General features: G+C 72.8%; 52 protein-coding genes and 2 tRNA genes (1 of these 54 running past the window's edge). 25 read left to right on the top strand and 29 right to left on the bottom strand.

The window, feature by feature from the left end:
- Window positions 1-1,102 carry the 5' portion of a Z1 domain-containing protein gene (locus E1212_RS10375; protein WP_131982007.1) on the bottom strand. Its footprint begins 1,691 nt before the window's first position, so only the first 1,102 of its 2,793 coding nucleotides appear in the window; its start codon is at window positions 1,100-1,102; the stop codon falls past the left edge of the window.
- Window positions 1,099-2,580, bottom strand: a complete 1,482-nt coding sequence (locus E1212_RS10370) for an ATP-binding protein (RefSeq protein ID WP_131982005.1) — start codon at window positions 2,578-2,580, stop codon at window positions 1,099-1,101. The genes E1212_RS10375 and E1212_RS10370 overlap by 4 nt, the downstream gene beginning before the upstream one ends.
- 193 nt (window positions 2,581-2,773) lie before the next feature.
- Between E1212_RS10370 and E1212_RS10365 the strand changes: the two genes are divergently transcribed.
- Window positions 2,774-3,703 (top strand): HNH endonuclease signature motif containing protein, encoded by a 930-nt coding sequence (locus tag E1212_RS10365; protein WP_131982003.1) that lies wholly within the window; start codon window positions 2,774-2,776, stop codon window positions 3,701-3,703.
- 666 nt (window positions 3,704-4,369) lie between these two features.
- Here the strand turns inward: E1212_RS10365 and E1212_RS10360 are convergent.
- From E1212_RS10360 to galU, 8 genes are all read right to left on the bottom strand, one after another.
- Window positions 4,370-4,442, bottom strand: a tRNA-Ala gene (locus E1212_RS10360).
- A 51-nt stretch (window positions 4,443-4,493) separates the two neighbouring features.
- Window positions 4,494-5,312 (bottom strand): divisome protein SepX/GlpR, encoded by an 819-nt coding sequence (gene sepX / locus E1212_RS10355; RefSeq protein ID WP_131982001.1) that lies wholly within the window; start codon window positions 5,310-5,312, stop codon window positions 4,494-4,496.
- Between the two features lie 93 nt (window positions 5,313-5,405).
- A complete protein-coding gene (locus tag E1212_RS10350) occupies window positions 5,406-6,038 on the bottom strand; it encodes a YceI family protein (protein ID WP_131981999.1) in 633 nt (210 codons plus the stop codon).
- 144 nt (window positions 6,039-6,182) lie between these two features.
- Window positions 6,183-6,800, bottom strand: coding sequence for a GNAT family N-acetyltransferase (locus E1212_RS10345; RefSeq protein WP_131981997.1), 618 nt, complete (start codon window positions 6,798-6,800; stop codon window positions 6,183-6,185).
- On the bottom strand, window positions 6,797-7,288 hold the full coding sequence (locus E1212_RS10340; RefSeq protein ID WP_131981995.1) for a MogA/MoaB family molybdenum cofactor biosynthesis protein: 492 nt from the start codon (window positions 7,286-7,288) through the stop codon (window positions 6,797-6,799). Before E1212_RS10340 ends, E1212_RS10345 begins: the two co-directional genes overlap by 4 nt.
- Window positions 7,285-7,713, bottom strand: coding sequence for a cyclic pyranopterin monophosphate synthase MoaC (moaC, locus tag E1212_RS10335; protein ID WP_203416725.1), 429 nt, complete (start codon window positions 7,711-7,713; stop codon window positions 7,285-7,287). The genes E1212_RS10340 and moaC overlap by 4 nt, the downstream gene beginning before the upstream one ends.
- Before the next feature lie 44 nt (window positions 7,714-7,757).
- Complete coding sequence (gene glp / locus E1212_RS10330) at window positions 7,758-8,984, bottom strand: molybdotransferase-like divisome protein Glp (RefSeq protein WP_131981991.1); 1,227 nt, start codon at window positions 8,982-8,984, stop codon at window positions 7,758-7,760.
- The gene (gene galU, locus E1212_RS10325; RefSeq protein WP_131981989.1) at window positions 8,985-9,926 is read right to left on the bottom strand and encodes a UTP--glucose-1-phosphate uridylyltransferase GalU; all 942 of its coding nucleotides are present in this window, start codon (window positions 9,924-9,926) and stop codon (window positions 8,985-8,987) included. It lies immediately after the preceding gene.
- Between the two features lie 131 nt (window positions 9,927-10,057).
- On the opposite strand from galU, the gene E1212_RS10320 reads away from it, so the two are divergent.
- A complete protein-coding gene (locus tag E1212_RS10320; protein ID WP_238992302.1) occupies window positions 10,058-10,654 on the top strand; it encodes a 5-formyltetrahydrofolate cyclo-ligase in 597 nt (198 codons plus the stop codon).
- A gap of 17 nt (window positions 10,655-10,671) precedes the next feature.
- On the opposite strand, the gene E1212_RS10315 is transcribed toward E1212_RS10320, so the two are convergent.
- On the bottom strand, window positions 10,672-13,233 hold the full coding sequence (locus E1212_RS10315; RefSeq protein ID WP_131982073.1) for a penicillin acylase family protein: 2,562 nt from the start codon (window positions 13,231-13,233) through the stop codon (window positions 10,672-10,674).
- Between the two features lie 187 nt (window positions 13,234-13,420).
- On the opposite strand from E1212_RS10315, the gene E1212_RS10310 reads away from it, so the two are divergent.
- The 5 genes from E1212_RS10310 to mscL all read left to right on the top strand — a co-directional run bounded on the left by E1212_RS10310 (window position 13,421) and on the right by mscL (window position 16,206).
- The gene (locus E1212_RS10310; protein WP_131981987.1) at window positions 13,421-14,011 is read left to right on the top strand and encodes a hypothetical protein; all 591 of its coding nucleotides are present in this window, start codon (window positions 13,421-13,423) and stop codon (window positions 14,009-14,011) included.
- A complete protein-coding gene (locus E1212_RS10305; protein ID WP_131981985.1) occupies window positions 14,008-14,580 on the top strand; it encodes a hypothetical protein in 573 nt (190 codons plus the stop codon). Before E1212_RS10310 ends, E1212_RS10305 begins: the two co-directional genes overlap by 4 nt.
- Before the next feature lie 121 nt (window positions 14,581-14,701).
- Entirely contained in the window at window positions 14,702-15,025 is a 324-nt protein-coding gene (locus E1212_RS10300) for an FmdB family zinc ribbon protein (protein ID WP_131981983.1), read from the top strand.
- A gap of 87 nt (window positions 15,026-15,112) precedes the next feature.
- A complete protein-coding gene (locus E1212_RS10295) occupies window positions 15,113-15,742 on the top strand; it encodes an RcpC/CpaB family pilus assembly protein (RefSeq protein WP_131981981.1) in 630 nt (209 codons plus the stop codon).
- Window positions 15,743-15,816: 74 nt separating this feature from the next.
- The gene (mscL, locus tag E1212_RS10290) at window positions 15,817-16,206 is read left to right on the top strand and encodes a large conductance mechanosensitive channel protein MscL (protein ID WP_131981979.1); all 390 of its coding nucleotides are present in this window, start codon (window positions 15,817-15,819) and stop codon (window positions 16,204-16,206) included.
- A 6-nt stretch (window positions 16,207-16,212) separates the two neighbouring features.
- Here mscL and E1212_RS29960 read toward each other — a convergent pair whose 3' ends face one another.
- The 3 genes from E1212_RS29960 to E1212_RS10280 form a co-directional block, all read right to left on the bottom strand.
- A complete protein-coding gene (locus E1212_RS29960) occupies window positions 16,213-16,350 on the bottom strand; it encodes a hypothetical protein (RefSeq protein ID WP_203416723.1) in 138 nt (45 codons plus the stop codon).
- 34 nt (window positions 16,351-16,384) lie between these two features.
- Complete coding sequence (locus tag E1212_RS10285; RefSeq protein WP_131981977.1) at window positions 16,385-16,843, bottom strand: CBS domain-containing protein; 459 nt, start codon at window positions 16,841-16,843, stop codon at window positions 16,385-16,387.
- Window positions 16,844-16,982: 139 nt separating this feature from the next.
- Window positions 16,983-21,077: a DUF4011 domain-containing protein gene (locus E1212_RS10280; protein WP_238992304.1), complete on the bottom strand. Its 4,095-nt coding sequence runs from the start codon at window positions 21,075-21,077 to the stop codon at window positions 16,983-16,985.
- Between the two features lie 265 nt (window positions 21,078-21,342).
- Here E1212_RS10280 and E1212_RS10275 point away from each other — a divergent pair, with 265 nt between their 5' ends.
- Entirely contained in the window at window positions 21,343-21,888 is a 546-nt protein-coding gene (locus E1212_RS10275) for a hypothetical protein (protein WP_131981973.1), read from the top strand.
- A 156-nt stretch (window positions 21,889-22,044) separates the two neighbouring features.
- Window positions 22,045-23,100: a tryptophan--tRNA ligase gene (trpS, locus tag E1212_RS10270; RefSeq protein WP_131981971.1), complete on the top strand. Its 1,056-nt coding sequence runs from the start codon at window positions 22,045-22,047 to the stop codon at window positions 23,098-23,100.
- A gap of 68 nt (window positions 23,101-23,168) precedes the next feature.
- Here trpS and E1212_RS29370 read toward each other — a convergent pair whose 3' ends face one another.
- From E1212_RS29370 to E1212_RS10255, 3 genes are read right to left on the bottom strand one after another with little or no spacing between them, the layout of a single operon-like run.
- Window positions 23,169-23,948 (bottom strand): hypothetical protein, encoded by a 780-nt coding sequence (locus tag E1212_RS29370; protein ID WP_162605411.1) that lies wholly within the window; start codon window positions 23,946-23,948, stop codon window positions 23,169-23,171.
- 26 nt (window positions 23,949-23,974) lie between these two features.
- On the bottom strand, window positions 23,975-24,568 hold the full coding sequence (locus E1212_RS10260) for an RNA polymerase sigma factor (RefSeq protein WP_131981969.1): 594 nt from the start codon (window positions 24,566-24,568) through the stop codon (window positions 23,975-23,977).
- 37 nt (window positions 24,569-24,605) lie between these two features.
- A complete protein-coding gene (locus tag E1212_RS10255) occupies window positions 24,606-25,586 on the bottom strand; it encodes a pirin family protein (RefSeq protein ID WP_131981967.1) in 981 nt (326 codons plus the stop codon).
- A gap of 65 nt (window positions 25,587-25,651) precedes the next feature.
- Here E1212_RS10255 and E1212_RS10250 point away from each other — a divergent pair.
- From E1212_RS10250 to E1212_RS10240, 3 genes are all read left to right on the top strand, one after another.
- Window positions 25,652-25,724, top strand: a tRNA-Arg gene (locus E1212_RS10250).
- Window positions 25,725-25,909: 185 nt separating this feature from the next.
- On the top strand, window positions 25,910-26,950 hold the full coding sequence (locus E1212_RS10245) for a WD40 repeat domain-containing protein (protein ID WP_131981965.1): 1,041 nt from the start codon (window positions 25,910-25,912) through the stop codon (window positions 26,948-26,950).
- A gap of 30 nt (window positions 26,951-26,980) precedes the next feature.
- Window positions 26,981-29,899: an AfsR/SARP family transcriptional regulator gene (locus E1212_RS10240; protein WP_131981963.1), complete on the top strand. Its 2,919-nt coding sequence runs from the start codon at window positions 26,981-26,983 to the stop codon at window positions 29,897-29,899.
- Between the two features lie 76 nt (window positions 29,900-29,975).
- Here E1212_RS10240 and yaaA read toward each other — a convergent pair whose 3' ends face one another.
- Window positions 29,976-30,734, bottom strand: a complete 759-nt coding sequence (gene yaaA, locus E1212_RS10235) for a peroxide stress protein YaaA (protein WP_131981961.1) — start codon at window positions 30,732-30,734, stop codon at window positions 29,976-29,978.
- Window positions 30,735-30,820: 86 nt separating this feature from the next.
- Here yaaA and E1212_RS10230 point away from each other — a divergent pair, with 86 nt between their 5' ends.
- The 3 genes from E1212_RS10230 to E1212_RS10220 all read left to right on the top strand — a co-directional run bounded on the left by E1212_RS10230 (window position 30,821) and on the right by E1212_RS10220 (window position 34,653).
- Entirely contained in the window at window positions 30,821-32,155 is a 1,335-nt protein-coding gene (locus E1212_RS10230; protein WP_131981959.1) for a phytase, read from the top strand.
- Between the two features lie 126 nt (window positions 32,156-32,281).
- On the top strand, window positions 32,282-33,127 hold the full coding sequence (locus tag E1212_RS10225) for an NmrA family NAD(P)-binding protein (RefSeq protein WP_131981957.1): 846 nt from the start codon (window positions 32,282-32,284) through the stop codon (window positions 33,125-33,127).
- A gap of 17 nt (window positions 33,128-33,144) precedes the next feature.
- Window positions 33,145-34,653: an MFS transporter gene (locus E1212_RS10220; protein WP_131981955.1), complete on the top strand. Its 1,509-nt coding sequence runs from the start codon at window positions 33,145-33,147 to the stop codon at window positions 34,651-34,653.
- Between the two features lie 111 nt (window positions 34,654-34,764).
- On the opposite strand, the gene E1212_RS10215 is transcribed toward E1212_RS10220, so the two are convergent.
- Together E1212_RS10215 and E1212_RS10210 are read right to left on the bottom strand one after the other, a co-directional pair.
- A complete protein-coding gene (locus E1212_RS10215; RefSeq protein ID WP_162605410.1) occupies window positions 34,765-35,832 on the bottom strand; it encodes a type IV toxin-antitoxin system AbiEi family antitoxin domain-containing protein in 1,068 nt (355 codons plus the stop codon).
- A gap of 90 nt (window positions 35,833-35,922) precedes the next feature.
- Window positions 35,923-37,206, bottom strand: coding sequence for an MFS transporter (locus E1212_RS10210; RefSeq protein ID WP_203416722.1), 1,284 nt, complete (start codon window positions 37,204-37,206; stop codon window positions 35,923-35,925).
- Between the two features lie 55 nt (window positions 37,207-37,261).
- Between E1212_RS10210 and E1212_RS10205 the strand changes: the two genes are divergently transcribed.
- Entirely contained in the window at window positions 37,262-38,176 is a 915-nt protein-coding gene (locus E1212_RS10205) for a DUF5937 family protein (protein ID WP_131981949.1), read from the top strand.
- A 65-nt stretch (window positions 38,177-38,241) separates the two neighbouring features.
- Here the strand turns inward: E1212_RS10205 and E1212_RS10200 are convergent, their stop codons facing one another.
- From E1212_RS10200 to E1212_RS10185, 4 genes are all read right to left on the bottom strand, one after another.
- Window positions 38,242-39,273 carry a M14 family zinc carboxypeptidase gene (locus tag E1212_RS10200; RefSeq protein WP_131981947.1) on the bottom strand — a complete coding sequence of 344 codons (1,032 nt, stop codon included), beginning with the start codon at window positions 39,271-39,273 and terminating at the stop codon, window positions 38,242-38,244.
- An 11-nt stretch (window positions 39,274-39,284) separates the two neighbouring features.
- Entirely contained in the window at window positions 39,285-40,487 is a 1,203-nt protein-coding gene (locus E1212_RS10195) for a M14 family zinc carboxypeptidase (RefSeq protein ID WP_162605409.1), read from the bottom strand.
- Window positions 40,488-40,558: 71 nt separating this feature from the next.
- Window positions 40,559-42,379: an AfsR/SARP family transcriptional regulator gene (locus tag E1212_RS10190; RefSeq protein ID WP_162605408.1), complete on the bottom strand. Its 1,821-nt coding sequence runs from the start codon at window positions 42,377-42,379 to the stop codon at window positions 40,559-40,561.
- Window positions 42,380-42,445: 66 nt separating this feature from the next.
- Entirely contained in the window at window positions 42,446-43,399 is a 954-nt protein-coding gene (locus tag E1212_RS10185) for an NmrA/HSCARG family protein (protein ID WP_131981941.1), read from the bottom strand.
- Window positions 43,400-43,511: 112 nt separating this feature from the next.
- Between E1212_RS10185 and E1212_RS10180 the strand changes: the two genes are divergently transcribed.
- The 3 genes from E1212_RS10180 to E1212_RS10170 are packed head-to-tail and all read left to right on the top strand — an operon-like array spanning window position 43,512 to window position 46,340.
- Window positions 43,512-44,246, top strand: coding sequence for a class I SAM-dependent methyltransferase (locus E1212_RS10180; RefSeq protein WP_131981939.1), 735 nt, complete (start codon window positions 43,512-43,514; stop codon window positions 44,244-44,246).
- A complete protein-coding gene (locus E1212_RS10175) occupies window positions 44,239-44,745 on the top strand; it encodes a metallophosphoesterase family protein (protein WP_131981937.1) in 507 nt (168 codons plus the stop codon). The genes E1212_RS10180 and E1212_RS10175 overlap by 8 nt, the downstream gene beginning before the upstream one ends.
- Before the next feature lie 50 nt (window positions 44,746-44,795).
- The gene (locus tag E1212_RS10170) at window positions 44,796-46,340 is read left to right on the top strand and encodes a CYTH and CHAD domain-containing protein (protein ID WP_131981935.1); all 1,545 of its coding nucleotides are present in this window, start codon (window positions 44,796-44,798) and stop codon (window positions 46,338-46,340) included.
- Between the two features lie 52 nt (window positions 46,341-46,392).
- Here the strand turns inward: E1212_RS10170 and E1212_RS10165 are convergent, their stop codons facing one another.
- Complete coding sequence (locus E1212_RS10165) at window positions 46,393-47,823, bottom strand: DHA2 family efflux MFS transporter permease subunit (RefSeq protein ID WP_203416721.1); 1,431 nt, start codon at window positions 47,821-47,823, stop codon at window positions 46,393-46,395.
- A 73-nt stretch (window positions 47,824-47,896) separates the two neighbouring features.
- On the opposite strand from E1212_RS10165, the gene E1212_RS10160 reads away from it, so the two are divergent.
- From E1212_RS10160 to E1212_RS10150, 3 genes are read left to right on the top strand one after another with little or no spacing between them, the layout of a single operon-like run.
- Window positions 47,897-48,487, top strand: coding sequence for a TetR/AcrR family transcriptional regulator (locus E1212_RS10160; protein ID WP_131981931.1), 591 nt, complete (start codon window positions 47,897-47,899; stop codon window positions 48,485-48,487).
- A 12-nt stretch (window positions 48,488-48,499) separates the two neighbouring features.
- Entirely contained in the window at window positions 48,500-50,989 is a 2,490-nt protein-coding gene (locus E1212_RS10155) for an ATP-binding protein (protein ID WP_131981929.1), read from the top strand.
- 34 nt (window positions 50,990-51,023) lie between these two features.
- The gene (locus tag E1212_RS10150) at window positions 51,024-51,800 is read left to right on the top strand and encodes an SDR family oxidoreductase (RefSeq protein ID WP_131981927.1); all 777 of its coding nucleotides are present in this window, start codon (window positions 51,024-51,026) and stop codon (window positions 51,798-51,800) included.
- On the opposite strand, the gene E1212_RS10145 is transcribed toward E1212_RS10150, so the two are convergent.
- On the bottom strand, window positions 51,801-52,673 hold the full coding sequence (locus tag E1212_RS10145; RefSeq protein WP_131981925.1) for an LLM class F420-dependent oxidoreductase: 873 nt from the start codon (window positions 52,671-52,673) through the stop codon (window positions 51,801-51,803). It lies immediately after the preceding gene.
- A 138-nt stretch (window positions 52,674-52,811) separates the two neighbouring features.
- Here E1212_RS10145 and E1212_RS10140 point away from each other — a divergent pair, with 138 nt between their 5' ends.
- A complete protein-coding gene (locus E1212_RS10140; protein WP_131981923.1) occupies window positions 52,812-53,393 on the top strand; it encodes a TetR/AcrR family transcriptional regulator in 582 nt (193 codons plus the stop codon).
- Between the two features lie 76 nt (window positions 53,394-53,469).
- Here E1212_RS10140 and E1212_RS10135 read toward each other — a convergent pair whose 3' ends face one another.
- Both E1212_RS10135 and E1212_RS10130 read right to left on the bottom strand, forming a co-directional pair.
- The gene (locus E1212_RS10135; protein ID WP_131981921.1) at window positions 53,470-53,868 is read right to left on the bottom strand and encodes an MmcQ/YjbR family DNA-binding protein; all 399 of its coding nucleotides are present in this window, start codon (window positions 53,866-53,868) and stop codon (window positions 53,470-53,472) included.
- A 43-nt stretch (window positions 53,869-53,911) separates the two neighbouring features.
- Window positions 53,912-54,385 (bottom strand): group II truncated hemoglobin, encoded by a 474-nt coding sequence (locus tag E1212_RS10130; RefSeq protein ID WP_203416720.1) that lies wholly within the window; start codon window positions 54,383-54,385, stop codon window positions 53,912-53,914.
- Between the two features lie 70 nt (window positions 54,386-54,455).
- Between E1212_RS10130 and E1212_RS10125 the strand changes: the two genes are divergently transcribed.
- Entirely contained in the window at window positions 54,456-54,803 is a 348-nt protein-coding gene (locus E1212_RS10125; protein ID WP_131981919.1) for a winged helix-turn-helix transcriptional regulator, read from the top strand.
- A gap of 16 nt (window positions 54,804-54,819) precedes the next feature.
- Here E1212_RS10125 and E1212_RS10120 read toward each other — a convergent pair whose 3' ends face one another.
- Window positions 54,820-55,695, bottom strand: a complete 876-nt coding sequence (locus E1212_RS10120; protein ID WP_131981917.1) for an NAD(P)-dependent oxidoreductase — start codon at window positions 55,693-55,695, stop codon at window positions 54,820-54,822.
- 100 nt (window positions 55,696-55,795) lie between these two features.
- On the opposite strand from E1212_RS10120, the gene E1212_RS10115 reads away from it, so the two are divergent.
- Window positions 55,796-56,327: AfsR/SARP family transcriptional regulator (locus E1212_RS10115; protein WP_203416719.1), on the top strand; the 532-nt coding region annotated here is incomplete at its 3' end.

Raw genomic sequence — 56,327 nt, 5'->3', positions numbered from 1 at the left:
TGATGATGAAGCTTCGGGGAAACAGGTCCTCCCCCGAGGTGCTATGATCGGCATCGGGGTCGATGAAAATGTTCGCGAATGGCGTTGCCGTATAAGCGACATAAGCAGTTCGGTCGAAGGTGTTTAGGAACTGCCGAATCAGCCCGTTGATGACTGATGGGTCTGTCTCGTCACTCACGCTGGCACTCTTCGTATTTACCGATGCGTGGTCGGCTTCGTCGTCGATAACCAGTACCGGCACCCCCCGAACCTTGAACTCGCCAGTTTCAGGATCACGTTCCTTGGTCAGCTCGGTAGCCCACGTGTACAGGTTTGTGAGGATGGACTTATACTTCTTGACCACGAGTACAATTGGATCTGCGCCACCTGGCGCAATACCCATGTTCTGAGCAACGTTGAGCCGAAAGTCTCCGGCGTCCGCGGACGATGTAAAGGAATTGACGTACAAGCGCGGGCCGGCCAGCCTGCCTACACCGACACGACTTGAGTCATTCGCCTTCGACGCCAGCCTGAACGCACGCGTGTCGAATCCAAGAATTCCTTCGTCTATGCGTGCCTGGGTTTGGCTGCGCAGACTGTTGTGAACCCCTGCAAGCACTACTACAAGCTTGTATCCTGTATCTAACGCCTTCGCTATAAGTCCTATGTAGTTGCCGGTCTTTCCCGACTGTACTTGGCCCGCCACGAGCCCTCGGCGGTCCCAGGGGCCGTCCCGATGCGGGTCCTCGAGTCTGCCAAGGATATCGTCACTCACCTCATCAGTACGCCTTACGGCGGCTGGAGGAAGCCTTTGGTCAGCCCGTAGGAATCGCATATAGCGGTCCCAGAATTTCCACGAGAGTTTCTCTCCCAGCCGGTCCGCCAGCCATGGCACGTGATCGGTATCATCCTCGAGCGCGTTCCACGAACCGACGTGCACGTTGTAATCGGCTTCGATATCGCGGATCAGTCGTTCGATGTTCAGTGAGTCGGGCGAGCCTACCTGCTCGGCGGCTACTGTCACCCATTCCCGTAGTTTTTCTGGCGTAACATCGGCTCCCTTTTCTACGGCAAAGTCCATCCTGACCACAACCAGCTGTCGAATAAGGTCGATGACGTTCACAGTTTGCCCTCTCGAAATGCCGCGATAACCTCAGGGAAATACACGAATGGCTCGATAACCGCGATCCGGTCGATCGCCTCGCTTGGAGAGGCGCCATCGCTAAGCAATCCTGAGAACGCAAAGTCAACAAGTGCTCCCAGCTCCCGCCTAGCCTCACTGAACGGCGTGGACTGATTGTCGATCGCTGAGGCGACGGCTGCTCCGATCATGGTTGTTGGGACTGTCTCTTCGATAAAGCGCAGAGCGCGCTCGACGATCTGTCTGTTTTGTCCAGCGGCTTCGAACAGGGCCGTGATTACTGGGTGTCGCCGGTTCACCTTGTACTTGAGTTCACCATTGCGCCCTCTATACTCGTGCCAGGCAAAGACGAAGTCTCGACTGTTCTGACGCACAAAAATCTTCCCTCGGTGACGGTAGACATCCTCTGCCTTGGACCGTGTGGCCCTTGCTATGCGTCGAAGACTCTCCGTAAGCTCGCTCGGCGGTCTCGCGGTAGACTTCTTCACGTCGACCTGCCACTCGTGGTCCATACTGGAGGGAAAGTCAATAGCTATCCGGGCCAGTTTGGTGTGCTCATCTCGCGCCATACCGAGCCCGAGCCAATCGCCCGGAACGAGCAAGCGCTTTGAGCGGTAAACATAGAAGCCCTGTTGCTGGTTCCAACCGTGAACCCCACCGCCCCGCTCTGCATCTTCGTCGTCCAGCTTGCTGCGATGTGGGAGCACATATGGCGTCACGCGGATGAGCGACCCCCGGAAGGGCAATTCCTCCGACTCAAGCCGCTGTGTCGCAGGGTGGTCGATCAAGAATGGATCCAACGGCTGGATCTCTCGTCCATTGATGTCTATTCTTATGCGTCCGCGGCCCCCAAGAAACCGATGGAACGTCACAGCTAGGTGCCGCTGCACCCGGGTCGCTACATCGAGAAGGCGCCTCTGAGCTCGAGGGTCATCGATGTCGGCATTTCCGACGAGCCGGTCGAGCTTCCCCCACTGGACGACGGTCCCACCCGATGAAGCGGGCGCCGCGATCTCGCATCCTTCGGGTGCTGTCCGGAGCAGACGCCACTCGCTCGAGACGGCGACCGTGTCCAAGTCCCACCGACGTGTAGATGTCACCCCCGTCGCGGCGTCAGTGCTCACTACCGTGAGCTCCCTGGCTTGCGAGAACGATGCCGTCTTGAGCCCGAGCCCGAACCGACCCAAGTCCGTGGCTCGGCGTACTTCAAGCGGATTGGCGCTCCCAGGACGCATGGCCGCGGCGAGCGCCGCCTCAGTCATGCCATGACCATCGTCCGACACGCGGACGAGCGAGTCCCGCCCTATCCAGATGAAGTCGACGGATACCCGCTTTGCACCTGCAGAGATACTGTTGTCGATGAGATCGGCGACAGCCGCCTCAGGCGAGTACCCGAAGGCTCGGAGCGACTCGATGAGCGCATCTGCGCGTGGCTCGGCGATGTCCCAGCCCTGATCCACGTTCTCGCCCCCAAGCTTGACTTGGTCCGAGGCTAGCTGCCACCCCAGACATTTGGGTACACCGGGAGACCCCCGGATCCCATGGTGCTGGCAAGTTCCTTGCGCCAAGCTATTCCACTCTCATGGCCGGCGTGTCAAGATCATGGGATCCCACGTATGCGTACAGCTTGAAGTCGCATGTCAGGAGGTATAGATGACGGCTTGGCTCCTTCTCACCGCAGGTGACAACAGGCAGCATGGCGGAAACTCGGGCTACGACGACCAGCCGGGCGTCTATTACACCTGGGACAGCACGGTTTCCAATCATGACAAGATAAGGGCCGGAGACCCGATAGCGCTGTGGGATAAGGTGACGCTACTTGGAATTTCAGTTATTGAGGAGATTAGAGTCGAACATAAAGACAAGCTGCTTTTCAAGTGTCCGCAATGCGCCAAGGCCGGAATAAAAGCCCGGAAGAATGAGCTCCCTCGCTTCAAGTGTTATAAGTGTGGCAACGTCTTTGATCAGCCTGCCACCCAGGTGAAGGCCGTGGCTGAGTATCGCTCGCGACATGACGCTGCGTGGACGTCGCTCGAAAATGTGCTTGCCGGCAGCGAGCTCCGCCTTCTATGCGAGTCACCGAAGAGCCAGCTGAGCATCCGCCAAGTACGGTGGAGTGCGTTTCAGAGCTCCGTTTCTTCGCGGGGTGCCCAGTGGGCAATCGATCGGGTCCTCCATCGAACCTCTGACTTTATTTTTCCTCAAGGTCATCGGCTCTCTGTCGTTCGCGTCCGACGGGGCCAGCGACCGTTCCGAGAACGCTTACTGATTAGCCATGGAGAGATCTGCGCGTTCACCGGCCGCGCTCCTGGGCGGGCGCTGGAGGCAGGTCATCTATACAGCTATGCGCAGCTCGGAATCCATCATGAGCACGGGGGCTTGCTCCTAAGGCGAGACATCCATCGGCTGTTTGATGATGGCTGGTTGGCAGTCAACCCGGATAGCCTTCGGATTGACGTCTCCGCCAACTTGGAGCGCTACGATCAGTACGCCACTTTACATGATGAGAATTTGCGCGTGCGTCTGCGCAGTGAGCAGGTGGAATGGTTGGCAAAGCACTGGGAGGAGCACCGTGTCAGGTGATAGGTAGTCTAGGCATGCTGACACCTCCTGGGCTGGAGCAAGCGAAGCGCCCAGCGATGTTAGGCAAACGGTTTAGCGAACCAGTCCTCCTAGGGCGACGACCGAACATTGGATATAAGTCTGCTGGCGGAAGAGCGAAGGTTCCCGCATGCTGATCTCGGGATGCATTATCAACGAGCACGCAAGTCGCTCCAGCGAAGTCCGGGCTATATCTGATCTTGCCAATGGCCCGCTGGTTCAATACATGGTTCACAACTGAGGAGCGCGAGCGTTCATAGTCGCAGCGCGCGCCCGTCTGCGGGGCTGCGTCTAGCGGCCGGTAGGGTTCGTCATGTACGGCGAAGTGTCGGTCACACTGAGGCGATTGTGCTGTCCGTCGGCGGACTAGGGCGCCTGCGGATACTCAACGCTGCCCCCCTCGGTCGAGCCCCAACCGCATGACCTCGCTCAGACCCCAACGCCGCAATCGCCGGCTTTGCCGCGTCCGGTTCGACCACGTCGCACCCAAGGAAAGCTCTGCGTGCGCCGCGCCGGACGCATGCACCACCTCGACATCGGGCAAATACCCAACCCGACGGGCCACGACTCGGCCCCCGGCCTGCTGGCGGAACAACGACGGGAGCCCAGCCGATGGCCGAACTCCCGCCTGCTACCAATCTTGATTCGTGGAGCTGAGGGGACTCGAACCCCTGACCCCCTCGTTGCGAACGAGGTGCGCTACCAGCTGCGCCACAGCCCCTAGAACGTCCGCGACTTTACCATCCGGACCGGCCCGAGACCCAATCGGGACTCAGTCGCCGACGGCGCGGCGGGGCTCTTCGACCACTTGCTCGGTGTCCGTGGTTTCGGCCGGCGGTTGCTCGGCGGGAGCGCGGTGCGGGAGCTGGATGGACGAAGCCGGGTCGAGGCGGCCCGAGGTCCAGGCGCCGGGCTGACCGAGGTCGATCTTTCGAGCCGCGGGGCGGGTTGCCTTGGGCTTGGTGAGATAGGTAGGCAACGGTACCGAGACGGGCGACCAGGCGTTGGGGTCTTCTGCCGGCGCCTCGGCCACGAGCTCGTCCGGCAGGACGAGGCGGCGAGTGGCGCCTTCCTCCGGAGCCGCGGCGCCCTCCGAGGACGAGGTCCAGACAACGCCGCCGGCCTGACGGGGTTCCTTGCGGCGTTCAGCCGCGCGGCGGCGTGCCTCCACCCGTCGGCGGCGGGCTTGGACGACGGCGGCGCGGCGGGCGACGAGCAAGAACAACACCAGCAGCACGCCCGGCCCGGCAATCAACCACGCCGGCGCGCGGCCCACGACGACCAAGGCCACCGAGACGACGAGCAGCGCCACCAGCAAGCTCAGCATGCGCCGGCGGCGCCTGGCGGCTTCTGCGAAGACGTCGGGCTCGACGCTCCGGGTCACTTGCTCTGACGGCGCACGCGACGGGACCGCGACGGCGCCATGCGGCGCTTGCGGAGGACCGCCACGGCGGGACAGGACGCGCACCCGGCGCTCCATGTCGGTCTCGCGGGCACGCTCGACCTCTTCGTTGCGACGGACCCACTTGGGCACGAGAAAAGCGGCCCACGCTGCGACGATCGCCGCATAGATGAGGCCGCTGTATCCCATGCCACAAAACGCTACGTGGCAACGCAACCGAGCCGTTGGACGTGACTCGGTGTGTCGTCCGCAACGGACGTGACCGATGTGACGAGAGTGACCTCAGGTCATCCTGATCGCTTGTGCCCGGATCTCGAGCTGCACCTTCTGAGACACCAGCCAGCCGCCGGCCTCGAGGGCCACGTTCCACATCATTCCGTACTCTTCGCGGTCGATCTCGCCGGTCGCCGACAGAGCCAGGCGCTCACCGCCCCACGGGTCACCCTTGACGCCGTCGATGGAGACGTCGAGCTCAATGGGGCGGGTGACCCCGCGAATCGTCAGGTCGCCGACGCACACGAACTTGCCGGCGCCGCCGCGGCGGCGGCGGACCATCTGGCCGTTGACGACGGACCACTTCGGGCCGGAGCCGCCGCCGTGGACTTCGCGGGACAGGAAGCTCATCTTCGGGAACGTCTCGACGTCGAGGAAGTCGGGGCTGCGCAGGTGGGCGTCGCGCTCCGCCGCGCCGGTGGTGATGGTGCCCGTCTCGATGACGGCGTTCGCGGACGACTCGAGCGGGTCCTCGGCGACATGAATCGTGCCTTCGACCTTCTCGAAGCGGCCACGGACCTGGGTGACCATCAGGTGCCGGGCGACGAAGCCCGCGGTCGTGTGCGCGGCATCGATCTGGAAGACGCCCGGCGTCGGAAGCATGGCGCCGTTCCAGAGCCGCACACCTGCCGAGTCGTTCATGAATCCCCCGAGACGAAACAATCAGCAAACGATGCGCTACCGATCAATAATCGCACAGGCAGATACCAACAGAGCGTGACGAACCGACCCTAAACGGTTACCCACCGTGAGACCCGCTGGTCAGCGCGACGCCGCTACCAACGATCAGGGGGCCAGACGCGACGAACGCCACCGTCGCAGCAGTCCTTCGGGGACCTCTTCGGCGGTCAGCGCGAACGAGCGGTGGTCGCGCCACTCGCCGTCGATGTGCAGGAGCTTGGGCCGCAGGCCTTCCTCGCGGAAGCCGAGCTTCTCGACGACCCGCAGGGAGGCGCGATTCTCGGGCCGGATGTTGACCTCGAGCCGGTGCAGGCCGGCGACGAAGAAGCAGTAATCGACACCCAAGGCGACGGCGGTGGGCATGATGCCGCGGCCGGCGAGGTCGACGTCGAGCCAGTAGCCGACGGTCCCCATTCTGGCCGAGCCCCAGATGATGTTCGAGACGTTGAGCTGCCCGGCCAGCCGCCCGTTGTAGGTGACCGCCCACGGCAGCGACTCGTCGGCACGGGCCTGGGCGGCGTGCAGCCGCACCATCTGCCGGAACGACATGGTGTACGGGTCGGCCGGCGGCGGGGGCGTCGCCTCCCACGGCCGCAGCCAGGCCTCACTGCGTTGCCGCACCTGGGACCAGACCCGCAGGTCGCGTGCGTGCAGCGGCCGCAGCCCGACGGGGCCCTCGTGCAGCTCGACCGGCCAGCCGAGCCGGGTCGATCGCGACCTCACGACGCACCTCCGGAAGCGACGTGGTCCCCGCCACGCAACTGATCCACGGCGTGCCCCAGCACCGGCACCAGCACGGCGAGCCCGTCGCGCACCCCGCCCGGCGACCCGGGCAGGTTGACGAGGAGGGTCCGACCGGCGCGGCCGGCCACACCGCGCGACAGTGCCGCCGCCGGGACCCCGTGCGCGACCCCGTACGCGCGAATCGCCTCGGCGATGCCCGGCACCTCCGCCTCCACCACGCGGCGGGTCATCTCGGGCGTGACGTCGGTGGGGCTGAGCCCGGTGCCTCCCGTGGTCACCACCACGTCATAGCCGTCAGAGACCCCCGAACGCAACGCCGCCTCGACCTGCTCGCCGTCGGGCACGACCACCGGCCCCGTCACCGCGAACCCGGCTCCGGACAGCGCCGCGACGATCAACGGCCCGCCCCGGTCCTCGTACACCCCCGTGGCCGCGCGCGTCGACACCGTCACGACCAGCGCCCTCATGGCCGCCGCCAGGTGCCGGACTTGCCCCCGGTCTTCTCCTCGAGGCGGATGTCGGTGATGACGGCGCCCTTGTCGATGGACTTCACCATGTCGACGACGGTGAGCGCTGCGGTGGCGACGGCCGTCAGCGCCTCCATCTCGACGCCGGTCCGGTCGGCGGTCCGCACGGTCGCCGCCACCACCACCGCGTCATCAGAAACCGTCAGCGACACATCGACCCCGTGCAGCGCCAGCGGATGACACAGCGGAATGAGGTCCGGCGTCTTCTTCGCGCCCATGATGCCGGCCAGCCGCGCGACGGCGAGCGCGTCGCCCTTCGGCACGCCCGAGCCCCGCAGCGCCGCGACAACAGCAGAAGAGACCAGCACGCGGCCCGACGCCGTCGCCGTCCGGACCGTCACGTCCTTGGCCGACACGTCCACCATGCGCGCCGCACCCTCGGAATCGAGATGCGTGAAACCACCAGAGCTCACTCGCGCCGCCGTTCCAGCAGGACGGTGTCGACCACCTGGCCCGCCGCGACCTCCGTGATGTGCTCGGGCACCACGATCAGCGCGTTGGCGTAGGCGAGGTCGCCCATGAGGTGCGAGTGCTGCGCCCCGATGGGCCGGACCTGGTGGGTGCCGTCCTGAGCCGTCTGCACGCGCGCCCGGGCGAACTGCCGCCGTCCCTCGGGCGAGCGCAGCCGCTCCTGCAGCACGGCCTTGACGCTGGGCCGGTGCAGCCGCGGCGAGCCGAGCATCTTGCGGATGGCCGGGCGCACGAACACCTCGAACGAGACGAACGCGCTGACCGGGTTGCCGGGCAGCGCGAAGATCGGCGTGCGGTCGTCGCCGATGGTGCCGAAGCCCTGGGGCTTGCCCGGCTGCATGGCGACGTTGTCGAACTTCACCGTGCCGATCTGCGAGAGGACCTCTTTGACGATGTCATAGGCGCCCGCGCTGACCCCGCCCGTGGTGATGACCATGTCGGCGCGGATGAGCTGGTCCTCGATGAGCCCGAGCAGGCGGTCCTTGTCGTCCGGGATCGGCGGGATGCGGTAGGCGACGGCGCCGGCCTCGCGCGCGGCGGCGGTCAGCGTGAACGAGTTGGAGTCGGAGATCTGCCCCGTGGTCAGCGGGTAGCCGGGCTCGACCAGCTCGCTGCCGGTGGAGATGATGACGACGCGCGGCCGCGGCCGGACCACCACGCGGTCGCGCCCGACCGCGGCGAGCAGCCCGATCTGCGCCGCGCCGAGATACGTGCCCGCGCCCATGACGACGTCGCCCTCGTGCACGTCGCCGCCGGCCCGCCGGATGTGCGCGCCGGGCTTCGCGGGCGACATGATGCGGACCCGCGCGGTGCCGGCGTCGGTCTCTTCGACCGGGACGACGGCGTCGGCGCCCGCCGGCATGGGGGCGCCGGTCATGATGCGCGCCGCGAGCCCCGGCCCGATGGCGTTCATCCGGGTGTCGCCCGCCGGGATGTCCGCGACGACCGGCAGCGTCACCGGCTCTTCGGCCGACGCCGACGCGACGTCGTCGGCCAGCACGGCGTAGCCGTCCATGGCGGTGTTGTCGAACTGCGGCAACGACCACGGCGCGATGACGTCCTCGGTGAGGACGCACCCGTGCGCGTCGAGCAGCTGGAAGTCCAGCTCGCTCAGCGGCCGGACCGCCGCAAGGATGTCGGACAGGTGGTCGGCGACACGTTTCACCTAGTCATCCTCGGCCTCGGGCGGTAGCTGCGCAACGAACTCGCGCAGGAACACCCGGAAGTCCTTGCCCAGATCGCTGCGCTCGCTGGCCAGGCTGACCGTGGTGCGCAGGTAGTCGAGGCGGTCGCCGGTGTCGTAGCGGCGGCCGCGGAACACGACGGCGTGCACGCCGCCACCGTCCTCGGCGGGCATGCCGGCCAGCGTCTTGAGGGCGTCGGTGAGCTGGATCTCGTTGCCGCGGCCCGGCTCGGTCTTGCGCAGCACGTCGAACACCGCCGGGTGCAGGACGTAGCGCCCGATGATCGCCAGGTTGCTCGGAGCGGTGCCCGGCTCGGGCTTCTCGACGAGGTCGGTGACCCGGACGACGTCGTCCTCGGCCGGCTCGACCGACGCGCAGCCGTACAGGTGAGCCAGGGCGGCGTCGACCTCGATGAGCGCGATGACGCTGCCGCCGTGGCGCTTCTGCACATCGAGCATGTGCGGCAGCAGGGGGTCGCGCGGGTCGATGAGGTCGTCGCCGAGCATGACGGCGAACGGCTGGTCGCCGACGTGCAGCGCGCCGCAGAGGACCGCGTGCCCCAGGCCGCGCGGGTCGCCCTGGCGGACGTAGTGGATGTCGCCCAGGATCTGCGACTTCATGACCCGCCGCAGCCGCTCCTGGTCGCCCTTCTGCTCCAGGGCCCGCTCGAGTTCCCAGGCGCGGTCGAAGTGGTTCTCGATGGCGTCCTTGTTGCGTCCGGTGACCAGCAGCACGTCGGAGAGCCCCGCCGCGACGGCCTCTTCGACGACGTACTGGATGGCCGGCTTGTCGACGACGGGCAGCATCTCCTTCGGCGTCGCCTTCGTGGCCGGCAGGAACCTGGTGCCCAGGCCCGCGACCGGGATGACCACCTTCGTCACCGCGCCGTCCGGTCCGCCCTGTCCCGCTCGCTGCTCAGTCATCGCTCTCCTCATCCAGTCGGGCCGTGCCAGCCTCGTTCCAAGGCTCAGGTACCCGCTCCGTGCTGGGCGTCACCTTACAAAGCCCTGCGGACAGTCAGTAGCGCGGCGTGCGGTCGGATTACGGTGAAGGCGTGACGACGACGGTGCGCGAGGCCAAGCGGGCGCTGCGCGAACGGATCCTCGCGCGCCGCTCCGAGCTCGACGCGACGGCGCTCGCCGCGGCCGGACGGAGCCTGAGCGACGTCGTCCTGGCCCTCTCCGAACTGGCCGGGGCGCACACCGTCGCCGCCTATGTGTCAGTGGGACGCGAGCCCGGCACCGGTCCGCTCATCGAGGCGCTCAGCGACGACGGTGTCGACGTGCTGCTGCCGGTGCTGCTGCCCGGCGGCGACCTCGACTGGGCCGCGTACACCGGACCGCGTGGCCTGGTCCCGGCCGCGCGCGGGCTGCTGGAGCCCGACGGCGACCGCTTGGGTCCCGCGGCGGTCGCCTCGGCGGACGTGCTGCTCGTGCCGGGCCTGGCGGTCGACCGGCGCGGCCACCGGCTGGGGCGCGGCGGCGGGTCGTACGACCGCGTGCTGGCCCGGCTGCTCGCGGTCTCGCCGCCGCCGCTGACCTGCGTGCTGCTGCACGACGGCGAGGTGCTCGACATCCCGGTCCCCCGCGAGCCGCACGACGTCCCCGTCGACGCCGCGGCGACCCCGAGCGGCGTCCACCGCCTGCGCTGAGCCGCAGCAGAGACCGGCTACGGCGACGCCGTCGGCTCGGGCGGGACGAACGTGAACGTGTGCTCGCCGGCCTCGCGGATGCCGTCCTCGTCCCAGCGCATCGGCAGCGTCTCGCCGTCGCGCCAGAGCTCGGTCTGGTCCTCGTAGTGGTCGTGGAACGGGTGCCCGCTGATGCCGGTGAGGTCGATCCAGCGCGACGCGTCGAGGTCGTCGAGGTCGACGATCATCCGCATCGACGGCGACCACACCGTCTCGTAGCCCTCGGCGGCGTCCCAGGCGTTGGCCAGCACGATGGACCCGCCGCCGCCCACCTCGACCGGCCCGCGGTTGACCATCCACTCGACCAGCCCGATGCCGGACGTGCCGAAGGTCTGCTCCGTCAGCTCCAGCGCGTGCAGCCGCCCCCACTCCCAGGTCGAGGCGTCCTTGCCCTGCTCCATGGTCATCTCGTCGCGGGCGTCGCGGGCCGCCTCGACGAGGATGATGTCGCGTGTCTCGGTGCCGCCCTCGCTCTCGACGTCGTCCCAGAACGGGTCGGCGGGGTTCTGGAGCAGGTGGCGCATGACCTCGAACCAGCGGCCACCGCCGTCGGGCCACTCGTCCTCGGGCAGGTCGTCGTGGAACGTCAGCTCGAGCAGGTTGCGCCAGACGGCGTTGAAGTAGGCCGCCGCGGCGGAGTCCGGCGCCATCGACCGGTCCCAGTCGCGCAGCAGCCGCAGCCCGTCGCCGTAGTAGCCCTGCGGCGCCTCGAGCTCGAGCAGGTACGGCACCAGGATGTCGGCGGCGTCGCTGTGCGCGTCCATCTGGATCGCCGACATGTCCGCGACGCCGAGCGGGTCGCCGCCGGCCACCGCCTGTGCGAGCAGCTCGTCGATGCGCCCGGCCCGGTGCCCGGGGTCGAAGTCCGCGGTCAGCAGGAACGGGTAGCGGTCGCTGGTGACCGGCTGGTTCGCCGTGACGACATAGCCCTGTGCCGGGTTGAGGACGCTGGGCATGGCGGCGAACGGGATGTAGCCGGCCCACTCGTACTGCCCGGTCCAGCCGGGGACGGGATAGCGGCCGTCGTACGTGGTGCGCACCGGGACGCGGCCGGGTGCCTGGTAGCCGAAGTTGCCCTCGGTGTCGGCGTAGACGAGGTTCTGCGACGGCACGTCGAACAGCGCGGCGGCCGAGCGGAACGAGCCCCAGTCGGTGGCCCGGTTCAGCGCGAAGATCGCGTCCGCCGTGCGGCCGGGGTCGAGCGCCGTCCAGCGCAGGGCGACCTCGTACCCGTCGTCGCCCTCGTCCCCCTCGTCGTCCTCGTCGCCCGACGGCGGCGGCTCGCCCTCGACCTCGGCGTCGGCGCCGATCGACTCGATGTCGTCGTCGCGCTCGGACAGCAGCGGGCCGTGGTGGGTGCTGCGGACGGTGATGGTGACGTCGTCGCCGCCGGCCACCTCGATGGTCTCTTCGCGGACCTCGAGCGGGATCCAGTCGTCGCCGACGCGATACGTGGTGCCGCGGACCTGTTCGAGGTAGAGGTCGGTGACGTCGGGGCTGAGGTTGGTGAACCCCCACGCGATGTCCTGGTTGTGCCCGATGATGACGCCCGGCAGCCCGGCGAAGGAGTAGCCGGCCACGTCGAACGGGCAGGCCGGCCCGACCTCGCGGCAGTGCAGCCCGACCTGGTACCAGATCGACGGGATCGACGGCGCCAGGTGCGGGTCGTTGGCCAGCAGCGGCGCGCCGGACTCCGTGTGCTCGCCGCCGACCACCCACGAGTTGGAGCCGACGCCGTCGCCGTCGCCGAACGTCACCGGGGCCGCGTCGAGCCCGTCGGCCGCCTCCTGGACGGCTGCCATGGCCTCCGGCGGCAGCGGGACGGGCGCGCCGTCGGCGCCGGTCAGCGCCTCGGGCAGCCGCGGCGAGACGTACTCGTCGGCGACGATGGGCGGCGCCAGGCCGGCCGGCGAGTCGGGCCACAGCTGCTCGACGCGGTCGACCGGCAGCCCGCTCGCCGCCAGCAGCGAGCGGCTGATCTCGTCCTGCATGTTGCCGCGCAGGTCCCACGCCATGGCCTTGAGCCAGCTCAGCGAGTCGACCGGCGTCCAGCGGCTCGGGGAGGCATCACCGCCGGTCAGCCCGAGCAGGGTGTACGCGAGGCCGCGCTCGCCGCCGTCGGTCTGGTCCAGCCAGGCGTTGACGCCGTCGGCGTACGCGTCGAAGTAGCGGCGGCTCTCGGGGCTGATCAGCGGCAGCTCGGCACGCGCGACCTCGGTCCAGCCGAGCGTGCGCACGAACGCGTCGGTCTCGACCTGGTCCTCGCCGAACAGCTCCGACAGCCGGCCGGACGTGACGTGCCGGCGGAAGTCCATCTGCCAGAACCGGTCCTGTGCGTGCACGTACGCCTGCGCCCGGAACAGGTCCTCGGGGGTGTCGGCATAGATGTGCGGGATGCCGTTCTCGTCGCGGATGACCTCGACCTCTGCCGTCAGCCGCGGGATCTCGGCGGTGCCCTCGTATTCCGGGTACGCGCGGCGCACCGACCAGACGCCGACGGACGCCGTGGCGACGAGTGCCAGCACGACCAGACCCGCCAGGACGGCGAGCCCGGCGGCGAGACGGCGACGAGTCACCGGGACAGCGTAGGCGACCGATCAAGCCCCCTTGACCGGGTGCCGAGGGGTGGTCGACGGCGTCACACTACTGTCAATGCCTGAGCCTTTCCCTGTGCCGATGCAAGCTCTGAACCTTGCGCAATGGGGCGCCAGGTCGTAGCCTTGCCATGTGCCCTTCGTCCTGACCGTCGACCAGCGCGGCAGCCGCCGCAGCCGCGACCTGGTCGAGGATGCCCTGTCCACGCTGAAGCAGCTGGTCCACGAGCCGCTGCTGTCGTTCGAGCGCACCGCCGGCGACGAGTTCCAAGGCGTCCTCGCCGAGTCCGAGGCCGCCGTCGACGCCGCACGGCTACTGCTGCGGGCCGGCGCGTGGAGCGTCGGCATCGGCGCCGGACCGGTCGAGGAGCCGCTGCCCGCCAGCACGCGCTCGGCCCGGGGCCCGGCGTTCGTCCACGCCCGCGAGGCCCTCGACACTGCCAAGCAGCGGCCGCAGCACGTCGCCGTCGTCGGGGCCGGCACCGAGCGGGCACAAGAGGCCGACGCCGTCCTGACCCTCATGGCCGCCGTCATCACGCGGCGCAGCCCGGCCGGCTGGGCCGCCATCGACCTCGTCGAGGCCGGGCACACGTTCGCCGAGGCCGCCGAGATCCTGGGCGTGAGCCGGCAGGCCGTCGGGCAGCGGCTGTCGGCCGCGCTCTGGCAGCAGGAGCGCGACGCGCGGCCGGTCGTGGCGCGACTGCTTCAGGAGGCCGCGGCATGACGGTGGCGGCGGTGATCCTGCTCTGCGTCGCGGCCGTGGCCGGCGGCGTCGCGTGGTACCTGGTCGAGCACGCCCGGCGGCCCGAGGCGTCGACCCGGGTGTGGCTGGCCGGCGCCGCGGTCCCGATCGTGCTGGTGGCCGCTGCGGCGCTGTTCGGCCTCGGCGGCGATCCCGCGGGGACGGCGCTGCTGAACGTGGCGCGGGTGGCGGCGGTGGTCACCGCCATCACCGGCGGCAGCCTGGTCGCCACGTCACTGCTGCGCGTCGCCGACCGCAGCACCGGTGTCATCGACGACGGCGACAGCACCGGCGACGCGTCGGCGAACGTCTCCGACCCGCAGACGCTGCGCGGCGGCACGTCCATCGGCGCGCTCGAGCGGCTCGCGGTCGCGGTCACCATCCTGGCCGGCTGGCCCGAGGGCATCGCCGTCGTCCTCGGCGGCAAGGGCATCGGCCGGTTCCCCGAGCTCAGCCAGTCGGCCGCGGCCGAGCGGTTCATCATCGGCACCTTGGCCAGCGTGCTGTGGGCGGTGGCGTCGGTGGGCGTGGTGTTCACGCTGCAGTCGTGACGGCGGACGCGCGGCGGCCCGCGTGGACAAGGCCACCCAGGACCGGGCATTATTCTTGGCAGTCGAAGGTTGAGAGTGCTAAGAGCCGTCGGTCTTCGACGCGACCCGGGAGGATCTACGCGTGCCCACGTACCAATATGCCTGCACTGACTGCGGCGAGCCGCTCGAGGCGGTGCAGAAGTTCACCGACGACGCCCTGACCGAGTGCCCGGTGTGCGGCGGCCGCCTGCGCAAGGTGTTCTCCGCCGTCGGCGTGGTGTTCAAGGGCTCGGGCTTCTACCGCAACGACAGCCGCGCCACGTCGTCGTCGAGCACCCCGGCGAGCAGCTCCACGGACTCCTCGTCCGGCTCGTCCGACTCCGGCAGCAAGAGCAGCGACTCTGCGAAGAAGGACTCATCGTCCTCCTCGTCGTCCGCGCCGAAGGCGTCCACGCCCGCCGCCTGACCCGGTCGCCTGTGGACGGCCGGGATCTCGCGAACCCGGCCTGTGGACAACCGGTCGACGGGGTCCGGCGCGCCTAGCGTCGGGGGCATGGACGACCCCCGCTCCGCGCTGCGGCGCCTGATCCGTACCGCCGGCTGGCACCGCCGCCTGCTCGCCGGCGGGCTGGCCGCGGCCGCCGTCGCGTTCGCCATCGAGGCCGCCTCGCCCGCCGCGCCGGCCACCGTCGGCGTGGTCGTGGCGGCCCGCGACCTGCCCGGCGGCACGGTACTGGCCGAAGCCGACCTCGCCGTGGCCGCGTTCCCGCCCGGCGCGGTTCCCGATGGCGTCCTCGGCGAGGCGGCGGGGGCGCTGCTCGCGGCGCCGGTGCGGGCGGGCGAGCCCATCACCGACCGCCGCGTACTCGGACCCGGCCTGCTCGCCGGCTGGGACTCGTCCGGCACCGAGGTCGTCGCCGCCCCGGTCCGGGTGGCCGACGCCGGAGCAGCCGGCTACCTGCGCCCGGGCGACCGCATCGACCTGCTGGCGACGTCGCTGGACGGTGCCGCGGAGACGTCCGTCGTGGCGGCGGACGTGCCGGTGCTGACGCTTCCGGCTGCCGCCGACTCCACGCTCGCCGAGGGCGCCCTCGTCCTGGTCGCCGCCACCCCGGCCCAGGCCGCCGATCTCGCTGCTGCCGCCGTCGCCGCGCGCCTGTCGTTCACCGTCGGTGTGCCGTGATGTCCCCTGATCAGGCGCGCGCAGCCGATAACCTGGCGCCCGGCCACGCGTCCGAACGGAGAGGGAGCACACCGATGCTCAAGGGCTTCAGAGAGTTCATCGGCAGGGGGAACGTCGTCGACCTCGCGGTCGCCGTGGTCCTCGGCACCGCGTTCACGGCCATCGTGAGCGCCATCGTCGAGGGGTTCATCAACCCGCTGATCGCGGCGATCTTCGGCCAGCCCGACCTCGCGTCGGTCGCGAACTTCACCATCAGGGACGCCCAGTTCTCGATCGGGCTCGTCCTCGCCGCCGTGTTCAACTTCCTCTGCGTCGCCGCAGCCGTCTACTTCTTCATCGTCACGCCGATCAACAAGCTGCGCGAGCTGCAGAAGAAGGAGCCGGAGTCCGAGGAGGAGGCGACGCCGCCGGAGGACATCCTGCTGCTCCGCGAGATCCGCGACGCCCTGCGCGAGCGCGTCTGACGGGTGTCACCAGTGCGGCGGGCGCTCCTCGAGCAACCTCGAGTCGTTCGAGGGGTCGTCCTCGCCCCAGCCGGTGGGGCGCTCGTCGGTGGTGGTGTCGGGCAGGACCTCGAGGTCGTCCTCCCACCCGGATGCGCTGCTCATGCCCGTGGTTCCTCTCGTGACTGGGTCGGTCGCTTCAGTCCAGGTCGCCCGCTTCGATGCGGGCCAGCCGGCGCTCGCGGACCAGGTTGTCGACGTCGATCTCGGGCACGCCGTTCTCGTACCAGAGCGCCGCGAAGACCCCGATGACGTCGCGCTGACTCAGGATGCCGACCAGCCGCCCGCCGTCGACGATCGGAAGGTGGCGGATCCAGTGCTGCGCCATGAGCCGGGCCGCGTCGCGCACGTGCGTGTCGGGCTCGGCCGTGATGACGTCGCGGGTCATGACGGTGGAGATCGGCTCGCGGTCGGGGTCGGCGCCCCTGCCGACAGCCCGCATGACATCGCGCTCGGTGACGATGCCGACGATCGCCTCGCCGTCGACGATGACCAGCGACCCCGTCTGCTGCTTCCACATCAACTCCGCGGCGCTGCGTAGCGTTCCCGCGGTCGAGTCGGTGATGGTGGCACCGGTCATGATCTCAGCGACGCGCACGGCTATCCGCTCCCCCTGAACGACACACCTGCTGGAAGATCACCAGCCTAGAACACAGCCCCCGGCCGTCGGCGCCCGATTCCAGGATCCGGCAGGTCAGCGCCCGGCCCGCGCTGGGCTGCCCAGTCGCGGCGCAGCGCTACGCGGGTGAGCCGGCCCGCGCGACCCGGACGGCGTGGCGGAGGACGTCGGCGGTGCGGGCGTCGTCGGCCCGGAGCCCGAGATCGGCGGTGATCAGCGCCACCACGTCGTCCACCCGCCGGGCGACGCCGTCGGATTCGATCCAGCGGGCGAGGGTGGCCAGTTCGCGGCCGGTGTAGTCGCTGATCGCCCGGCCGCTGACGATGAGCGGCCGGTCGCCCTGCCGTTGGGGCTCGGGTTCGGGCTCGGTGTCCGGCGCGTCGGCTGTCGCGTCGCCCTCCGCCGCCTCCGCCTTCTCAGCCTCGGGAATGGCCGGAGCCGCGGGCGCGACGGGAGCCGCGGGAGCGGCGGGCGCCTCCTCCGGCATGCCGGCGACCATGTCCGCTTCGGCCGCCGCGACGGCCCAGTCGTAGGCGTCGGCGTCCTTGACCGCCTGCTCGTAGGCGGCCAGCAGCCGCTCGGTCTCGGCGTCGGGGTCCGACGCCCAGGCGGCGGACCAGATGCGGTGCACCGTCCAGCCGAGCCGGGTCAGCTGCTCCTGCCGCAGCCGCTCGCGCTCGCGGGCGCTGCGCCGGGCCGCGTACGTCTCGCCGTCGGTCTCGATGGCCAGCACGAACCTCGATCGCCGCGTGGGGTGCCGGACGGCGACGGCGACACCGCCGGGCCCGCCGTGGTCGAGCACGATCTCCGCCGCGACGCCGGCCTCCTGCAGCCGCTCGGCCACGGTCTCGGCCAGCGCGCCGGAGCGGGCCGACGCGGCGCCGGAGCCCTCGACCCAGTCGGGCTGCGGACCATGCTGCACGTACGCGAGGAACTGCCCGAGCGCCTGCGCGCCCGGTGTCGTCAGCCGCCGCGGGCTGAGGTCGTCGGCGCCGAAGGTGGCGACGACGGTGAGCCGCTCGCGCGAGCAGAGGGTCGCCGCCGTCAGCCGCCGCTCACCGCCGGGGCGGCCCAGCGCGCCGAAGCGGTAGAGGATGCGCCCGTCGACCGACCGGCCGTAGCCGAGCGACAGGATGATCGCGTCGCGCACGTCGCCGGAGACCCGCTCGACGTCCTTGATGAAGAACGCCTCGGCGCGGTCGCCGCGCAGGTAGGGCGCGACCTCGGGGGCCCGGATCAGCGCGTGCCGCAGCGCGGCGTCGAGTCGCTCGGCGTGCCGCGGCCCGAGCGTGACGACACCGAGGCTCTCGTGCGGGCGGGTGCGGACGTGGTCGAGGACGAGCTCGACGACCCGCATGACCTCATCGGACGAGCTGTCGACGGGGTCGTCGGCAATGGGGTCGGAGTCGACGATCTCCATGTGCACGCGGTCGGTGCCGCCGACCCCGGGCACCGTCGTGAGCCGGGCGGCGTGCGTCGTGCGGGCGGCGAAGCCGATGAGGCGGTCGTCGCGCACGCGGTGCTGGCCCGTGAGCAGCCGCTCGGGCAGCGCGCCGCGGAGCAGGTCGACGACGGAGGCGGGCGGGTCCTGACCCCACGGCCCCTCCTGCTCGTCGGGATCCGGGGCCGGCTCGACGGCGGTGGTGAACGGCGGGCGCGCGACGTCGTCGTCGCCCACGAGCACGACCCGCGCGGCCCGTGCCAGTGCCGGGATCGCCTCGGCGACGGCGAGCCGCCCGGCGTCCTCGACGATGACGACGTCGAACAGCCGGCGCGGCGGCAGCAGCTCGGCAACCGACAGCGGCGACGCGACCCAGCACGGCACCGTCGCCAGCGCGAGCTCCGGCGCCTCGGCGACCAGCGCCCGCGGCGTGGCGGGCAGGGCGCCGTCGGGCGACTCGATCAGGACGGCGGCCTGGCCCTCGTGCTGCTCGGCGACGGCGGCGACGCGGGCGCGCCGGGCCTCGAGCACCCGGCCCGCGGCGGCGCGCACCTCGACCATGTCGGCGGCGCGGAACTCCTCGAGCCGCCGTTCGTGGGCGTACCGGTCGAACCGGCCGAGTGCGGTGTCGGTCGAGCGCCACAGGTCCAGCAGCGAGGAGTACCAGGCGTAGTCGAAGACCGCCTCGACCTGCTCAGCGCCCAGGCCACGGCGGCGCAGCTCGGCGATGAGGTCGTCGAGCCCGGCCGCGGACAGCTCGGCCTGCAGCTCGTACAGCCGCGGCAGCGACCGCAGGTGGCCGGCGTCGGCGATCAGCTCGTCCAGCCGTTTCGCGACATCGGCGAACGACAGGTCCTCGAGGTCGCCCGCGCGCGGGTTGCCGGCCGCCAGCTCGGCCAGCGCGTGCCGCACGCCCTTCGCGGCGTCGACGGCGTTGGGCAGGTGCGGGCCGGTGCGCGGCGGCTTGCCGTCGCGGGAGCGGTCGCGCCAGGTGACCAGCTGCTGCTGCGCGGCGATCAGGGTCTCGTGCTGGCGCTGGCGGTGCTGCCGGCCGGGCTTGCCGGTGAGGTCGGCGAGGCGTTTGCGCAGCTTGCGCCGGGCGAAGAAGCCGGCCGTGGCACCGTGCTCGGTGCGGTAGGCGCGGTCGCCGGTGGCGGCGGCGAGGTCGCCGATGGGCTGGTCCCAGATCTGCGCCCCGAGCGTCTCGATGGTCCGCCCGACCGACGCCAGCAGGTCGACGGTCTCGAGGCACTCGGCGACGGAGTTCGGCCCGGCCAGCCCGACCTCGACGGCGGCCCGGGTGGCGGCGTTCTTCAGCCGCGGCAGCGCCCGTTCGCGCAGCTCGGTGACGGTGCCCAGCAGCGCGTCGGCGGCGCGGAGGTCCGGGACGTCGGAGCCGAACCAGGGCGAGCCGGACTCCGTCAGCGTCAGGCCCTCGATGCGGGCGAAGTCGCGCAGCTGCAGCCGCACGTGCGCCGTGCTGCCGGCCCGCGCCAGCACGTCGGGGTTCACCCGCGCGGACGTGCGGGCGAACTCCGGTGCCGTCGCGACCAGCACCATCGCCTCGTGCGCCGTGGAGCCCCAGGGCTGGCGGATCTGGTGGATGGCGTCGCGGTAGGCGTCGAGCTCCCCGGCCAGTGTGGCCGCCGTGCCGGGCGTGACGTGCTCGAACTCGCCGGGCTGGGCCCGGGTCAGCCGGCGGGCGAGCTCGGCGATCTGCCGGACGGCGTCAGGGGCCGGTGTGCGGCCCGCGTCGAGGACGAGGTCGCGCAGGCCGACGGAGTCGAGGCGGGTCACGAGGTCGTCGAGGACGGCCCGCTTCTCGCCCACGACCAGCACCCGATGACCCCGGCCGACCAGCTCCGCCACCAGCGCGGCGACCGTCTGGGTGCGACCCGTGCCCGGCGCGGCGGCGACCCGCAGGTGGCCGTCGCCGGCACCCGCCGCCACGACGTCGTCCTGCTCGCTGTCGGTGTCGAGGACGCGGAAGCGCAGCTCGCTCGGGGCCCCCGCACGCGAGACGGCGGACAGCGCGGCGGAGTCGCCGGCCAGCGCCGCGACGACGTCGTGCTGCTGCAGGTCGACGCCGAGCGCGGCGAGGTCGCGGCTGAGCGCCAGCGGCACCGTCGTGAAGGTCGCGAGCACGGCCCGGTGCGCGATGGCGAACCCGTCGACGACGTGCGGCGGGGCGAATTCGCGCAGCCGCTCGACCACCGTCGCGTACCGCAGCCGGCCGGCGGGGTCGCGCAGGTCGTCGGTGGCGAAGCGCAGGCCGAGCTGGGAGTCCAGCGCCCACAGCAGGACCGGGTTGACGAACGGGTCGTCGGCGATGGTGATGGTGAAGTCGGTCTCGGCCGGGTCGCGCGCCTCGACCACCGCCGAGCGGAGCATGACCGGCGCCGTCGGCCGCCGCGCCGCGAACGGGTTCGCCCAGGTCGCGATGCCGACGGCGAGGTAGCAGACGGCGAGACCGCGCTCCTGCGCCAGCTCGCGCGACTTGTCACGGATGGCCCGGACCGAGCGCAGCGCCGACGTGCGCAGCGGCTCGTACGGGAACAGCTTGGAGACGAGGACCGGCTCGCCCTCGAGCAGCACCTTGCGCGCCTCGGGCTCGGCGGCCGCGAGGTCGAGCGTTCCCACCTTGAGGTCGCGGTACGACAGCAGCGGGTCCCGCCCGCCGAGCGCGGCGAGCTCGCCGCTCCATTGCTCGACGGCGTGGGCGACCATCTCCGCGCGGGTCGGGGCGGGACCGGCGACGGCGTCGCTGCGCATCGCGCTCACGGGCGCTGTTGCTGGGGAACCGGATGCCTCACATCACGCACGTTAGTTCGCCGACGGCCCCCAGGCGTGGAGGCAAGCCGAACACGACCACAGGTTTAACCGCAGGCCGTCGCTCCGTCCGGCCTGGTTGCCTCGCGCCGCAACGGGTATGTCGCGTGTCGGCCGGACCGATGCCTTAGAGTGTCGCCGGTCCACGGGGGGCGACGGATCCGGCGACGAACGACCGGTTCCAGGCCAGGCCCGAAAGGTGTGAGTCGTGAAACTGCTCGAGGACGTCTCCTCGGCCGTCACCCACCGCCCGCCGCCGCGCCGCACCAAGCTCACGCTGGGTGTGGCGGCGGTGTTTCTGCTGGTGGCAGCGGTCGTCGGCATCGTGCTGGTCGCGTCGAGCGGCGGCGGTTCGGACGACACCGCGGCCGACGGCGACCCCCGTCCGTCCGGGACGCTCGCCGACTGGGCCACCGGCGTCACCGACGCGTGCACGACGGTGGCGGCCGAGCAGCCGATCATGGCGCAGGGCCCCGAGGTCCGGCTCGACGTCGCCAACCTCGCCGCCGTCGAAGCCGGGACGAGTGCTCTGGTCAGTGCCGTGCACGACGTCCCGCTGCCGGCCGAGGAGGCCGAGCAGACCCAGGCGAACGCCGTCGTCGACACCGGCGACCAGGCCGCCCAGGCGTGGACGGCGCTGACCGACAGCACCGCGGAGGCGACGCCGGAGCAGATCGCGCAGGCCGCGGAGCTGACGGCCGGCTTCGTCGCCGGCATGACGCAGCTCGGGGTGAACTGCACGCCGATCGGCTGAAGCGGCGACGCGTTACGATGGGCGGGTGAAGTCCCTCGTGCTGGTGTGGTGGCTGCCCTCGTAGGCGGCCCCCTTCAGCATGCTCATCGGCCGCCGCGACGGCGGCCGGATCGGTGACAGCTCTCGCGGTGGCCCGTCCACCGAACGGAGAGCGTCATGACCCTCGCGACCACCCTCGACACGCCGCTGCTGGCCGACCCGGACCAGGTGGCGGCCGATCCGGCCCGCTACCGCGTCCTCACCGGCGACCGGCCCACCGGCCCGCTGCACCTCGGGCACTACTTCGGCACGTTGCTCAACCGGGTCCGGCTGCAGCGCCAGGGCGTCGAGACCTTCCTGGTCGTCGCCGACTACCAGGTGATCGCCGACCGGCTGTCGCCGGGCGAGATCGCGGCCAACGTGCGCGAGATCGTGCTGGACAACCTCGCTGCGGGGATCGACCCGGAGCGCACGACGGTGTTCGCGCACAGCGCGGTGCCGGCGCTGAACCAGCTGATGCTGCCCTTTCTCTCCCTGACGACGGTGGCCGAGCTGCAGCGCAACCCGACCGTCAAGGACGAGGCGGCCGCGTCCGGGCTCGCCGCGATCAGCGGGCTGCTGCTCACCTACCCGGTGCACCAGGCGGCGGACATCCTGTTCTGCCACGGCAACCTGGTCCCCGTCGGCGACGACCAGCTGCCGCACGTCGAGCAGACGCGGCTGGTCGCGCGGCGGTTCAACGAGCGGTACGCGGGCGGGCGCGCGGTCTTCCGCGAGCCGCAGGCGCTGCTGTCGCCGTCGCCGCGGCTGCTCGGCATCGACGGGCGCAAGATGAGCAAGAGCCGGGGCAACACGATCGCGCTGAAGGCCTCGGCCGACGAGACGGCACGGCTGATCAAGCGGTCGGTGACCGATGCGCGTCGCGACATCACCTACGACCCGGCCGGGCGGCCGGGGGTGTCGTCGCTGGTCGAGATCGCCGCCCTGTGCCTGGGGGTCGCGCCGGCGGACCTGGCGGCGCAGCTGGGCTCGGGCGGGTCGGCGGCGTTGAAGGCGCTGGTCACCGAGGCCGTGAACGAGGAGCTGCGGCCGGTCCGTACGCGGCGGGCCGAGTTCGCGGCCGAGCCGGAACTGGTGAGCGCGCTGCTCGCCGACGGGGCCGCGCGAGCGTCGGCGCTGGCGGCGGACACGCTGGCAGAGGTGCAGGACGTGCTCGGGATGACCGCCTATTGAAGAGATCGTGGGTGCGCGCCCGGCGAGGTGGGAGTGACCGGACGCGCACCCGTGCGGCCGACGGATCGTCAGGGCCGCTGTTCACCTGGCGGCTGTTGGGGCAGGTCCGCGGGCTGCCGGCCCTCCGCGCCCGACGGCGGGTCGTCCGGGTCGGCGGGCCGGTCCCCGGGATCGACGGGCCGGTTCGTGGGCTCCTGGCCGGGTGCCGTCACGTCGGTGCCGGGACCGTCCTCGGGCCGGCCCGGATCATCCGGCCGGTGCTCGGCGGGCGTCGTCGGGACCTGGGTGGGAAGCTCCGGCAGCACCGGCTCGCGGCCCTGGTCTGCTGGCCGGTTGCCCGGGTGCTCGCCCAGCTCGTGCGCGTCCTCGCTGACCTCCTGCCCGTCGACGCCGCCGTCCTGCGCGTCGTCGGCGACGTCCTGGCCGAACCCGGCGTGGTCGTCGAACGAGATCGGCGTCACCGCCTCGATGACCGACTCGACCCGCTGCTGCGCGGAATCGGGCAGCGATCCGGCGGCGGCCACGCCCGTGAGGCCGGTGAAGCCGGCCGCCAGCACGGCGACGGCTCGGGTGCGATGGCTCATCGCGGCCAGCCTCCGGCGGAGGCGGGCGCGGGCGGTGAGGTCAGGGTCGGGCGGCGTCGGCGTGACTCCGGTGAAGTCGCCCGCGGCGATGCGCCGGGCGAGCTCGGCCCTGGGAGGAACGGCCGCATCGGCACATCGTCGAATGGCGGCGACGGCGTCCGCCAGCGCCGCGAGGTCGGCCCAGCCGTCTCCGCCGGACGGGATCCACGTGCGTTGCAGGATCGCCTCGACCGTCGCGTCGTCGGGTAGCGCTGTTCGTGTCATCTCGGTCCTGCCATCGCCGGCGCGGCTCATGTGGATACGCCCTCGCGGTCGAGTCGTCGTCGCAGCGCACTCAGTCCCCGTCGCTGCAGGGCCTTGACCGCGCCGGCGGACTTGCCGACGATGCCGGCCACCTCCTCGACGCTCAGATCGCCGAGGACGCGCAGCAGGACCACCTCGCGCTGCTCGTCCGACAGCGCCGCGCAGAGCTCGTGCACACGGCGCCGGCCGAGCGCCTCGAGGGCGTCCTCCTCGGCGTCACCGCCGACCTGGTCGACGGCCTCCACCTCCACGTCCGCCGTCGCCGGCCGCCGCGAACGCCGTCGCCGCTCGTCGGTCACCCGCCGGTAGGCGATGGTGAAGACCCAGGACCGGAACTGCTGCTCGGATCCGGTGAACGACCCGAGGCCGGCGAAGACGCCGAGGAAGACCTCGCTGGTGACGTCCTCGGGCTCCAGGGATCCCTGCAGGCGCGCGTACCCGGCGACGACCGGCGCGAGATCGGCGTACAGGCGCGCGAAGGCCCACGGCGCGCCCGTGCGCGCCGCGCCGATCACCCCGTCGAACTCCGCTCCGATGGACAGGTGCCCCTCCCTGCGCGCGCTGGGCCTCAATGGCGTCATCGCGCGGGGCGCGCGGAAGGGTACGGCTTGCCGACGTTCAGCCGGTCGGCGGACGGCGGCGGCGCGGAGTGAGGCGCAGCGGCGGCAGCGGTGGTGCCGGGATGCGGTCCGTGCCGTGCCCGGCGACGGTGCCGAACCGCTCCTGACCCGGCCGCTCCCACTCCTCCCGCGCGGCGACGATGTCCTCGTGACTGCGGCCGACGAAGTTCCACCACATGACCAGGTCGTCGGGGAACGGCTCGCCGCCGAGGAGGAACAGTGTGGTGTCGTGGTCGTGGGCCCGCAGGGTGAGCTCGGAGCGGCCGGTGCCGAGGTAGAGCAGCGGCCCCGGCTCGAGCGGCGTGCCGGCGACCGTCGCCCGGCCGGTGAGGATGAGCACGGCGTGTTCGAATTCGGGGTCGAGGGGAACGACGGTGTCCGCCCGGCTCGCGGTCTCGTGGAGGTCGAGCTGGGCGCCGAGCAGGGGCGTGTGGGTGGTCGCGGGGGACGCCGTCCCGGCGAGCACCCCCACGACCACGGTGGCGCGCACGCCGTCGCCGTCGTAGATCGGAAGGTCGGTGTGCTGCTCGAAGGCTGGTCTCGTGTGGCGTGCGGCGGAGTCGGGGAGCGCGACCCAGAGCTGCAGGCCGTGCAGGAGTGGTGACTCGCCGAGCGAGATCTCCGAGTGCGCGATACCCGGCCCGCTGGTCATGAGATTGAGCTGCCCCGGCTTCACGACGACGTCGCTCCCGACGCTGTCGCGGTGGTGGATCTCACCCAGGATGGGCCAGGTGACCGTCTGCAGCCCGGTGTGCGGGTGCGGCAGGACGACCATGTCCGTGCGCTGCGGCCCGAATTGGTCGAGGAAGCACCACGCGCCGACGGTCGGCAGCTGGCGATGCGGCAGGGTGCGGCTCACCTGCATGGCGCGGATCCCGCCCAGCGGCACCTCGCGCGGCTCGAGGGTGATGCTGGCCGGGCCGGTGTGCGTGGCCGCGTGGCACCGCGTCTCGGCCGGCTTCGCGTCGAGATTGCTCACGGTGTCGAGCCTAGACGCGGACCGCGCGCCGGGCCCGGTCCGCGGTCGATAGACTGTCTCGGCCCGCCCTCGTAGCTCAGGGGATAGAGCATCCGCCTCCTAAGCGGAGGGTCGCAGGTTCGAATCCTGCCGGGGGCACCCTCTGACCAGCGCGAATCTCACCCGCTGGTTGCCGTTGCCGACCGTGGCCTCGTCGCCTACCGGCGCGCAGGCTCTCCTGATCGCGGGGTTGGGCCGCAGGCGAGGCACTGGTCACCTGCTGTTCGTTCGGCGGCCGCCCGGCTGGGGTATCCGCACCTCACACGACGGCCGACACTGACGGCATGATCAGGCGTCGGTCGATCGCAGTCCTCATCGCCGCTGTCATGGCCCTTCCGGGTCTGTCCGTCCCCGCCGCCGCCGCGACCCCGGCCGATGTCTGGACCGCTCCCGGCCAGTCCTGGGCGTTCTTCTCCGAGGACGGCACCGTCGCCGTCGCCGTCGGGAACACGAGTGCCGGCGGCCGGCTGGAGATCCGCCAGAGCACCACCGGCAGCCTCACGCGCGTGCTGACCAGCCCGCTCAAGTTCACCGCGGCCGCGCTGTCGGCGGACAACCAGACCGTGGCCGTCACCGTCAACGACACCAGTTCGGGGCTGACCGTCCGGACCATCCGGCTGTATCGGACCGTCACCGGCGCGCTGCTGCGCAGCATCCCCACGTCAGCCGGCCGTGACCTCGACAGCGTGCACTTCGCGCCCGGCGGGCAGACCGTCGCCGCGATGGACGCGCGGTCCTACGAGCGGGGCGGGCACGTGCACGTCCACCGCGTGTCCACCGGAGCCAGGCTCGCGACGCTGACGGTGCCGGCCACGACGGCGGCCGTGCGGTTCTCGCCGGACGGCCGGTTCCTGGCCGCCAACGACCGCGTCATCGTCGACGGCAGGGCGGTCGCGGGCGTGCGGGTGTTCCGCACCGACACCTGGGCGACGGCGCTGACGATCGGCGACGGCAACCTGCTGATCCGCTGGACCCCGGACAGCACAGGGATCTGGACCAGGCGCATCCTGCCCGGCGTGCCGACGGGCGTGCGGCTCGTGAGCGTGCCGACCGGCGCCGTCCAGCGCTCCCTCGAGCTGGACCTCTACGAGAGCGTGTCCGACGTGACCGACGACGGCGCGCTGCTGCTCACCCACCCGGTGGTCGCACCGCGCCGGTCGCTGACCTTCACCGACTCGGTGACCGGAGCCGACGTGGCGACGTACGAGTTCGGCCACGACGTGTTCCCCGGCGACATCAGTCGCGACGCGACGCTGTTCAGCTACGCGAGATCCACCGGCCCGAGCGCCTTCACCGTTCACGTGGCGAGGTCGTCCGGCCCGTGACGGCGTGCGGCCGCCTGTAACCTCGACCCTGTGCCAGGCGAGTCCGCGGTCTCCATCCGACTGCTGGGCGCCTTCACGCTGCTCCGGGGCACGACGCCGGTGCCGCTGGCCCGCCGTCCGGCGGTGCTCCTGGCCGCGCTCGCGCTCCGGATCGACACCCCGGTGTCGTACGACACGCTGACCGAGCTCGTCTGGTCGCCGGAGGAGCTGCCGGCCAGCTCGCGCCGGGCGATCCAGACGTACGCGTCCCGGCTGCGCGACGTCCTCGGGCGCGATGCGCTCATGGCGCACGGCGACGGGCTGCGGTTGGACCTCGACCCGGACCAGGTCGACCTGCACCGGTTCCGCCGGCTGGTGGCCACCACACGCGAGGAGGCGCAGGAGGAGCTCGCCACCCTGACCGAGGCGCTCGCCCTCTGGACCGGTCCGCCGCTGTCGGGCCTCGCGTCGGAGCAGTTCGCGGAAATCGAGGCGCCCGCGATCCTCGACGAGCTCCTCGGCGTGGTGGAACGGCGCAACGACCTGCGGCTGCAGCTCGGCGACATCGACGACGCCTTCGTCGCGTCGCTGCGGCGGATGACGTCGGAGCATCCGTGGCGCGAACGCACCTGGTGCCACCTGATGCTGGCGCTCTACCGCACCGGCCAGCAGGGCGAGGCGCTCGCCACGTTCGCCCGCCTGGTCGGCGTGCTGCGCGAGGACCTCGGCATCGACCCCGGCGCCGAGGCGACCCAGCTGCACCAGCGCATGCTCGCCGCCGACCGGGAGCTCCTCGAACCGGCCCAGCCGGCCCAGCCGGCCCAGCCGCCCAAGCCGGCTTCGTCGTCCGCGACGCCGCCCCCGCCGCCCGCCCAGCTGCCCGCCGGGTCGCCGTCGTTCGTCGGGCGGCAGCGCGAACTGGCCGCGTTGGCCGAGTTGCTGGAACGGCCGGCCGACCGGGTCCTCCTCGCCGTCGTCTCGGGGCCGGCCGGCATCGGCAAGACGACGACCGTGCTGGAGGCGGCGCACCGGGCACGGGCACGGTTCCCCGACGGCCAGCTGTTCGCCGAGGGGACCAGCGGCGGCGCCGCCGTCCCGGAGCGTGAGGTACTCGGCGCTTTCCTGCGCGACCTCGGTGTCGCCAGCGATGACATCCCGCCGTCCCTGCCCGACCGCGCTGCCCTGTTCCGGTCCCTCTGCGCCCGGCGGCGGTTGCTCGTCGTCATCGACGACGCGCATTCGGCCGATCAGATCACCGCCGTGCTTCCTGGCGCCGGTGGGTGCGCGGTCCTGGTGACCAGCCGCCGACGGCTCGCGGTTCCCGCGAACCTGTCCGTCGACCTCGACCTGATCTCCGCGGCAGAGTCGCGCGAGCTGCTGGCCACGCTCGTGGGCAAGGACAGGCTGGCGGCGGAACCCGAGGCGGCCACCGCCATCGTTGAGACGTGCGCGGGCTCGCCGCTCGCGCTGCTGATCGTCGGCGGCCGCCTGGCCACCCGGCCGAGCTGGCCGCTCGCCCACCTGCGAGACCGGCTCGCCGGGCCGGGCCGACTGGCCGAGCTCCGGCTGGACGGCCGATCGGTCGAGGCCGCACTCGACGCGACTGCCGGCCTGCTCGACCCGCCGGACGAGGCGCGCTTCCGCGAACTGGGGGCACTGCCGGTCGACCTGGTCGACGTCGAGTCCGCGGCCGCCCTGTGGGAGGTCGGCCGCTCCGAGGCCCGCGGCCTGCTGGAGCAGCTCTGCGACGTCCGCCTCGTCGAGGCGGCGACGCCCGAGTGCTATGCCTGGCACGGCCTCGTCGGTAGCTACCTGCGCGACCGTCCGCCGGCTCGCGGCGGCGCGGGACGCCGGCGTGCCCTGCGCCAGGCGCTGCGTTCGCTCGCGAATGCGAGGGACCGATTCCGGCCCGGCGACCGGTCCCACCATCCCGTCGTCGCCGCCGTCATGGCCGCCGCCGACGGCGACGGCGTCACCTTCGCGCGGCGCGAGGACGTTCACGCCTGGCTGCATCCGCGCAGCACGCTGCTCATCGGCCTGGCCCGCGAGGGCCTGACATCGGACGACGAGGAGGCGACCGAGGCCGCGGCACTCGCCGCCCACCTCGACTCGGTCCTCACCGAGTGTTGCAGCGCGGACGAGGTCTCCGAAGACCTGCTCCGCGCCGTCACCACCACGCCGCTGCCGGCTGGCGCCGCGCACTTCGTGGCCGCCGCTCGGCACAACCTCGCATCCACGCTCTCCGACCAGGGCCGGCTCGCGGAGGCGCAGGAGGCGGCGGAGCAGGCGATCGCCACCTGGCGACGGTTCGGCGACCGCTACGGCGAGGCCGCCATGCTCAACAACCTCGCTCTCCTGCACGGCCGGCGGGGTGACTACGCCACCGCCGTCGAGGTGATGCGCCAGTGCATCGCGGCCTCGGACGCCCTGCCCGCCGTCCTCCGCGTGCGGTGCCTGCGCGGCTTCGCCTACCTCCTCGCCCGGCATGGTGACGCCGCCGCAGCCAGCGAGACGCTCGCCGAGGCGCGGACCTTCCGCATGCCCGAGTGGGACCTGGCCGAGCTGTACGAGGAGCACAAGGTCGAGGCCTGGGTACGGCTCGCGGCCGGCGAGCCCGCCCTGGCGATCGAGCCGGCCGAGGCGGCGTGCGCGGCGGCGCGGCAACTGCGGTCCGCGCGGCAGACCGCCCAGTCGATCGTGCTGCTGGCCCGTGCCCGCCGGCTGGCCGGGCAGGACAGCCTGGAGACCGCCGTCGCCGGAGTCCAGGTCCTCGTCGGCCACCACGACGTCCAGACGACGTGTGCGGCGCTGGCCGAGCTCGCCCAGGCGCATGTCTGCGCCGGTGACGTCGCGAGTGCCCGAGCCTGCACCGCCGAGGCGGCCCGGCTCATCGGGATCGCCGGGCTGGGCGACACGCCATGGGCGCGGGCACTGCTCGGCGAGCTCGACCCCGCGCACCACCACGGCTGACGACGGCACTCGTCGTCGAGCACCAGGTGCTGCACGGGATCGTGACCGGCCTGATCGTCGCCGGGCCCGCGCTCCACTATCCGGCCGGCTGAACCTCGAGCGACCAGGGGTCGGTGTCGCGGGCGGGTGCGCGGAGGTCGACCTCGAAGCTCCGGGCGACGACGGCGGCAAGGTCACCCGCCGTCCGGGGATCGTCCGCCGCCTCGCACAGCGCACGGGCGACCCGCCCGCGGGTGGCCTTGGCGCCGTGCGGCGAGCCGGGGACGCGCAACAGCACCCAGCGCGTAGCGAGCTCCGGCCCGGGCCGCCACAGCGGCGTGTAGCTGCTCGACCGCAGGTCGACGACGACCCCGCGCCCGGCTGCGGTGGTGAGGACCGGGCCGAGCCGGGCCCGCCAGTACGCCTCCAACCCGGTCACGTCCTCGAGGCCGTCGAGGTGCGCGCAGATCGGCAGCCGGTGGGCCGGGATCCGGTCGCCCAGCCGGAGCGCCCCGAACAGCGACGACACGACGACGACGCGGCGCCGGGCCCGCCGCGCGGCTTCCGCGGACAGCGTCGCCGGGTCGAAGGCGTCGTACAGCACGCCGCGGTAGACCGCCGACGCGGCCGCCGACGGCGCCGTCCGCACCTCCACGTTGCGGGCGATGTCCGCCGCCGCGCCCGCCGGGGCGTCCATGCGCTGGACCGCGTCAGGGCGGGCGCTGGTGCTGATCATGCCGTCGAGGACCGCCGCACGTGACTCGGTGAGCTCGGGGAACGAGAGCCGCGCGAGGTCGACGCCGCGACCGCGAGCCGGCCGGGCCTGCGTCTCCGACGGCGGCACCACGATCAGCACGGACTCAGCATAAGGACGGGGAGTTCGCCGATCGTTCGCCCGGCGGACACGAGCGCGGCAAGGTTGCTGGAGTTGGCTCCCTTTTCATGCGCCGAACCGCCGCCCTCGCCGTCGTCGTTCCGCTCGCCCTCGCCCTCACGCTCGCGCCGCCGGCCGCGGGAGCGCCCCGGCCGCATGCGCCCGCCGTCGTCACCACCGAGAACGAGACGCCGGTGCTGTATGACGACGACGAGGGCGGCAACGCCTCCGGCGACGACCCCGCGATCTGGGTGCATCCGACGCACTCCGACCGGTCGATCGTCATCGTGACGGCGAAGGAGGGCGGGCTGCGGGTCTACGACCTCGGCTCGGAGGAGCTGCAGTCGCTGGCCGCGGAGCCCGCGCCGCGCGCCGACGGCGTGGACGGGCGGTACAACAACGTCGACATCGCCTACGGGCTGCGCGTCGGCGGCCGCACGGTCGACGTCGCCGTGGTGTCAGACCGCTACAACGACCAGCTGCGGTTCTTCACCATCGACCCGGCCGGTTCGCGCGCCGCCACGCCGCTGCGCGAGGTCACCGCGCCGGAGCAGGACTTCCTGTTCAGCCCCGACCGAGAGACCGTCGAGGAGGAGCAGACGGCCTACGGCGTCGCCGTCTGGCAGCCCCGCAAGGGCGAGACGTACGCCGTCGTGACCCAGGAGGGCGCGACCACCGTCGCCACCGTTCGGCTCACGCCCCGCCCGAACGGCACCGTCGGTTACACCGACATCGAGCACCTCACGATGCCCGGCAGCTTCCCGCTCCCCGGCGGCGGCACCTGGGTGCCGTGCGAGGAGCCGGGCGTCGGCCCGCAGCTCGAGGGCGTCGCCGTCGACCAGCGCAGCGACGTGCTGTTCGCGACGCAGGAGGACGTGGGCCTGTGGCGGATCCCGCTGCCGCTCGGCTCCGGCGCTCCGCGGCTGGTCGACAAGGTCGCCGACTTCGGCGTTCGCGACACCTACGACGAGGAGTCCGAGGAGTGCGTGCCGGTCGACCCGGACCAGCCGGGCCTCGGCGGGCCGAACCTGGTCGCCGACGCCGAGGGGGTCGACGTCTACTACGGCCGCGGCCGGGTCGGCTACGTCATCGTGTCGAGCCAGGGTGACGACCGGTTCGCCGTCTACTCGACCCTGGGCCACAACCGCCCGCTCGGCACCTTCCGGATCGCCGGCGACGGCGTCGACGGGATCAACGGGTCCGACGGGCTCGCCGTCACCAACCGGGTCGTCGGCGACTACCGCGAGGGCCTGCTGGTCACCCACGACGAGCCCGAGACCGGCCCGGACGTCGACCCGGAGCGCGACGCCACCAACTTCTCCTACGTCGACTGGGGGCGGGTCGCCGACGCGCTCGGCCTGCAGGTGAGCACGAACCCGGGCAACGACCCGCGGCTGCGTTGACGATGCGCAACGCTCCATGATCATCAACCTTGTGCGTGGCAGCACAAAGGTTGATGATCATGGGAGTGACGGCGACGAGGTCGATTGAGGCCGCGCAGTGACCGGAATGCGCCCTAGCGTCGAGGCATGACGAACACCGCACCCACATCCGTCCTGGTCACCGGCGCCACGGGCAACGTCGGCCGGCCGCTGGTCGAGCAGCTCCTCGCCGCCGGGCACCGCGTCCGGGCGCTGACCCGCAACCCAGGCGACGCGGAGTTGCCGGCCGAGACCGATCTCGTCACCGGCGACCTGACCGATGCGCGCAGCCTCGACGTCGCGTTCGGGGGCATGGAGGCCGCGCATCTCATCGGGTTCGACGGCGCCGACAACTCGCCGCTGGGCAACGGCGAGCAGATCGCCGAGATCGCGGTGCGCAAGGGCGTCCGCCGGGTCACGCTGCTCGAGGGTGACATGGAGAAGAGCGACCTCGAGCGGGCTGTCGAGGCGAGCGGCCTCGCCGTGACCGGGCTCGCGCCGGTCGAGTTCATGTCGAACGTGCTGGAGTGGGCCGAGTCGATCCGCGCCGAGGGCGTCGTCCGCGACGGCTTCCCGGACATCCCGAGCGCCATGGTGCACGACGCCGACATCGCGTCCGTCGCGGCAGTCGCGCTGACCGACACGACCGGCGAGCACGCCGGGCGCGAGTACCGGCTCACCGGGCCCGAGGCGCTGACCGCCCCGCAGAAGGTCGCCGTGCTCGCCGAGGTGCTCGGCCGGCCGATCCGGTTCGAGGAGCTCGCCCGCGACCAGATCGTCGGCCAGTGGCGCGAGCAGGGCTGGTCCCACGGCGACATCGAGTTCTTCCTGGCCATGCGGACGAACCCGCCGGGGGCCGGGTACACCGTCCTGCCGACGGTCGAGGAGGTCACCGGGCGGCCGGCGCGCACGTTCGCGCAGTGGGTGGCGGAGCACCGAGCGGCATTCAGCTAGTTTGCTAGCATGCTCGCATGAGCGTGCGCGCGGACGGCCGGCGGCGGGCGGGCGATCGCCTGCTCGCCGTCGGCATCGTCGCGCTCGAGTTCGCGGCGGCGGTGAGCACGTTCGTCGCGTCGACGCTGCTGCCGGTCGTCACGGCGGAGCTGGGCGCCCGCGACCGGCTGGGACTGCTGGTCGCGGGCAGCACGCTCGGGCTGTTCGTGGCGCTGCCGCTGGCCGGGACGGTGCTGCGCCGCCTGGGCGCCGGGCGGACGCTCGCGCTCGGGACGGTCGTATACGCCGGCGGGCTGGTGGTCGCGGCGACGGCGCAGCAGGCCGGGGTGTTCGCGCTCGGCCAGTTCACGAGCGGGCTGGCGGGCGGGTTGCTCGCGGTCTTCGGCATCAGCGCGGCGATCCGCCGGCTCGACGAGGCGCTGCGGCTGAAGGTGGTCGCGGCGTCGTCGGCGATGTGGATCCTGCCGGCGATGGCCGGGCCAGCCGCCACGCTGGCGCTCGAACACGCCGTCGGCTGGCGGTGGACACTGCTGGTCCCGGTGCCGGTGGTGCTGGCCGGGCGTCTGCTCGTCGTGCGGGCGGTTCGCGGCGAGGCGGCCTCGGTGACGGGCGGTGAGCGGCTGCGACCGGCCGGGCTGCTGGTGCCGGCGGGTGCGGCGGCGATGGTGCTCGCGGACGGGATCTGGCCGGTCGCCGTCGTGGGCGCGGCGTTCGCTGCCGCTGGGACGGTCGCGCTGCTGCCGGCGGAGACGGCGAGGCTGCGGCGCGGCGCCCCGGCGGCTCTGGCCGCGATGACGCTGTTCGCCGCCGGGTACGTCGGCGCCGACAGCCTGATCACCGTGCTGCTGACCGACGGCTACGGCGTCGGCCTCGCCCGCGCGGCCGTCGTGCTGGGCGCCGCCCCGCTCGCCTGGGGCGTCACCAGCCTCGTGGTCGCCCGGATCGCGCCGGAGCGGCAGGTCCCGGCGGCCGGGCTCGCGCTGACGGCGACGGCTGTCGGCGTGCTCGCCGCGGGTGCCGGAACGGTGGGCTTCGCCGGTGCGCTCGTCGCCTGGGCATTGGCCGGTGTGGGTGTCGGGCTGGCCTATCCCGGCCTCTACCTCCGCTCGACGACGACGGTGGCCGCCCGCGGCCGGGAGACCGTTCGAGACGCTAGAGCTCTGCGGTCGGAAACGACGGCAGAGCTCCAGCCACCCGCACCGACGCCCCAGGCGGCTCAGGCGGCCGAGGCGGCGGCATCGACCGCCCATCGCCGGCGCAACCCGGAAACCCTTCGAGACGCTAGAGCTCTGCGGTCGGACACGACGGCAGAGCTCCAGCCACCCGCACCGACGCCCCAGGCGGCTCAGGCGGCCGAGCTGGCGACGGCGGTGATCACGGCCGAGGCGATCGGCGGGCTGCTGGGCCGGGCCGGTGGCGGCGCGCTCGCCAGCATCGACGGCGGGCTGCCCGTCGCCTATGGCATGTTCGCCGTCGTCCTCGCGCTGGCCGCCCTGGCCGCCACCCGCAGCAAGACCCCGTCATGAGGTCCGAACTGACCGGCCGGCTGTCCGGCGGATACTCCCGAAACCGTCGCTTGGTGCCCGCTTTCGGCCCGCACGCGCCGGTTTCGGGAGTATCCGCCGGATTCGCAGGCATCAGCGGTCCCAGCCGGCCGGCAGCACGATTCCCGTCCGCCGCGGCGAAGGCCAGTCGTCCGGCCCGGGCTCGACCGCGCCTACGCCCGGCACCTGCTTCCACCACCGCACCGGCTCCTGGTGGCGGGCGTTGTCACGGAGCAGTGCGGCGAACCGGGCGGCGAGCTCGGCCCGGTTCCGCCAGGCGAGGTCCCATCCGAACCGCACCACGTCCAGGCCCAGCCTCCGCAACCGCCACTCCCGCTCCCCCTGCCGCGTCACGATCCGCGACGCATCGGGCCTGTTGTCGTACTTCAGCGCACCATCGGCCTCGAACACCGCACCGTGCCACGGCCACAACCCGTCCACCCGATACTCCGGCCGACCATCACCGACCCATGCGTTGGCCACCGGCAACGGCAGGTCGAACTGCAGACACGTGAACCGGCCCAGCGTCTCCAACGGCGACTCCGCACACGGGTCGGCGTGATCGGCCACCCATCGCGCCCGCGCCACTCCCGGCCAGCCGGCCATCGCGGGCACCACGCAACACGGGTCGTGGCCCGCCGCGGCAGCCGCGTCGGCGGCGACCAGGGCGGGCACGATCGATCCGGACCGCGCAGCGTCGGCGACGGCCCAGCCGGGACTCATGACGCCGATGCCCCGGAATCGTCGCGCGTGGCCGGGCGGGATCGCGGCGATCCTGATGTCACCGTACGGGCCGCGCCGGACCTTGTGTCCGGCACCGTTCGGCCTGATCGCGGCGACGCGCTCCGGTGCCGGACCGATCGTGGGCAACTGCCAGGTCGCCGCCGCCGACCAGCCGGTCAGGAAGGTCGCCTCGCCGCTGTACAGGGCGAACGCCCGCGACCGCAGCGCATGCTCCACCCACGGCGACGCGGCGACCAGGACGTCGGCCGCGGCATAGCAGCCAGGCACGAACCGGACCAGCAGGCCGGCCGCGGCCAGCCGCCGCAACCGGCTCTCGTCGACGCCGGCCCGCGTCGCGGTCGCGATGTCGATGACTCCGAACCCCAATTGGAGCAGTTCGGCCACGTCGGACGGGAGGTGGCGCAGGCGGGCGGACACCCGACCAGCCTGCGTCAGGCGGGCGGCCTTCGAGAGGCCCGAAGCGCGATCTGTGGATGACTCACGCGCACTGACGTGCCTGTGGACAACTCAGCCCGCGGGAGCGTCGTCGAGGGAGCGTCGATGCCGCAGCGGCGAGCGGTACAGCGGCACCCAGACCAGCGCCAGCACGACCGCGCCGGCCCACAGCGCCGTCCGCGGGCCGAACGCGCCGCCGATGAGGCCGGACAGCCCGGCGCCGATCGCCACCGCTCCGGTCAGCAGGAACCGCATGGTCGCGGTCTGCCGGCCGAGCAGGTGGTCCGGCGTGACCTTCTGCCGGAAGCTGACCAGCACGACGTTGTCGACGGCGATCTTGTAGACCACGACGACCCAGCCGAGCCCCGCCAGCCAGAGCAGCGGCCCGGCGTCGATCAGCGGTACCAGCAGGCCGGCCGGGGCGATCACGACGCCCAGCAGCCACAGCGCGCGGCCCGCCCCCAGCCGCCGCACCACCCGCGTGGCCGTCGCCGCGCCGATCAGCCCGCTGACCCCGCCGGCGGCGAAGAACAGGCCGAGGACGCCGGCCGAGAGCCCGAGCCGGTCGACCAGCAGCACCGGCAGCATGACCAGGACCAGCTGCATGCCGAGGTTGGTCATCGCCCCGGCGACGGCGACCGCGCGCAGCACCGGGTGCCCGGCCACGAACCGGACGCCGTCGCCGATCGAGCGCAGCATCGGCGCCCGCCGCTCGCCCGCGCCCGCCGGAACACCCGCCACGGGTGCCTCACGACGCCGGATCCCCAGCAGGAACCCGCCCGAGACGAGGTAGCCGGCCGCCGTCACGACCACCGCGGCCGGCGACGACGCCAGCTGCACCAGGAACCCGGCCGCGCCGCGCCCGCCGATGTGCACGACCCAGTCGATGCTGCCGAGGACGGAGTTGGCCTCGATCAGCCGGTCGCGGCCGGCCACGTGCGGCAGGTAGCTCTGCGCGGAGACGTCGAAGAACACCGTCGCCACGCCGGTCAGCAGCGCGACGGCGTAGAGCTGCGAGATCGTCAGCGCGTCGAGCCACCAGGCCACCGGGACCGACGCGTACAGCACGGCCCGGGCGAGGTCGGCCACGATCATGACGCCGCGGCGGCGCATCCGGTCCACCCAGACGCCGGCGGGCAGGCCGATCAGCAGGAACGCGGCGGTGGTGAGCGTCGCGAGCAGGCCCACCTCGCCGGGTGACGCGGACAGCGCGAGCACGGCGACGAGCGGGAGCGCGAGCGAGCCGACCTGCATGCCGAGCTTGCTGGCGGCGGCCGCGGCGAACAGCAGGTGCAGGTCACGCCGGGCGGGCGGCGCCGCGGTGCGCGCAGGCGTGGACGGGGCGTCGAGGGTCACGGCCGCCACCCTCGCCGCTCGCGCGGACCGTGCCGAGAGATTTAGTCTGAGCTGAATGCTGCAGCTGACCTTCACCGCCCAGGACCTGTCGCTGACGCGGTTCGCGTTCTCGCCGCTGTGGGAGGTCGTGGCGAGCATCCGCGTGCTGCGCGAGCCGGCCGCCCACGCGCTGCACCTGCCCTGGGTCAAGGCGACCCGGGCCCGGCTGAGGCAAGCCGACCTGGACCTCCGGCCGCTCACCACTCACGTCACCACGGGCCGGACCCTGCCCGGCTTCCTGGCGCCCACGCCTGAGACGCCGACGCCCGAGCTGGCGGACGAGCTGGACCTCCTTCGCAGTACCGACCCGGCCACGGTTCCCGGCGGGCGGACCGCGCTGGACGAGCTCGCGACGACGGTGGCGGCGTACTGGGAGCTGGCGTTCACGCCGTCGTGGCCGCGGCTGCGCGACCTGCTCGAAGGCGACGTGCTGTATCGGGCGCGACGGCTGGCCGCGGGCGGCGCGCCGCAGCTGTTCGCCGACCTCGATCCGGCGATCGCGTGGGCCGGCGACACCCTCACCGTCCGGCACGCGCACGTCAGCGAGACCCGGCGGCTGCGCGGACGCGGGCTGGTGCTGGTGCCGTCGGCGTTCCTCTGGCCGCACGTCGCCTCGAAGACCGATGAGCCCTGGCAGCCGGTGCTGCGCTATCCCGTCCGTGGCGTCGCGACCCTGTGGGAGCGCGGCCGGCCGGCCGACCCCTCGTCGAGCCTGGCCGCGGTGCTCGGCCGGTCGCGGGCACTCCTGCTCGCCGAGCTCGACTCGCCCGCGTCGACCGGCGAGCTGGCCCGGCGCACCGGCCTCACCGCCGGCGGCGTCTCGCAGCATCTGGGTGCCCTGCGGTCGGCCGGACTGCTGACGTCGCACCGCACCGGCAGGGTGGTGCTGTACGCCCGGACCGCGCTCGGCGACGCGCTGCTGGGCGCGTGACGAAGGGGCCCGGGGCCGGCCCGCGCACGTCACGGACCGGCCCCGGGGGTCGAGAGGACGAGACGTCAGAACCGCCCGCACTGCCCCTGGCTCGCGAACGGCAGGTCCTCGTAGCCGGACACGTCCTGCTGGGCGAGCGACCCGTCGGCCGCGGCCCGCAGCACCGCCATGGTGGGGATGCGGAAGAGGTTCTCGAGCTGGCCGTTGCTCTTCTGGCCGACCGAGCGGACCTCGTAGAAGATCGCGCCCTTCGTCGGGGTCTGCATGACCGGCTGCTCGCCGGCCGGCGCGGTGCCGCCCATGAGCATGCGGCTGAGCCCGGCGTTGGTGATGTCGATCAGCGGGTAGTGCGCGACGTTCGCCAGCCCGTACCGGTCCAGGGCCTCGACGCTGGCCATGGCCATCTGCCGGTTCGTCAGCCACTGCTCGGCCGTCATCCGGCTCGGGTCGATGGAGCGGGCGCCGATCTGGAACTGGTTGAGGTCGTTCGTGCCCTCGACGATCGGCGCCTGGCCCATGTGGTGCAGGTCCAGGGCCAGCTCGGGAGCGACGTCGCGCCACAGCTTCCAGAACGCGACGGTCTCGGGCTGGGCGAAGTTCTCCCAGTCGCGGTTGAGGTCGATGCGGGTCGGCGTGGTGCTCTGCCGGATGTTCGCCTCGGCGCCGTCGGGGTTGTACATCGGGATGATGACGACGGTGAGGTTCTCGCGGATCAGCCTGGCGTCCGGTGACCCACTCGCGAGGTGGTCGAGGATCTGCAGGACGGCCTCGGTGCTGTGCAGCTCGTTGCCGTGGATGCGGGCCTGCAGCCAGAACGTCGTCGGCCCGGTGCCGACGGTGGCGTAGTACAGCTCGCGGCCCTCGCCGGAGACGCCCGCCGACGCGACCTCGACGCGGCCCTGGCTGGTCCGCTCGATCCGGTCCAGCTCACGGATGACGTCGTCGTAGCCGGCGACGGAGGAGAGGCTGACGTTCTGGTCGTCCTGCACACATGGGCCGCCCGGCAGGTGCGGCGGTTCGGCCGCCACAGTACCGGCGCCCGTCAGGACGGTGGCCAGCATCGCGAACCCGGCCAGGCCGGTGACGATTCTGCGCATGGTCGTCTCCCTCAGATGTCGTTGCGCGGATTGCCGATGGAGGGTCCGGCCGGCGGGATGTCCCAGTACCGGTCGCCGTCGACGGCGTCGATCGCGCCGGAAGCCAGCGCCTCCAGCGTCACGCCCATGCCGGTGAGCGACTGCTGGATGAGCATGCCCATCGACTTCTGCGCCACGGAGCGCGTCTCGTAGAGCATGATCCCGGCACCGTTGAGCGCGTACGAACCGAGCGCGGTGCCCGGCAGCTCCACGTCGGGGTAGCGGGTGATGCCGCCGAACGGCGACTCGCCGAGCGTCCGCAGCGCGTCGTAGACCAGGACGTTCATCCGGAAGCTCAGGTCGCGCACCGCCGGGTCGAGCGGGTACTCCGGCGTGCCCTCGGTGACCAGGCCGATCACCTGCAGCGTCGTGAGCTGGTTCTCCGTCTCGGACTCGACGTTGCTGCCGCGGTGGTGGTGGTCGATGAAGATCTCCGGACGCAGCCGCTGGAAGATCGCCGCCGACGTGCGGGCCTCCGGCGTGACGAAGAAGCCCGGCAGCTCCGACTCACCCGGCAGCAGGGCCTCGTCGCCCGGGCCGAGCCGGAACGTCAGGTCCGGGTGGAAGTCGCGGTTGATGTCGTAGCCGGAGACGCGGCCGGGCTGGAGCAGGTTCCGTGGCAGGTACCACGGCGCCGGCGTCGCGGCGGCGAGGCCCCACTCCTGCGGCGTCCAGGCCTGCGTGTTCTGGCGCCGCTGGACCAGGAACCCGGTCTGGTCGCGGAAGTCGGCGCCGTCCATGTTGAGCCGCGGGATGAACCAGATCGTGAGCGTGTCGAGGATGTCCCGGACACCGGGATGCGAGCTGGTCGCGAGCGTCTGCATGAGCCGGAGCACCACCTCGGTGCCCAGCGGCTCGCCGCCGTGGATCTGCGTCTGGATGAGCACCGGCAGCTTGCCCGCCGCCGGCTCGCCGAAGCGGACCAGGTGGATCGGCCAGCCGGTGGCCGAGTGGCCGGCGACCTCGACCGCCATCCGCCCCTTCGAGCGCGCGGCGATCGTCGACAGCTTCGGCCCGAGATCGCTGTTGGCGGTGAGCGCGACCTTCTGAATGGTCTGGTCGGGCTGCAGCCACGGCCCGTTCGGACGGGACTGCGGACCGGCGTGGGCGCCGGGGGCCAGTGCCGCCCCCACTCCCAGACCGGCGACTCCAGCGAGGAACGTGCGACGGCGCATGTCGGCTCCTGTGGTCGGTGACATAGCACCCATGTGATCGCCGACACGTCCCAAAGGGGCACGGCCTGGAATTAGGCGATTGCCTCAACTATCCGCACCGGCCGGGCGGGGCCGAAGCTGTCGCGGGCGCGGTTGCGGGCGAACCGCCGCAGCGGCGCCGGGTAGGCGTAGGTGTCCGGCCCGGTGGCGGTCAGCAGGTGCAGGTCGACCAGCGACTCGACCAGCTCGGATGCCTCGGCGAGCGGCAGCCCCAGCACCTGCGCGGCGAGCGCCGGCGTGATCTCCGGCGCCTCCGGCACGGCCAGCAGCAGGAACGCCCGGGTCTGCTCGGGCACCAGGCCGAGGAGCATCGTGTCGTACGGGTCCTCGATGGAGGAGCACTCCGGCGCCCGCACCGGCGCGCCGCGCTCGGGGCCGTGCAGCCGCTCGACCGCGGCCGCCAGTGTCCAGTCGGGCCGCGACGCGACCCGCTCGCCCAGGGCCTGCACCACCTGCGGCAGCCCGCCGGCCTGTGTGAGCAGGGTACGGACGGCGTCCGGCTCCGCCTGCAGCCGGTCGGCCCCGACCAGCCGCTCGATCAACGCGAGCGCGTCGCCGTCGGGCAGCGGGCCGAGGGTCACCCAGCGGGCGACGGGCAGTCCGTAGAGCCGCTGCCGCGCCGTCACCAGGACCGCGGCCCCGCCGGCGCCGGGCAGCAGCGACCGCACCTGCTCGCCGTCGCGGGCGTCGTCGAGCACGACCAGCAGCCGCCGGTCCGCCGAGAGCGTGCGCCAGAGCGTGGCCCGCTCGCCGGCGGAGTCCGGCAGCTCGCCGGCCGGCACGCCGATGCCGCGCAGCAGCTCGGCGAGCGGGTCGGCGGACGTGCCGAGGTCGACGAAGAGGTGGCCGTCGGAGAACGCCGGCAGGCCACGGCCGAGGTGCACGGCGAAGGTGGTCTTGCCGATGCGGGCCAGCCCGTCGACACCCACCACGGGGACGGTGCCGGCCGACGGCGTCAGCGCGGCTGCCGCCGCGGCCAGCTCGTCGTGCCGGCCCACGAACGCCGGCAGGTCGGGCGGCAGCTGGCAGGGCCGCACGACGGATCCGGTGAACGACGCCGGCAGCTGCGGCTCCGCGGCCGGCGCGGCCGGCGCGGCCGGCGCGACCGGCGCGTCGTGGGACGGGTCGGCCGTGAGGATCCGCCGCTGCATCGCCCGCAGGTCAGGGCCCGGGTAGAGGCCGAGCTCGTCGGAGAGCCGGCGCTGGACGTCGGCGAAGACGGCGAGGGCGTCGGCCTGGCGGCCGGATCGGTAGAGCGCCAGCATGAGCAGCTCGCGCGGCCGCTCGCGCAGCGGCTCCTCGGCGACCAGCTCGGCGAGGTCGGCCGCGGCCTCCGCGAGCCGGCCGGCGCCGATGTCGGCCGCGGCGAGGTCCTCGAGCGCCGTCAGCCGCAGCTCGGCCAGCCGGACCCGTTCGAACTCGGCGAAGTCCGCGGTCACGCCGGCCAGCGGGGTGCCCTGCCAGAGCGCGAGCGCCGAGCGCAACGCCGTCGCCGTCGCCGCGTCGTCGCCCGCGACCCGGGCCGACCGGGCCGCCCCGAGGAGCCGCTCGAACTCCGTCCGGTCGATCGCCGCCGGCCGGGCGGCGTAGCCGCCGGCCACCGACGCCACAATCTCGGAGCCCAGCGTCCGGCGCAGCCGCGACACGTAGGAGCGGACCATGCCGACCGCGGCCGGCGGCGGCGCGGCGTCCCACAGCGCGCCGACCAGCTGCGCCGTCGTCACTGGCGTGCCGTGCTGCAGCAGGAGGTAGGCCAGCAGCGACCGCTGCTGCGGCGAGCCGAGCGCGATCTCGTCGTCGCCGCGCCAGGCGCGCACCGGCCCGAGCACCTCGAACCGCAACTCGTCGGCCACGCCACCTCCTCCGGACCCGCCGGCCACTCGTTCGAGCCAACGACGGGTCCGGAGGCGGTATTCCGATCACGCGCCGCCGGTGAACGCGTCGCGGTGGGCGGCCAGCCAGCCGGCGAAGTCCTGCAGCTGCGGGTGCAGCTTGCGGACCTGCTCCGGGTCGCGGGCGCCGGCGAAGACGTCCTGGTGCTCGGCGTAGAAGAAGAACATGTTCGCGAAGTCGTCCGAGCCCGGGGTCGGCTGCGCCCGGACCTGGTCGAGGCTCAGCGGCCGGTACTCGACCGTCTCGCCCAGCGCCCTGCTGAACGCCGCCGCGTACTCCTCGCCGGTGAGGTTCTCGCCGGAGATGCTCACCGTCTGCCCGGCGAACTCCTCCGGGCCGCGTGCGAAGATCGCGAACGCCGTCCGTCCGATGTCCTCCGCCGCGATGCCGGGCAGCTTCGCCTCGCCCATCGGCAGCCGCAGCGCCAGCACGCCGTCCTCGTCGCGCGACGGCGGGAAGTAGTCGATGAACGAGTCGAAGTAGAACGTCGTCGACAGGTAGGTCGTGGGCACCCCGGCCTCGGCGAAGAACGCGTCGGCCTCGCCCTTGCTGTCGAAGTGCGGCACCTTGTAGCCGCCGGCCAGGGTCGGCGCGCGGTGGTCGTCGGGAGCGATGTGCTCGCGGGTGTCGGGCAGCGTCGACCAGATGACGTGCCGCAGGCCGGCGGCCGCGGCGCCGTTGGCCAGCGCGCGGGCGTGCGCCTGCTCACGCTCGACGGAGTTGTACTCCCAGAACGCGGTGACGAAGAAGCCGCCGTAGGCGCCGTCGAGCGCGGCCCGCACGCTGGCTTCGTCGTCGAGGTCGGCGGCGACGACCTCCGCGCCCGCGGCGGCCAGCGCCTTCGCGGCGTCGGAGTCCGGCCGCCGGGTGAGCGCCCGCACGGCGAAGCGCTTCTCGGGGTCGTCGAGGATCGCCCTTGCGACCCCGCCGCCCTGCTGCCCGGTGGCGCCCACCACCACGATGATCTTCTGCTCGGTCATTGCGGATCCTCCTCGGATTCAGTCGTTCTCTCGAACCGAGGCAACAGCGGCGGTATCCACGTCCCGTGCATATTCGATTGACGTGCAGGTCAGCGGCCCTAGGCTGGCGTGGATGCAGCCCACGTACTCCGACGACGACGTCGCCGCTCTCTACGAAGTGCTCAACTCCTGGGGTCCGGGCGACGACTTCTACCTCGGCCTGGTCATGGCGGCCGCCTCCGTCCTCGACGTCGGCTGCGGACCCGGCGGACTGCTGCGCCGCGCCCGCGAGGAGGGGCACCGCGGCCGCCTGTGCGGCGTCGACCCGGACGTCGCCGCCCTCGACCGCGCGCGCCTGCGCACCGACGTGGAATGGGTCGAGGGCAGGGCCGCCGGCCTCGCGGCCGCGGGCGAGTTCGACCTCGCCGTCATGGCCGGCAACGCGTTCCAGGAGCTGCGGGAGGACGCCGAGCTGACGGCGTCGCTGGCGGCCATCCGGCGAGCACTCACCACAGGCGGGCGGTTCGCGTTCGACACCCGCAACCCCGAGGTCCGCGAGTGGGAGCAGTGGCGCCCCGAGAACGGCATGGACGTCGTGGACCACCGGGGCCGCGAGCTGCGCGTCTGGCACGACGTCGAGGCCGTCGCCGACGGCCGGGTGACGTTCACCGAGACCACCGGGACCCGCGAGGGCACGGCGCTGCGGGTCGACCGCGGCACGCTGCGGTTCGTCGACGCCGCGAGGCTGGACGGCCTGCTGGCCGCGGCCGGGTTCGTCGTCGAGGAACGCTACGGCGGCTGGGATCGGCGCCCGTTCGCGCCGGACAGCCGGAGCATCATCACCGTCGCGCGAGCCGTCGATGGGTGAGGTCGTCCGGGTGGGCGTGCTGTCGGACACGCACGCGCCGCGGTTCTGGAAGTCCTGCCCGCCGGCGGTGGCGCAGGTGCTCGACCACGTCGACCTCATCCTGCACGCGGGCGACGTCTGCGTGCCGTCGGTGCTCGACGAGCTGACGGCCTTCGCGCCGGTCCACGCGGTGCAGGGCAACAACGACGGCGCCGACGTCGCCGCATGGGGCGCGCCCGAGGAGCTGCGGCTCACCGTCGCCGGCGTCCGCATCGCGATGCTGCACGACAGCGGGCCCGCGTCCGGGCGGCTGCCGCGGCTGCGCGCCCGGTTCCCCGACACCGACCTGGTCGTGTTCGGGCACTCGCACATCCCGTGGAACGAGGAGGCCCGCGGCTTCCGCGTCTTCAACCCCGGGTCGCCCACGGACAAGCGCCGGCAGCCGCGCGGCACCATGGGCCTGCTCACGCTGAGCGACGGCCGGGTGATCTCCGCCGACATCGTCGCCGTCACGCCCTGACCCGGCGCGTCGCCCGTTTCGTCCGGCCCGCGCCGGGTAGCCGATCCCGTATGACGGCCCACATCGAACGCGAGCGCAAGTACGAGGTCGGCGACGACGGGCCGGCGCCGCCCGTGTCGGGGCTGACGTTCCCGGACGGTGCGAGCCCGGTCGACCCGAGCTCCGAGGAACTCCAGGCCGTCTACTTCGACACGCCCGACCTGCGGCTGACCCGGGCGGGCGTCACCCTGCGGCGGCGGGCCGGCGGCCCGGACGAGGGCTGGCACCTGAAGGTGCCGACGGCCGACGCGGACACCCGGGTCGAGCTGCGACTGCCGCTCGACGACGCGGACGGGGCCGGCTCCGGCACCGGGGGCACCGCGGTGCCGCCGGCGGAGTTCGCCGAGCTGCTCGTCGGCCACATCCGGGGTGCGCGGCTCGAGCCGGTCGCGCACATCGTCACCGACCGGACCCGCTGGCAGCTGCTGGGCGCGGAGGGCCGGGTCGCGGAGCTCACCGACGACCGCGTCGAGGCCACGGACCTGCGCCGCAAGTCGACCGGCCGGTGGCGCGAGGTCGAGGTGGAGCTGACCGAGAACGGCGACCCGGCGCTGCTGGAGTCCGCCGACGCCGAACTGCGCCGCCACGGCCTGCTCCGCAGCTCCGCCCCGTCCAAGCTGGCCCGGGCGCTGCGGTGGGAGCCGCCGGAGGCCGGTGGGTCCGCGGACGACACCGCGGGCGGCCAGGTCCTCGACTATCTACGCGCTCAGATCGCGACGCTGACGGCGTACGACCTCGCGGCGCGGCGGGCAGAGCCGGATGCCGTCCACCAGTTGCGGGTCGCGACCCGGCGGCTACGCAGCACGCTGCGGGCGTTCCGCGGGCTGTTCGACCGTCGGCAGACCGAACCCGTGCGGGCGGAGCTGCGCTGGCTCGGCCGGCGCCTCGGCCCGGCGCGCGACCTCGAGGTCATGGAGAAGACGCTGAACCGCCAGGTCGCCGAGCTGCCGGCCGAGCTGGTCGTCGGCCCGGTCTCGGCCCGGCTCACACGGCATTTCGCCCCGGCGCGGGCCGACGCGGCCGCGACCGTGGAGGAGACGCTGCGGTCGGACCGGTATCTGCGCCTGCTCGACGCGCTGGACCGGCTGGTCGCCGAGCCGCCGCTGACGGAGCGGGCGGAGCGGCCCGCCGCCACGGAGCTGCCGCGGCACGTGCGCAAGGCGTACCGGCGGACGAAGCGGCGAGTGCGGCGCATCGACGGCGACCACCACGCCGACGCGGCCATGCGCGACGAGGCCCTGCACGACGCCCGCAAGGCGGCCAAGCGACTCCGCTACGCCGCCGAGCTGGCCCGGCCCACCGTCGGCAAGCCCGCGAACCGCCTGCGCAAGCGGGCCAAGAAGGTCGCCTCGGTGCTCGGCGAGCATCAGGACAGCGTGGTCGTGCGACCGCTGCTGCGCCAGCTCGGCGCACAGGCGCAGCAGGCCGGCGAGAACGGCTTCACCTTCGGCGTCCTGCACGACCGCCACCAGGCGCTCGCCGAAGACGCCGAGCGCCGGTTCGGCCCGGCCTGGGAGCGCGTCACGGCCAAGAAGGCGCGGCGCTGGTTGAACTGACCCGCCGGCCTGAGTGGCGCGTGGACGGTGATCGCGTCCTGATGCGACGCCGCTAGCGGCGAGCCGCTCCGACCGGCTCGGGTACCGCGGCGGGCGAACCGCCGGCGCGCGCGGCCCGGCCGTGCGGGAGGGCGAGTGCGGCCAGGGCGCCCAACCCGACCACGCCCGCGCCGGCCAGCACCGCGACCACGGCGGCGTCGACGTAGCCCGACGGGGTCAGCTGGCCGCCCGCGCCGGTGAAGACCGCCGTCAGCACCGCGATGCCCAGCGCGACCCCGACCTCGCGCAGCGCGGAGTTGGTGCCCGACGCCTTCGCGTTGTCCTCGTCGCGGATGGTCGCCAGGACGGCGGTGGCACTCGGCGCGATGACCAGGCCCATGCCGACCCCGGCCAGCGCGAACGCCACCACGAGCCGGTCGTAGCCGACGTCCTCGGTCATGACCAGGGCGATCCAGGTGAGCGCCGCGGCGACGAACACCAGCCCCGTCACGATCGGCAGCCGGGTCCCGAACCGCGGCACCGCGAGCCCGGCCAGCGGCGCGACGACCATCGGCGCCATCGTCCACGGCATGGTCAGCACGCCGGCCTCGAGCGGGCTGTAGCCCTGCACGATCTGCAGGAACTGGATGAGGATGAAGATCGCGCCGAAGATGCCGAAGCTGAACAGCACGCCGACCACGTTGGCCGCCGAGAAGCCGCGGTCGCGGAAGAGCCCGAGCGACAGCAGCGGGTCCGGCGTGCGCCGTTCCCACACGACGAACAGCGCCAGCAGCACGACGCCCGCCGTCAGCGTCGCCACGATCGGCGCGCTCCCCCAGCCCACCGACTCGGCCCTGACGATGCCGTAGACGACCGCGAGCAGTCCGCCGCTGGCCAGCCCGACGCCGACCAGGTCGATGCGCACCCGGCGGCCGAACGACTCCGGCAGCACCGCCAGCACCAGCGGCAGCGACAGCACGCCGATCGGCACGTTCAGCCAGAAGATCGCGTTCCAGTTCAGGCCCTCGACGACGGCGCCGCCGACCAGCGGGCCGAGCGCGACGCCGAGGCCCGTCACACCGCTCCAGACGCCGATGGCCAGCGGCCGCAGCCGCGGCGCCACCGATGTCGACAGCAGCGTCAGCGACAACGGCATCAGCGCCGCCGCGCTGGCGCCCTGCACCGCGCGGGCCGCGATGAGCTGCCATGACTCCACGCTCAGCGCGCACAGCACCGACGACACCGTGAACAGGGCCAGCCCGATCGCGAACACCCGCCGCCGGCCGAACCGGTCACCGAGCGCGACGGCGACGAGGATCAGCCCGGCGAACGCCAGGGTGTAGGCGTTGACGAACCACTGCAGGTCCTCGATGGACGCGTCGAACTCGCGCTGCAGCACCGGGAGCGCGCTGGTCACCACCAGGTTGTCCAACGCCGCCATGAACATCGGCAGCGACGCCGCCAGGATCAGCAGCCAGGTCGGCCGGAATCGCGCGGTGGGCATGGGCCTACCTCTCTCGGAAGTTGTCATCGGCTGATTACTTGAACAGTAGTAATCGACTGATAACATGTCAACCATGGAACCGAGACGGCGGATCCCGGCGGCCGAGCGGCGCGAGTCGATCCTGGCCGCGGCGAGCATCGTGTTCGGCGAACGCGGCTACGCGGGCGCGACCACCGACCAGATCGCCACCGCGGCCGGCATCAGCCAGGCGTACGTGGTGCGCGCCTTCGGCAGCAAGGAGACCCTGTTCGTCGAGGTCGCGCGGCGGGCGGTCATGCGGATCGAGGCGGCGTTCCGGGCGGCGGTCGCGGCTACCGACGGCGGCCGGACGGTGCAGCAGCGGCTGGGCGCGGCCTACATCGACCTCATCGCCGACCGCGGCATCCTGCTGTCACTGCTGCACATCTTCAGCCTCGGCCACGACGCCGCCATCGGGCCCGTCGGCCGGTCCGGGTTCATGAGGATCTACCGGCTGCTCCGCGACGAGGCCGGCCTCTCCCCCGAGGACGCCAGCCACTTCCTCGCCGAGGGCATGCTGATCAACACCGTGCTGGCGCTGCAGCTGCACGACACCGGCGATCCCGACGCGCTCGAGCTGGTCACTCAGGCCTGCGGCGGCGACCTCGGCAAGTTCCGGTCGCTGGCCGCCGCGGCCGACGGCTGAGACGTGGCCTCGATGCCGCCGCGGGTGCGGCTGCTCGGTCCGATCGAGGTGGTGGGCGCCGACGGCGTCCGGCTCGCGCCGGGCGGGCGGCGGGCCCGGGCGCTGCTCGCGGTGCTGGCGCTCGACGCCGGCCGCTGGGTGCCGGTCTCGCGCCTGATCGACGGCGTCTACGGGGCGGAGCTGCCCGGGTCGCCGCGGCACGCGATCGAGGCACAGGTGTCGCGGCTGCGCTCACGCGGCGTGCCGGTCGAGCACGGCCCGGCCGGCTACCGGCTGGCGCTCGACCCCGACGCGGTCGACGTGCACCGCTTCACCCGGCTGGCCGCGCCGGCCGCCCCACGCCCCGTTGATCATGGAGAAATCGGGCCTCCAGACGCCCGGGAAGGCCGATTTCTCCATGATCAACTCGGATCGGGCGGTGCGGAGGCGGTGGGCGAGACGGCCGAGCGGGCACGGTCGGCGGGCGAGGCGGCGGCCGAGCGACTGCGAGCGGCGCTGGACCTGTGGCGCGGCCCGGCGCTGGCCGACGTCGGCGAGGCGCCATTCGCAGTCGCGGCCGCCGCGGAGCTCGAGGAGCGTCGGTTGGCGGCCCTGGAGGAGCTGGCGGAGGCGGAGCTGGCGCTCGGCCGGCACCGCTCGCTCGCCGTGTCGCTGACCTCAGCGGCGGCCGAGCAGCCGCTGCGCGAACGTCTGCACGGGCAGCTGATGCGAGCCCTCGCCGCCGACGGACGCCGGGCCGAGGCGCTCGCCGTGTTCGCCCGGCTCCGCGGGCGACTGGACGACGAGCTCGGCGTCTCGCCCTCGCCGGAGCTGGTGGAGCTGAACGCGGCGCTACTGCGCGACCCGGTCGGTCCGGCGGCGCCGCGGCCGTTGCCGGCGCAGCTGACCGGCTTCGTCGGGCGGGCGGCGGAGGTGGTCCGCGTGCGCGAGCTGCTGGCGTCGGGCCGGCTGGTCACCCTGACCGGTCCGGGCGGTGTCGGCAAGACCCGGCTGGCCATCGAGGCCGCGGGCGAGGCGGATGTGGGCGAGGTGTGCTTCGCCGATCTCGACGGGGTCGACGACGGCGCGAGTCTGCCGGCGGTGCTGCTGGGCGCGCTGGGCCTGCCCGCCGCCGGGCTGTTCCCGATCCGGTCCGGGCCGGCCGATGCGACCGCGCGGCTGGTGGCGGCGCTCGCGGACCGGCGGATCCTGCTGGTGCTGGACACCTGCGACCGGATGGTCGCCGAGCTCGCCGCGCTGCTCCGTCGTCTGCTGACCGCGGCGCCCGGGGTGCGGGTGCTGGCGACCGGGCGCGAGCCGTTCGGGATCACGGGCGAACAGGTCTGGCCGGTGCAGCCGCTACCGCCGCACGAGGCGGAGCGGCTGTTCCGCGAGCGCGCCGCCGCGGCCGACCCGTCCCGCCCCATGACGCCGGCCACCACCGCCGAGGACGGCCGGGTCGTCCGGCGGATCTGCGCCGCGCTGGACGGGCTGCCGCTGGCGATCGAGCTGGCCGCGGCCCGGTTGCGGACCCTCGTCCCGGCCGAGCTGGCCGCCCGCATCGACGACCGGTTCGCGCTGTTGTCGCGCGGCGACCGGACCGCGGCGCCTCGCCACCGCACGCTGCACGCCGTCACCGCCTGGAGCTGGGATCTGCTGACGCCGCACGAACAACGCTTCGCGGCCCGGGTCTCGGTGTACGCCGGCGGCGTCACCGCCGAGACCGCCGCGGCCATCGAGCCGCGGCCGGACGACCTGCTCGCCGGGCTGACCGAGAAGTCGCTGCTCCAGCGCGTCGGCGACCGCTACCGCATGCTGTCCACCGTCCGCGAGTTCTGCGCCGCCCGGCTCACCGCGGCCGACGACGCCCACGCCGTCCACGCCCGGACCTTCCTGGAGCTGGCCGAGACGGCCGAGCCGCACCTGCGCGGCCACGACCAACTGGTCTGGCTGGCCCGGCTCGACGCCGAGCACGACAACCTCGCCGCGGCGCTGCGGTGGTCCGCCGACCACGATCCGGCCCTCGGACTCCGGCTGCTCACCGCGCTGACCTGGCACGGGCATCTGCGCGGGCAGACCGGCGAGCGGGCCGCCGTCGCCGCCCGGCTCGCCGAGGCGTCGGCGGACCGAGGCGAGGCGTACGCCCTCGCCGTCGCCACCGCGGCCGCCGGGCGGCCGGCGGCCGTCCCCTACCCGCCCGGGCCGCCGCGCTCGCCCTACCTGCCGCTGGTGCGGTTCATGACCGAGGGTCCGCACGCCGGCGTCGAGTTCGCCGCCGACGCGTGGTCACAGGCGTTCGCACGCGTCGCGATCGCGCTGCGGCACGGGCACGACGGCGACCAGGCGACCGCCGAGAAGGAACTGACCGCCGCGCACGCCGCGTTCGCCGCGCTCGGCGACCGCTGGGGCCGGGCCGTCGCGCTGGAGCAGCTCGGCGCCGTCGGCGTGGCGCGGGACCTCTTCCGCGAGCTGGGCGCCGTCGCCGATCTGGAGCGGCTGGACGGTCACGTCAGCGATCGGTGAGCGGACGGTGAGCGGCGCCGTCCACGATCGGGCCATGCCACGACTCACAGGGAAGACGGCGCTCGTCACCGGCGGCTCACGCGGGATCGGCCGGGCGATCGCACGGCGGCTGGGACACGACGGCGCGACCGTCGCCGTCCACTACGGAAGCAACGAGGCGGCGGCCGAGGAGACGGTCGCGCTGATCGAGGACGACGGCGGCAGCGCGTTCGCCGTCGGCGCCCGGCTGGGTCCCGACGAGGCCGTCGACACGCTGTTCGACGGACTGGCGGCGGGTCTCGGTGACCGGCCGCTGGACGTCCTGGTGAACAACGCCGCCTACGGCGACCTCGCGGCGCTGTTCCAGGGCGGCATCGACGCGCTGACGCCGCGGCAGGTCGACGAGGTGTTCGCCGTCAACGTCAAGGCGCCGCTGCTGATCGTCCAGCGGGCGCTGCGGATCATGCCCGACGGCGGCCGGATCGTCAGCGTGTCGTCGATCGCCGCCCGGATGGCCGCGCCGTACCAGCTCGCCTACGGCATGAGCAAGGGCGCCATCGAGGTGATGACGCGGGCCCTGGCCAACGAGCTCGGCGCCCGCGGGATCACCGTCAACGCCGTCGCGCCGGGCCCCACGGACTCGAAGATCAACGCCGCGCTGCAGGATCCCGCGGTCCGCGAGCGGCTCAGCGCGGCGACGGCGCTGCGCCGCATCGGGCAGCCCGAGGAGGTCGCCGACGCCGTCGCGTTCCTCGTCTCCGACGACGCGCGCTGGATCACCGCGAACGTCGTGGACGCCAGCGGCGGCGTCTTCCTCGGGCCGCTGGGGTGATCAGAGCTTCTCGGCGACGGGAATGACGTCGGCGCCGATGCGCTCGAGGTCGTCGAGCCGCGGCACCGACGGAAGGCTGCCGATGACGACGTCGGCGCCGAGGTCGGCGAGCCGGCCGAGCTGGTCGATCAGCCGCTGGGTGCCGTCGCCGTTCTCGCCCACACCGAGCGGGTGGTAGACGGTCTTGGTGATGTCGTCGTAGTCGCGGCCGACGTCCTCGCAGTGCGAGCGCAGCACGTCGAGCTTGTGCGGCAGCTCCGGGGTGTCGAAGAGGTTGCAGGCCTGGGCGTACTGGGCGACCAGCCGCAGCGTCTTCTTCTCCCCGCCGCCGCCGACCATGATCGGCGGGTGCGGGCGGCTGAGCGCCTGCGGCGAGTTCAGCAGCCGCTCGGCCTTCGTGAAGCGGCCGTCGAACGGGGCGTCGTCGCCGGACCACATCTGCATGACGTAGCGCAGCGCCTCCTCGAGCCGCTCGAACCGCTCGGCGGTGGGCGGGAACGGGAAGCCCAGGCCGCGCGACTCCTCCTCGTTCCAGCCGGCGCCGATGCCGAGCATCGCCCGGCCGCCGGAGAGGACGTCGAGCGTCGTGACGGTCTTGGCGAGCAGGCCGGGCTCGCGATACTGGATGCCGGTGACGAGGGTGAGCAGCCTCGCCCGTTCGGTGTGCGCGGCGAGGAAGCCGAGGGTGGTGTACGCCTCGAGCATGTCGTTCTCGGACGGGCCGACACCGCGGATCTGGAAGAAGTGGTCCATGACCGCGAGGTACTCGAACCCGGCGTCGTCGGCGGTGCGGGCGACGGCGGCCAGCTCGCTGCCGAGCGCGGCGGGGCCGTTGGGCCAGGTGAAGTCAGGAATCTGCAGGCCGAGCTTCATGGCGTGGTGGGTCCTTCGCTGGGAGAGCCGGATGTGATGTGCTTCGGGGGAGGAAGCAGTCGTAAAGTGGAGGGCGCCCTCCACATCACTATATGGAGGCACGCCTCCGCTTGCAAGGCTCCCTTGGAGGACCACCGCATGACCGACGCCGACGAGACGACGTCCGGCGTCCTCGGACGCCGGCCGATGCGCGCCGACGCCCGGCGCAACTACGAGAAGCTGCTCGCCGCGGCCCGCGAGGCGTTCGCCGCGGCCGGCATGGGCGCGTCGCTCGAGGACATCGCCCGGCGCGCCGAGGTGGGCATCGGCACGCTGTACCGGCACTTCCCCACCCGGCAGGACCTCTTCGAGGCTGTTTACGTCGACGAGGTCGAGGTGCTGTGCCGCGCCGCCGACGAGGTCGCCGAGCTGCCGCCGTGGGAGGCGCTCGCCGCCTGGCTGCGCCGGTTCGTCGGCTACACGGCGACCAAGCGGGCCATCGCCGAGGCGCTCAATCACCGGTCCGCGGTGTTCGCCTCCGGCTGGAAGCTCGTCAGCGCGGCCGGCGAGCCGCTGCTGCGCCGGGCTCAGGAGTCCGGCGAGGCCCGCCCCGACGCCTCGTTCGACGACGTCATCCGGCTGGTCGGTGGCGTGACGATGTACCCGTTCGCCGACCCCGCGCAGCTGGAGCGCGTGCTGACCATGGCGCTCGACGGCGTCCGGGTGCGGCCGTCGCGTTGACCGCTGATCGGCCCGGCGATCACGGTGTCGCCGCCGGCGGGGAGTCGTCGGCCCGCCGGCCCTGTTCAACGGGGTTTCAGCGCGGCTCGGTCTCGTCGAGGTAGGCCTGGGCGACCTTCTTGGGCGCGCGGTCCAGCCAGGCCTCGACCATGAGCTCGGTGAGCTCGGGCTCGTCGATGCGGTCGAGCAGCACCAGCACCGCCGGATAGCCGTCGAAGTGCGGCGTCGTGAAGAAGACGACGGGGTCGTCGGCCAGGAGCGCCTCCTTGACCCCGAGGTCGGCGACCCAGACGCCGAGGACCGGCCCGTCGGGCGCGGCGTCGCCGAGCGCCTCGAGGTCGGCCTTGCGCAGCGGCCGCTCCCAGGCGAACGTCTTGTCGCGGATGCGCCAGCTGCGCAGTCCGTCGCGGCCGCTGTGCTCGTCGGCCTCGGGCAGCGCCGTCGCGATGCGGCTGACGTCGTCCCAGCTCGCCATGCTGATCACGGTAGTCCCGTCCGGGCGGCCGGGCCAGGGGCCGTCAGGCGTCGCCGTCGCCGGGCGGCTGCCAGGGCGGGAGCACCCACGTCCACGTCGGCATCGGCTCGTGCGGGTCCGGCGTCGCGCCGGGCTGCGACAGCAGCACCGCCATGCGGCTGCCCCACTCGACGTAGCCGGTGAAGGCGGCCCGGAACTCCGGGTCGGCCGGCAGCCCGGCCTCGTCGGCGGCGTCCTGCAGCAGCTCGACCCAGCGCCGCCGCTGCCGCTCGGTGATCGCCCTGCCGACGTGCTTGCCGACCATGTGCGCGTGCCCGCCGCGCTGCTCCGAGTACGCCTTCGGCCCGCCGAACACCTCGCCCAGCCAGGCGGCCACGTGCCGCGGATGGCCCGGGTCCATGTCGCGGAACAGCTCGCCCAGCTCCGGATCGGCCCGGACCTTCACGTAGAACGCGGCGAACAGCCGCTCGAACGCCGGGGCGCCGCCGGCCCACTCGTACAGTGTCGGAACACTCACCCGACGAGTCCACCACCGCGCTGCACGCGGGACAAGAACGTACCGTGTGGTGCGTGGAGGTGAGGCGGCCATGAGCGTCGCGCGCACGCGGTACTACTGCCCGGTCGAGGTCACCGTCGACGTCCTCGCCAACCGCTGGACGCCGGTGATCCTGGCGCACCTGAAGGAGGGCGTGCACCGCTACGGCGAGCTGCGCCGGCGCATGCCCGACGTGTCGGAGAAGGTCCTCACCGAGCGGTTGCGCGAGCTCGAGCGCGACGGCCTGGTCGCCCGCACCGTGCACGACGGCGTCCCGGCGCCGGTCACGTACGACCTCACGCCCGAGGGCCGCAGCCTCACGCCCGTCCTCGAGGCGATGTACGCGTGGGGCGAGGAGCACGCGGCCCGGCACGGGGTCACGGTCACGCCGGTGGAGTGACCGGTGCGGCCCGGCGTCAGGCGGGACGGGGCCGGATGCTCTCGATGATCCGGTCGAACGCCTCCTTCCCGTGCCCCTCGGCGAGCTGCCGGGCGAGCAGCTCCTGGATCGGCGCGACGAGGTCGGCGGCGACGCCCTGGTCCCGGCTGGCCTGCACGATCACATCCAGCGCGGACTTGTTGAACTCGACGCTCTGCACGTCGGTGGTGTAGTCGCCGGTGTCGACGAACCTCGCGGCGTGGGGCAGCGATCCCGTCATCGCGCGCAGCCAGTCACCGGCGTCGGCGGCGAACTCGGCGGCGCTCACGCCCGCCGTGCCGACCATCGCCGCGCCGTGCAGGAACCCGGCGAACATCGTGTACATGCCGGACAGCAGCGCCAGGTCGTACAGCGAGGCCAGCCCGGCGTCGGCTCCGAACCAGCGGGCCGTCCCCAGCAGCTCCAACGTCTCCCGATACCGCGAGAAGGCGGCCTCGTCGCCGCTGTAGAGGAACGCCGACCCCGGGCGGCCGACCATCGGCGGCGTCGCCATCATGCCGCTGTCGACGTAGGCGATGCCGTGCTCGGCGGCCCAGGCGGCGAGCTCGCGGGCCTGCCTCGGCGTGCCGGTGGTGAGCTGGACGACGGTGCGCCCGGCCAGCTCCGCGGCGACCGGTTCGAGCAGCTCGCGGGTCGCGGCGTAGTCGAGCACGCAGACCAGCACGAGCGGGCTGCCGGCGACGGCCTGCCCGACGGTGTCCGCCCGGGTCGCGCCGCGGGCCACGAGGTCGTCGGCGCGCGACCGCGTCCGGTTCCACACCGTGGTCGGGTGGCCGGCCTCGAGCAGCACGCGGGCGATCTCGCGGCCCATGGCGCCCAGGCCGACGACGGTGACGGGGTGGCGGTCGGTCATGGTTCTGTCTCCTCGTCGTTCGGATGTCTCCGCAGCGTGCGCCGGGGCGCTTTCGAAACGCTCACGGCCGGGTGTCGGTGTGGTCGGTTAGCGTGGTGGCGTGCGCTTCGGGGTGCTCGGCCCGCTGCAGGTCACCACGGCCGGCGGCGTCGCGGTGCGGGTCCCCGAGGCGAAGGTCCGGCTGCTGCTGGCCGCCCTGCTGACACACCGCGGGCGGACGATCTCGGCCGACCGGCTGGTCGACGCGCTGTGGGGCGACGCGCCGCCGGCCGATCCGCGCGGCGCCCTGCAGACCAAGGTGTCGCTGCTGCGGCGGGCGCTGGGAGCCGGGCGCGGGCTACTGGTGCACCGTCCAGCGGGCTACGTGCTGCAGGTCGCGGCCGACGACGTCGACGCCGGGCGGTTCGCGGCACTGGTCACCCGGGCCCGGGCGCACGCCGACGCCGCGACCCGTGCCGACCTGCTCGGGCGGGCGCTCGACCTGTGGCGCGGCCCGGCGTTCGCCGACGTCGCCGACGCCGCGTTCCTGGCGCCCGCGGTCCGGCAGCTCGACGAGCTGCGGCTGGTCACGGTCGAGGAGTGGGCCGAGGCGCGGCTGGCTGCGGCGGGTGGGCCGGGCGACTACGGTGCGC

Origin of the sequence: Jiangella ureilytica, assembly GCF_004348545.1 — a bacterium.
Lineage (GTDB): Bacteria > Actinomycetota > Actinomycetes > Jiangellales > Jiangellaceae > Jiangella > Jiangella ureilytica.
The sequence above is the reverse complement of the archived record's forward strand: the minus strand, read 5'-3'. Positions and strand labels throughout refer to the sequence as shown.

Coding starts and splice junctions, on each gene's coding strand:
- E1212_RS10295 (WP_131981981.1), top strand. CDS start 15,113: ATGGACGACCCCCGCTCCGCGCTGCGGCGCCTGATCCGTACCGCCGGC.
- E1212_RS10185 (WP_131981941.1), bottom strand. CDS start 43,399: ATGACCGAGCAGAAGATCATCGTGGTGGTGGGCGCCACCGGGCAGCAG.
- E1212_RS10340 (WP_131981995.1), bottom strand. CDS start 7,288: ATGAGGGCGCTGGTCGTGACGGTGTCGACGCGCGCGGCCACGGGGGTG.
- E1212_RS10200 (WP_131981947.1), bottom strand. CDS start 39,273: ATGCGCAGAATCGTCACCGGCCTGGCCGGGTTCGCGATGCTGGCCACC.
- E1212_RS10225 (WP_131981957.1), top strand. CDS start 32,282: ATGACGAACACCGCACCCACATCCGTCCTGGTCACCGGCGCCACGGGC.
- mscL (WP_131981979.1), top strand. CDS start 15,817: ATGCTCAAGGGCTTCAGAGAGTTCATCGGCAGGGGGAACGTCGTCGAC.
- E1212_RS10280 (WP_238992304.1), bottom strand. CDS start 21,077: ATGCGCAGCGACGCCGTCGCCGGTCCCGCCCCGACCCGCGCGGAGATG.
- E1212_RS10350 (WP_131981999.1), bottom strand. CDS start 6,038: ATGAACGACTCGGCAGGTGTGCGGCTCTGGAACGGCGCCATGCTTCCG.
- E1212_RS10170 (WP_131981935.1), top strand. CDS start 44,796: ATGACGGCCCACATCGAACGCGAGCGCAAGTACGAGGTCGGCGACGAC.
- E1212_RS10260 (WP_131981969.1), bottom strand. CDS start 24,568: ATGACGCCATTGAGGCCCAGCGCGCGCAGGGAGGGGCACCTGTCCATC.
- E1212_RS10140 (WP_131981923.1), top strand. CDS start 52,812: ATGACCGACGCCGACGAGACGACGTCCGGCGTCCTCGGACGCCGGCCG.
- E1212_RS10150 (WP_131981927.1), top strand. CDS start 51,024: ATGCCACGACTCACAGGGAAGACGGCGCTCGTCACCGGCGGCTCACGC.
- E1212_RS10135 (WP_131981921.1), bottom strand. CDS start 53,868: ATGGCGAGCTGGGACGACGTCAGCCGCATCGCGACGGCGCTGCCCGAG.
- E1212_RS10365 (WP_131982003.1), top strand. CDS start 2,774: ATGACGGCTTGGCTCCTTCTCACCGCAGGTGACAACAGGCAGCATGGC.
- E1212_RS10305 (WP_131981985.1), top strand. CDS start 14,008: ATGACGGTGGCGGCGGTGATCCTGCTCTGCGTCGCGGCCGTGGCCGGC.
- E1212_RS10230 (WP_131981959.1), top strand. CDS start 30,821: ATGCGCCGAACCGCCGCCCTCGCCGTCGTCGTTCCGCTCGCCCTCGCC.
- E1212_RS10165 (WP_203416721.1), bottom strand. CDS start 47,823: ATGCCCACCGCGCGATTCCGGCCGACCTGGCTGCTGATCCTGGCGGCG.
- trpS (WP_131981971.1), top strand. CDS start 22,045: ATGACCCTCGCGACCACCCTCGACACGCCGCTGCTGGCCGACCCGGAC.
- E1212_RS10205 (WP_131981949.1), top strand. CDS start 37,262: ATGCTGCAGCTGACCTTCACCGCCCAGGACCTGTCGCTGACGCGGTTC.
- E1212_RS10120 (WP_131981917.1), bottom strand. CDS start 55,695: ATGACCGACCGCCACCCCGTCACCGTCGTCGGCCTGGGCGCCATGGGC.
- E1212_RS10155 (WP_131981929.1), top strand. CDS start 48,500: ATGCCGCCGCGGGTGCGGCTGCTCGGTCCGATCGAGGTGGTGGGCGCC.
- moaC (WP_203416725.1), bottom strand. CDS start 7,713: ATGGTGGACGTGTCGGCCAAGGACGTGACGGTCCGGACGGCGACGGCG.
- E1212_RS10145 (WP_131981925.1), bottom strand. CDS start 52,673: ATGAAGCTCGGCCTGCAGATTCCTGACTTCACCTGGCCCAACGGCCCC.
- E1212_RS29370 (WP_162605411.1), bottom strand. CDS start 23,948: ATGACACGAACAGCGCTACCCGACGACGCGACGGTCGAGGCGATCCTG.
- E1212_RS10160 (WP_131981931.1), top strand. CDS start 47,897: ATGGAACCGAGACGGCGGATCCCGGCGGCCGAGCGGCGCGAGTCGATC.
- E1212_RS10220 (WP_131981955.1), top strand. CDS start 33,145: ATGAGCGTGCGCGCGGACGGCCGGCGGCGGGCGGGCGATCGCCTGCTC.
- E1212_RS10180 (WP_131981939.1), top strand. CDS start 43,512: ATGCAGCCCACGTACTCCGACGACGACGTCGCCGCTCTCTACGAAGTG.
- sepX (WP_131982001.1), bottom strand. CDS start 5,312: ATGGGATACAGCGGCCTCATCTATGCGGCGATCGTCGCAGCGTGGGCC.
- E1212_RS10175 (WP_131981937.1), top strand. CDS start 44,239: ATGGGTGAGGTCGTCCGGGTGGGCGTGCTGTCGGACACGCACGCGCCG.
- E1212_RS29960 (WP_203416723.1), bottom strand. CDS start 16,350: ATGAGCAGCGCATCCGGGTGGGAGGACGACCTCGAGGTCCTGCCCGAC.
- E1212_RS10125 (WP_131981919.1), top strand. CDS start 54,456: ATGAGCGTCGCGCGCACGCGGTACTACTGCCCGGTCGAGGTCACCGTC.
- E1212_RS10195 (WP_162605409.1), bottom strand. CDS start 40,487: ATGCGCCGTCGCACGTTCCTCGCTGGAGTCGCCGGTCTGGGAGTGGGG.
- galU (WP_131981989.1), bottom strand. CDS start 9,926: ATGACTGAGCAGCGAGCGGGACAGGGCGGACCGGACGGCGCGGTGACG.
- E1212_RS10245 (WP_131981965.1), top strand. CDS start 25,910: ATGATCAGGCGTCGGTCGATCGCAGTCCTCATCGCCGCTGTCATGGCC.